55 protein-coding genes, 1 tRNA gene and 2 pseudogenes (2 of these 58 only partly in view) are annotated in these 56170 nt (G+C 70.7%); 23 read left to right on the top strand and 35 right to left on the bottom strand.

The genetic code is table 11. The features are described from left to right. The 23 genes from atpD to ACFOSY_RS04335 all read right to left on the bottom strand — a co-directional run. Positions 1-718, bottom strand: partial view of a F0F1 ATP synthase subunit beta gene (atpD, locus tag ACFOSY_RS04445; protein ID WP_225654364.1) — the start only. The gene continues 719 nt to the left of window position 1, outside the view; only the first 718 of its 1437 coding nucleotides appear in the window; its start codon is at positions 716-718; the stop codon falls past the left edge of the window. Continuing rightward, a complete protein-coding gene (locus ACFOSY_RS04440) occupies positions 718-1635 on the bottom strand; it encodes a F0F1 ATP synthase subunit gamma (protein WP_394305361.1) in 918 nt (305 codons plus the stop codon). Before ACFOSY_RS04440 ends, atpD begins: the two co-directional genes overlap by 1 nt. Before the next feature lie 21 nt (positions 1636-1656). Next, positions 1657-3246: a F0F1 ATP synthase subunit alpha gene (atpA, locus tag ACFOSY_RS04435; RefSeq protein ID WP_190002623.1), complete on the bottom strand. Its 1590-nt coding sequence runs from the start codon at positions 3244-3246 to the stop codon at positions 1657-1659. 133 nt (positions 3247-3379) lie between these two features. Then, entirely contained in the window at positions 3380-4195 is an 816-nt protein-coding gene (locus tag ACFOSY_RS04430; protein WP_394305360.1) for a F0F1 ATP synthase subunit delta, read from the bottom strand. After that, positions 4192-4737 carry a F0F1 ATP synthase subunit B gene (locus ACFOSY_RS04425; protein ID WP_394305359.1) on the bottom strand — a complete coding sequence of 182 codons (546 nt, stop codon included), beginning with the start codon at positions 4735-4737 and terminating at the stop codon, positions 4192-4194. Before ACFOSY_RS04425 ends, ACFOSY_RS04430 begins: the two co-directional genes overlap by 4 nt. Positions 4738-4778: 41 nt before the next feature. Continuing rightward, positions 4779-5009: an ATP synthase F0 subunit C gene (gene atpE / locus ACFOSY_RS04420; RefSeq protein ID WP_009321656.1), complete on the bottom strand. Its 231-nt coding sequence runs from the start codon at positions 5007-5009 to the stop codon at positions 4779-4781. A 77-nt stretch (positions 5010-5086) separates the two neighbouring features. Then, positions 5087-5914 (bottom strand): F0F1 ATP synthase subunit A, encoded by an 828-nt coding sequence (atpB, locus tag ACFOSY_RS04415; RefSeq protein ID WP_006130154.1) that lies wholly within the window; start codon positions 5912-5914, stop codon positions 5087-5089. 225 nt (positions 5915-6139) lie between these two features. After that, positions 6140-6577, bottom strand: coding sequence for a hypothetical protein (locus ACFOSY_RS04410; protein ID WP_006130153.1), 438 nt, complete (start codon positions 6575-6577; stop codon positions 6140-6142). Between the two features lie 311 nt (positions 6578-6888). Then, entirely contained in the window at positions 6889-8235 is a 1347-nt protein-coding gene (locus ACFOSY_RS04405; RefSeq protein ID WP_394305358.1) for an MraY family glycosyltransferase, read from the bottom strand. Positions 8236-8370: 135 nt separating this feature from the next. Next, positions 8371-9609 (bottom strand): serine hydroxymethyltransferase, encoded by a 1239-nt coding sequence (locus ACFOSY_RS04400; protein WP_394305357.1) that lies wholly within the window; start codon positions 9607-9609, stop codon positions 8371-8373. A gap of 101 nt (positions 9610-9710) precedes the next feature. Further along, positions 9711-10391: an arsenate reductase/protein-tyrosine-phosphatase family protein gene (locus ACFOSY_RS04395; protein ID WP_394305356.1), complete on the bottom strand. Its 681-nt coding sequence runs from the start codon at positions 10389-10391 to the stop codon at positions 9711-9713. After that, positions 10388-11035, bottom strand: a complete 648-nt coding sequence (locus tag ACFOSY_RS04390) for an L-threonylcarbamoyladenylate synthase (RefSeq protein ID WP_394305355.1) — start codon at positions 11033-11035, stop codon at positions 10388-10390. Before ACFOSY_RS04390 ends, ACFOSY_RS04395 begins: the two co-directional genes overlap by 4 nt. 56 nt (positions 11036-11091) lie before the next feature. Next, positions 11092-11937 carry a peptide chain release factor N(5)-glutamine methyltransferase gene (gene prmC, locus ACFOSY_RS04385; RefSeq protein WP_394305354.1) on the bottom strand — a complete coding sequence of 282 codons (846 nt, stop codon included), beginning with the start codon at positions 11935-11937 and terminating at the stop codon, positions 11092-11094. 27 nt (positions 11938-11964) lie between these two features. Beyond that, complete coding sequence (gene prfA, locus ACFOSY_RS04380; protein ID WP_006130147.1) at positions 11965-13032, bottom strand: peptide chain release factor 1; 1068 nt, start codon at positions 13030-13032, stop codon at positions 11965-11967. 108 nt (positions 13033-13140) lie between these two features. Next, positions 13141-13362, bottom strand: a complete 222-nt coding sequence (rpmE, locus tag ACFOSY_RS04375) for a 50S ribosomal protein L31 (protein ID WP_006130146.1) — start codon at positions 13360-13362, stop codon at positions 13141-13143. A gap of 167 nt (positions 13363-13529) precedes the next feature. Further along, positions 13530-15305: a trypsin-like serine protease gene (locus ACFOSY_RS04370; RefSeq protein ID WP_394305353.1), complete on the bottom strand. Its 1776-nt coding sequence runs from the start codon at positions 15303-15305 to the stop codon at positions 13530-13532. A gap of 186 nt (positions 15306-15491) precedes the next feature. Continuing rightward, positions 15492-17546, bottom strand: coding sequence for a transcription termination factor Rho (gene rho / locus ACFOSY_RS04365; RefSeq protein WP_394305352.1), 2055 nt, complete (start codon positions 17544-17546; stop codon positions 15492-15494). A gap of 418 nt (positions 17547-17964) precedes the next feature. Continuing rightward, positions 17965-18882, bottom strand: a complete 918-nt coding sequence (gene thrB / locus ACFOSY_RS04360; RefSeq protein ID WP_394305351.1) for a homoserine kinase — start codon at positions 18880-18882, stop codon at positions 17965-17967. Positions 18883-19302: 420 nt separating this feature from the next. Then, positions 19303-20361: a threonine synthase gene (thrC, locus tag ACFOSY_RS04355; protein ID WP_394305350.1), complete on the bottom strand. Its 1059-nt coding sequence runs from the start codon at positions 20359-20361 to the stop codon at positions 19303-19305. Positions 20362-20367: 6 nt separating this feature from the next. After that, the gene (locus ACFOSY_RS04350; protein ID WP_394305349.1) at positions 20368-21660 is read right to left on the bottom strand and encodes a homoserine dehydrogenase; all 1293 of its coding nucleotides are present in this window, start codon (positions 21658-21660) and stop codon (positions 20368-20370) included. Positions 21661-21827: 167 nt separating this feature from the next. After that, on the bottom strand, positions 21828-23219 hold the full coding sequence (lysA, locus tag ACFOSY_RS04345) for a diaminopimelate decarboxylase (RefSeq protein ID WP_394305348.1): 1392 nt from the start codon (positions 23217-23219) through the stop codon (positions 21828-21830). 24 nt (positions 23220-23243) lie between these two features. After that, positions 23244-24311 (bottom strand): ArgS-related anticodon-binding protein NrtL, encoded by a 1068-nt coding sequence (nrtL, locus tag ACFOSY_RS04340; protein ID WP_394305347.1) that lies wholly within the window; start codon positions 24309-24311, stop codon positions 23244-23246. Between the two features lie 100 nt (positions 24312-24411). After that, complete coding sequence (locus ACFOSY_RS04335) at positions 24412-24888, bottom strand: response regulator (RefSeq protein WP_394305346.1); 477 nt, start codon at positions 24886-24888, stop codon at positions 24412-24414. Positions 24889-25023: 135 nt separating this feature from the next. Between ACFOSY_RS04335 and ACFOSY_RS04330 the strand changes: the two genes are divergently transcribed. Together ACFOSY_RS04330 and ACFOSY_RS04325 are read left to right on the top strand one after the other, a co-directional pair. After that, a tRNA-Arg gene (locus ACFOSY_RS04330) sits at positions 25024-25095 on the top strand. A 242-nt stretch (positions 25096-25337) separates the two neighbouring features. Further along, a pseudogene (locus ACFOSY_RS04325) lies at positions 25338-26002 on the top strand (hypothetical protein). 64 nt (positions 26003-26066) lie between these two features. Here the strand turns inward: ACFOSY_RS04325 and ACFOSY_RS04320 are convergent. From ACFOSY_RS04320 to ACFOSY_RS04305, 4 genes and pseudogenes are all read right to left on the bottom strand, one after another. Further along, positions 26067-26713 (bottom strand): annotated as a pseudogene (locus ACFOSY_RS04320) (tyrosine-type recombinase/integrase); the annotation flags it as partial. Between the two features lie 28 nt (positions 26714-26741). Then, complete coding sequence (locus ACFOSY_RS04315; protein ID WP_394305345.1) at positions 26742-27992, bottom strand: hypothetical protein; 1251 nt, start codon at positions 27990-27992, stop codon at positions 26742-26744. Further along, on the bottom strand, positions 27989-29104 hold the full coding sequence (locus ACFOSY_RS04310) for a hypothetical protein (protein ID WP_394305344.1): 1116 nt from the start codon (positions 29102-29104) through the stop codon (positions 27989-27991). Before ACFOSY_RS04310 ends, ACFOSY_RS04315 begins: the two co-directional genes overlap by 4 nt. 746 nt (positions 29105-29850) lie before the next feature. Continuing rightward, entirely contained in the window at positions 29851-30243 is a 393-nt protein-coding gene (locus tag ACFOSY_RS04305; protein ID WP_394305343.1) for a DUF6083 domain-containing protein, read from the bottom strand. Between the two features lie 141 nt (positions 30244-30384). On the opposite strand from ACFOSY_RS04305, the gene ACFOSY_RS04300 reads away from it, so the two are divergent. Continuing rightward, positions 30385-30558: a hypothetical protein gene (locus tag ACFOSY_RS04300; RefSeq protein WP_394305342.1), complete on the top strand. Its 174-nt coding sequence runs from the start codon at positions 30385-30387 to the stop codon at positions 30556-30558. Between the two features lie 224 nt (positions 30559-30782). After that, on the top strand, positions 30783-31508 hold the full coding sequence (locus ACFOSY_RS04295; protein WP_394305341.1) for a 5-formyltetrahydrofolate cyclo-ligase: 726 nt from the start codon (positions 30783-30785) through the stop codon (positions 31506-31508). A 43-nt stretch (positions 31509-31551) separates the two neighbouring features. Here ACFOSY_RS04295 and ACFOSY_RS04290 read toward each other — a convergent pair whose 3' ends face one another. Further along, on the bottom strand, positions 31552-32037 hold the full coding sequence (locus ACFOSY_RS04290; RefSeq protein WP_394305340.1) for an ATP-binding protein: 486 nt from the start codon (positions 32035-32037) through the stop codon (positions 31552-31554). Between the two features lie 256 nt (positions 32038-32293). Between ACFOSY_RS04290 and ACFOSY_RS04285 the strand changes: the two genes are divergently transcribed. After that, positions 32294-33142: a helix-turn-helix domain-containing protein gene (locus ACFOSY_RS04285; protein WP_394305339.1), complete on the top strand. Its 849-nt coding sequence runs from the start codon at positions 32294-32296 to the stop codon at positions 33140-33142. 9 nt (positions 33143-33151) lie between these two features. Further along, positions 33152-33343: a hypothetical protein gene (locus tag ACFOSY_RS04280; protein ID WP_086683539.1), complete on the top strand. Its 192-nt coding sequence runs from the start codon at positions 33152-33154 to the stop codon at positions 33341-33343. Between the two features lie 30 nt (positions 33344-33373). Here the strand turns inward: ACFOSY_RS04280 and ACFOSY_RS04275 are convergent, their stop codons facing one another. Continuing rightward, positions 33374-34603 (bottom strand): HNH endonuclease, encoded by a 1230-nt coding sequence (locus ACFOSY_RS04275; protein WP_394305338.1) that lies wholly within the window; start codon positions 34601-34603, stop codon positions 33374-33376. 120 nt (positions 34604-34723) lie between these two features. Here ACFOSY_RS04275 and ACFOSY_RS04270 point away from each other — a divergent pair, with 120 nt between their 5' ends. Both ACFOSY_RS04270 and ACFOSY_RS04265 read left to right on the top strand, forming a co-directional pair. Then, on the top strand, positions 34724-34987 hold the full coding sequence (locus ACFOSY_RS04270) for a CopG family transcriptional regulator (protein WP_394305337.1): 264 nt from the start codon (positions 34724-34726) through the stop codon (positions 34985-34987). Next, positions 34984-35397: a PIN domain-containing protein gene (locus ACFOSY_RS04265; protein WP_394305336.1), complete on the top strand. Its 414-nt coding sequence runs from the start codon at positions 34984-34986 to the stop codon at positions 35395-35397. The genes ACFOSY_RS04270 and ACFOSY_RS04265 overlap by 4 nt, the downstream gene beginning before the upstream one ends. A 55-nt stretch (positions 35398-35452) precedes the next feature. On the opposite strand, the gene ACFOSY_RS04260 is transcribed toward ACFOSY_RS04265, so the two are convergent. Together ACFOSY_RS04260 and ACFOSY_RS04255 are read right to left on the bottom strand one after the other, a co-directional pair. Then, the gene (locus tag ACFOSY_RS04260; RefSeq protein ID WP_394305335.1) at positions 35453-35800 is read right to left on the bottom strand and encodes a hypothetical protein; all 348 of its coding nucleotides are present in this window, start codon (positions 35798-35800) and stop codon (positions 35453-35455) included. Continuing rightward, positions 35793-36653: a class I SAM-dependent methyltransferase gene (locus ACFOSY_RS04255; protein ID WP_394305334.1), complete on the bottom strand. Its 861-nt coding sequence runs from the start codon at positions 36651-36653 to the stop codon at positions 35793-35795. The genes ACFOSY_RS04260 and ACFOSY_RS04255 overlap by 8 nt, the downstream gene beginning before the upstream one ends. 181 nt (positions 36654-36834) lie before the next feature. On the opposite strand from ACFOSY_RS04255, the gene ACFOSY_RS04250 reads away from it, so the two are divergent. The 6 genes from ACFOSY_RS04250 to ACFOSY_RS04225 all read left to right on the top strand — a co-directional run bounded on the left by ACFOSY_RS04250 (position 36835) and on the right by ACFOSY_RS04225 (position 42938). Beyond that, entirely contained in the window at positions 36835-38190 is a 1356-nt protein-coding gene (locus ACFOSY_RS04250; protein WP_394305333.1) for a sugar ABC transporter substrate-binding protein, read from the top strand. Next, positions 38190-39131 carry a carbohydrate ABC transporter permease gene (locus ACFOSY_RS04245; RefSeq protein WP_394305332.1) on the top strand — a complete coding sequence of 314 codons (942 nt, stop codon included), beginning with the start codon at positions 38190-38192 and terminating at the stop codon, positions 39129-39131. Before ACFOSY_RS04250 ends, ACFOSY_RS04245 begins: the two co-directional genes overlap by 1 nt. Beyond that, positions 39128-39988 (top strand): carbohydrate ABC transporter permease, encoded by an 861-nt coding sequence (locus tag ACFOSY_RS04240; protein ID WP_019522962.1) that lies wholly within the window; start codon positions 39128-39130, stop codon positions 39986-39988. Before ACFOSY_RS04245 ends, ACFOSY_RS04240 begins: the two co-directional genes overlap by 4 nt. A gap of 258 nt (positions 39989-40246) precedes the next feature. Next, on the top strand, positions 40247-41074 hold the full coding sequence (locus ACFOSY_RS04235; RefSeq protein WP_394305331.1) for a CPBP family intramembrane glutamic endopeptidase: 828 nt from the start codon (positions 40247-40249) through the stop codon (positions 41072-41074). Further along, positions 41071-42228, top strand: a complete 1158-nt coding sequence (locus ACFOSY_RS04230; protein ID WP_394305330.1) for a sensor histidine kinase — start codon at positions 41071-41073, stop codon at positions 42226-42228. The genes ACFOSY_RS04235 and ACFOSY_RS04230 overlap by 4 nt, the downstream gene beginning before the upstream one ends. Before the next feature lie 17 nt (positions 42229-42245). After that, on the top strand, positions 42246-42938 hold the full coding sequence (locus tag ACFOSY_RS04225; RefSeq protein ID WP_394305444.1) for a response regulator: 693 nt from the start codon (positions 42246-42248) through the stop codon (positions 42936-42938). Positions 42939-42956: 18 nt separating this feature from the next. Here the strand turns inward: ACFOSY_RS04225 and ACFOSY_RS04220 are convergent, their stop codons facing one another. Continuing rightward, entirely contained in the window at positions 42957-43613 is a 657-nt protein-coding gene (locus ACFOSY_RS04220) for a hypothetical protein (RefSeq protein WP_394305329.1), read from the bottom strand. Then, positions 43603-44118 (bottom strand): SigE family RNA polymerase sigma factor, encoded by a 516-nt coding sequence (locus tag ACFOSY_RS04215; RefSeq protein ID WP_225654407.1) that lies wholly within the window; start codon positions 44116-44118, stop codon positions 43603-43605. The genes ACFOSY_RS04220 and ACFOSY_RS04215 overlap by 11 nt, the downstream gene beginning before the upstream one ends. Positions 44119-44551: 433 nt before the next feature. On the opposite strand from ACFOSY_RS04215, the gene ACFOSY_RS04210 reads away from it, so the two are divergent. Further along, positions 44552-46327 carry a beta-ketoacyl-[acyl-carrier-protein] synthase family protein gene (locus ACFOSY_RS04210; RefSeq protein WP_394305328.1) on the top strand — a complete coding sequence of 592 codons (1776 nt, stop codon included), beginning with the start codon at positions 44552-44554 and terminating at the stop codon, positions 46325-46327. 576 nt (positions 46328-46903) lie between these two features. Here the strand turns inward: ACFOSY_RS04210 and ku are convergent. Next, positions 46904-47914, bottom strand: coding sequence for a non-homologous end joining protein Ku (gene ku, locus ACFOSY_RS04205; RefSeq protein ID WP_449343576.1), 1011 nt, complete (start codon positions 47912-47914; stop codon positions 46904-46906). Between the two features lie 73 nt (positions 47915-47987). Here ku and ligD point away from each other — a divergent pair, with 73 nt between their 5' ends. Then, positions 47988-48890: a non-homologous end-joining DNA ligase gene (gene ligD, locus ACFOSY_RS04200; protein WP_394305326.1), complete on the top strand. Its 903-nt coding sequence runs from the start codon at positions 47988-47990 to the stop codon at positions 48888-48890. 56 nt (positions 48891-48946) lie between these two features. Here the strand turns inward: ligD and ACFOSY_RS04195 are convergent, their stop codons facing one another. After that, positions 48947-49750 carry an NERD domain-containing protein gene (locus tag ACFOSY_RS04195; RefSeq protein ID WP_394305325.1) on the bottom strand — a complete coding sequence of 268 codons (804 nt, stop codon included), beginning with the start codon at positions 49748-49750 and terminating at the stop codon, positions 48947-48949. A 99-nt stretch (positions 49751-49849) separates the two neighbouring features. Between ACFOSY_RS04195 and ACFOSY_RS04190 the strand changes: the two genes are divergently transcribed. The 7 genes from ACFOSY_RS04190 to ACFOSY_RS04160 form a co-directional block, all read left to right on the top strand. Beyond that, positions 49850-50356, top strand: a complete 507-nt coding sequence (locus ACFOSY_RS04190; RefSeq protein ID WP_394305324.1) for a protein-tyrosine phosphatase family protein — start codon at positions 49850-49852, stop codon at positions 50354-50356. Between the two features lie 148 nt (positions 50357-50504). Next, positions 50505-51170, top strand: coding sequence for an SH3 domain-containing protein (locus ACFOSY_RS04185; protein WP_394305323.1), 666 nt, complete (start codon positions 50505-50507; stop codon positions 51168-51170). A gap of 43 nt (positions 51171-51213) precedes the next feature. Then, a complete protein-coding gene (locus ACFOSY_RS04180) occupies positions 51214-52578 on the top strand; it encodes an FtsW/RodA/SpoVE family cell cycle protein (RefSeq protein WP_006134859.1) in 1365 nt (454 codons plus the stop codon). Then, a complete protein-coding gene (locus tag ACFOSY_RS04175) occupies positions 52575-54035 on the top strand; it encodes a penicillin-binding transpeptidase domain-containing protein (RefSeq protein ID WP_394305322.1) in 1461 nt (486 codons plus the stop codon). Before ACFOSY_RS04180 ends, ACFOSY_RS04175 begins: the two co-directional genes overlap by 4 nt. A gap of 89 nt (positions 54036-54124) precedes the next feature. Next, the gene (locus ACFOSY_RS04170; protein ID WP_394305321.1) at positions 54125-54625 is read left to right on the top strand and encodes a DUF3291 domain-containing protein; all 501 of its coding nucleotides are present in this window, start codon (positions 54125-54127) and stop codon (positions 54623-54625) included. A gap of 71 nt (positions 54626-54696) precedes the next feature. Further along, entirely contained in the window at positions 54697-55635 is a 939-nt protein-coding gene (locus tag ACFOSY_RS04165; protein ID WP_394305320.1) for an AurF N-oxygenase family protein, read from the top strand. A 97-nt stretch (positions 55636-55732) separates the two neighbouring features. After that, positions 55733-56170, top strand: partial view of a TetR/AcrR family transcriptional regulator gene (locus tag ACFOSY_RS04160; protein ID WP_394305319.1) — the 5' portion only. Its footprint extends 216 nt past the window's final position; 438 of the gene's 654 nt are visible here — the first part of the coding sequence; the start codon lies at positions 55733-55735; its stop codon lies off the right edge, out of view.

The following is a 56170-nucleotide window of genomic DNA, read 5'->3' as shown; positions in this document are numbered from 1 at the left end:
TCAGGCCGGCCAGGGCCACGCGCAGACGGGTGCCCGGGGGCTCGTCCATCTGGCCGAAGACGAGCGCGGTCTTGTCGATGACGCCCGACTCGCTCATCTCGTCGATGAGGTCGTTGCCCTCACGGGTGCGCTCACCGACACCGGCGAACACCGACACACCGTCGTGGTTGTTGGCGACGCGGTAGATCATCTCCTGGATGAGCACCGTCTTGCCGACGCCGGCGCCGCCGAACAGACCGATCTTGCCGCCCTTGACGTACGGGGTCAGCAGGTCGATGACCTTGACGCCGGTCTCGAACATCTCGGTCTTCGACTCGAGCTCGTCGAAGTTCGGCGCCTTGCGGTGGATCGGCCAGCGCTCGCCCGTGTACTCCTCGTCGACGTTCAGCACCTCACCGAGGGTGTTGAACACCTTGCCGGTGGTGAAGTCGCCGACCGGCACGGAGATGGAGGCGCCCGTGTCGGTCACCGGGGCCTGGCGGACCAGACCGTCGGTGGGCTGCATGGAGATGGTGCGGACCAGGCCGTCACCGAGGTGCTGCGCGACCTCGAGGGTCAGCGTCTTGAGCTCGCCCTCCTTGGCCGGGTCGGCGACCTCGACGTGCAGCGCGTTGTAGATCTCCGGCATGGCGTCGACGGGGAACTCCACGTCGACGACCGGGCCGATGACCCGGGCGACGCGGCCCGTAGCCGTCGCGGTCTCAACAGTGGTGGTCATTAGTTGTCACTCCCCGCGGTCGCGTCGGCCAGGGCACTGGCGCCACCGACGATCTCGCTGATTTCCTGGGTGATTTCGGCCTGGCGGGCCGCGTTGGCAAGACGGGAGAGCGTGTTGATCAGCTCGCCCGCGTTGTCGGTGGCCGACTTCATCGCGCGCCGCGTGGCGGCGTGCTTCGAAGCGGCCGACTGGAGCAGCGCGTTGTAGATCCGGCTCTCCACGTACCGCGGCAGCAGCGCGTCGAGGACGTCCTCCGCCGAGGGCTCGAAGTCGTACAGCGGCAGGATCTCGCCCTTGGCGGCGCTCTCTTCCGCGGCCTCTTCGAGACGCAGCGGGAGCAGCCGGGAGTCGACCGCCGTCTGCGTCATCATCGAGACGAACTCGGTGTAGACGATGTGGAGTTCGTCCACGCCGCCGTCCGCCGTCTCCGCCTGGATGGCCTCGATCAGCGGCGCCGCGACCTTCTTGGCGTCCGCGTACGAGGGCTCGTCGGTGAAGCCGGTGAACGTCTCCGCGATCGTGCGCTCACGGAAGTTGTAGTGGGCCACACCGCGCCGGCCGACGATGTACGTGTCGACCTGCTTGCCCTCGCGCTCGAGGCGCTCGGTCAGCTGCTCCGCCGCCTTGATGGCGTTGGCGTTGAAGGCGCCGGCCAGGCCGCGGTCGCTCGTGAGGAGCAGGACCGCGGCACGGGTCGGGTTGTCCGCCTCCGTGGTGAGCGGGTGCTTGGTGTTCGACCCGGTTCCGACCGCCGTGACCGCGCGGGTGAGTTCCTGCGCGTACGGCGTGGAGGCCGCCACCTTGCGCTGCGCCTTGACGACGCGCGAGGCGGCGATCATCTCCATCGCCTTGGTGATCTTCTTGGTCGCGGTGACGGATCGGATGCGACGCTTGTAGACCCGGAGCTGAGCTCCCATGAGTCAGGTCCCTTCCTTACGTCACTTGGCGGCGGACGGGGCGTCCTCGCCGAGCAGCTTGCCGTCGCTCGTCTCGAACTGCTTCTTGAACTCGGCGATCGCGTCGGCCACGGCCTGCAGGGTGTCGTCCGACATCTTGCCGCCCTCGCGGATGGAGGTCATGAGGCCCTGCTCCTTGCGGTGCAGGTACTCCAGGAGCTCCTTCTCGAAGCGGCGGATGTCCGCGACCGGCACGTCGTCCATCTTGCCGGTGGTGCCGGCCCAGACGGAGACGACCTGGTCCTCGGTCGACATCGGCTGGTACTGGTCCTGCTTCAGCAGCTCGACCATGCGCTGACCGCGCTCCAGCTGCGCCTTGGAGGCCGCGTCCAGGTCGGAACCGAAGGCGGCGAACGCCTCCAGCTCACGGAACTGGGCGAGGTCCACGCGCAGACGGCCGGAGACCTGCTTCATCGCCTTGTGCTGCGCGGAACCGCCGACCCGGGAGACGGAGATACCGACGTTCAGCGCGGGACGCTGACCGGCGTTGAACAGGTCCGACTCCAGGAAGCACTGGCCGTCGGTGATGGAGATGACGTTGGTCGGGATGAACGCCGAGACGTCGTTGGCCTTCGTCTCGACGATCGGCAGACCGGTCATCGAGCCGGCGCCCATCTCGTCGGAGAGCTTCGCGCAGCGCTCCAGCAGACGGGAGTGCAGGTAGAAGACGTCACCCGGGTAGGCCTCGCGGCCCGGCGGGCGGCGCAGCAGCAGCGACACGGCGCGGTAGGCGTCGGCCTGCTTCGACAGGTCGTCGAAGATGATCAGGACGTGCTTGCCCTGGTACATCCAGTGCTGGCCGATGGCCGAGCCGGTGTACGGCGCCAGGTACTTGAAGCCGGCCGGGTCGGACGCCGGGGCGGCGACGATGGTCGTGTACTCCAGCGCGCCGTTCTCCTCCAGCGCGCGGCGGACCGACGCGATGGTGGAGCCCTTCTGGCCGATGGCGACGTAGATGCAGCGGACCTGCTTCTTCGGGTCGCCGGAGCGCCAGTTGTCACGCTGGTTGATGATCGTGTCGACGGCCAGCGCGGTCTTGCCGGTCTGGCGGTCGCCGATGATCAGCTGACGCTGACCACGGCCGATCGGGGTCATGGCGTCGACGGCCTTGTAGCCCGTCTCCATCGGCTCGTGCACCGACTTGCGCTGCATGACCGTGGGGGCCTGCAGTTCGAGGGCGCGGCGGCCCTCGGTCTCGATCTCGCCGAGGCCGTCGATCGGGTTGCCGAGCGGGTCGACCACACGGCCGAGGTAGCCCTCGCCGACGGCGACGGACAGCACCTCGCCGGTACGGGTGACCGGCTGGCCCTCCTCGATGCCGCTGAACTCACCGAGGACGATGGCACCGATCTCGCGCTCCTCGAGGTTGAGGGCGAGGCCGAGGGTGCCGTCCTCGAACTTCAGCAGCTCGTTGGCCATGGCCGAGGGCAGGCCCTCGACCTTCGCGATGCCGTCGCCGGCCAGGGTGACCGTACCGACCTCCTCGCGCGAGGCCGCGTCCGGCTTGTACGACTGGACGAAGTTCTCCAGCGCGTCCCGGATCTCCTCCGGCCGGATCGTGAGCTCCGCCATCTGAGTTCCCTGCTCTCCTTGTTGGGCCCGAAGTTTCACTTGGGGGGGATGGGGACTCCCCCCTACAGGAGGTGAATCCTCTGCACGGCCCAACCAGGGCCGTAATTGCTACTGCCTATTAAGAATGTGGTGCTCAGCCCGCCAGGCGGCGGCCCGCGTCCTCGAGCCGGTCCGCCAGCGAGCCGTTGATGACCTCGTCACCGACCTGCACCCGCAGCCCGCCGACGACCTGGGGGTCGACGTCGAGGTTGAGGTGCATCCGGCGGCCGTAGAGCTTCGCCAGGGCGTCGCCGAGGCGCTGCTTCTGCCGGTCGCTGAGCGGCACCGCGGAGGTGACGACGGCCACCGTGCGGTCCCGGCGCTCGGCGGCGAGCTTGGACAGGGACTCGAGTCCCGACTCCAGGCTACGTCCACGCGGCGCGGTCACGAGGCGCGTCACCAGACGCACCGTGGCCTCGTGCGCCCGCCCGCCGAGCAGGCTGCGGAGCAGCTCGCCCTTGGCGGCGGCGGTGGCGGACCGGTTGGTGAGGGCCGCCCGCAGCTGGGTGTCGGAGGCGACGATCCGGCCGAACCGGAACAGCTCGTCCTCGACGCTGTCGAGCCCGCCCGACTTCTGGGCGGCGGTGAGGTCGCCGACGTTCGCCAGTTCCTCCAGCGCGTCCACCAGGTCGCGGGACTGCGACCAGCGGGAGCGCACCATGCCGGACACCAGGTCGGCGGCGGTGCCGCTGACCTGCGAGCCGAGCAGGCGCCGGGCCAGGTCGGCCTTGGCCTCACCGGCCTGCGCCGGGTCGGTGAGGACCCGACGCAGCGACACCTCGCGGTCGAGCAGCGCGGTGACGGCGGCCAGCTCGTCGGCGAGCGCGGCCGCGTCCACGGACGTGGAGTCCGTCAGCGCGTCGAGACGCTCACGTGCGGCTGCCAGGGCCTCGCGGCTCGCTCCGTTCATCGTGCGGCCTCGGCCTTCTCGTCGAGCTCGTCGAGGAAGCGGTCGATCACGCGGCTCTGGCGGGCGTGGTCCTCGAGGGACTCGCCGACCAGCTTGCCGGCCAGGTCGGTGGCGAGCTTGCCGACGTCCTGGCGCAGCGCGGACGCGGCGGCCTTGCGGTCGGCCTCGATCTGGGCGTGGCCGGCGGCGACGATCTCCTCGCGCTGCCGCTGGCCTTCCGCACGCATCTCGGCGATGAGCGCGGCGCCCTGCTCCTGCGCCTCCTGACGCAGACGCGCGGCCTCGTGCCGGGCTTCGGCGAGCTGGGCCTTGTACTGCTCCAGGACGCTCTGGGCCTCGGTCTGGGCGGCCTCGGCCTTCTCGATACCGCCCTCGATGGCCTCGCGGCGCTCTTCCAGAACCTTGTTGATGTTCGGGAGGAGCTTCTTGGCGAGGAAGCCGAAGACGATGACGAAGGCGAGCAGGCCGATGACAAGCTCAGGGATCGGCGGAACGAGGGGGTTCTCCCCACCCTCGCTCGCCGCGATGAGCAGCTGGCTCATGTGAGTGCCTTTCGTCTAGTCGGCTGGACTGGTCTGGTGGCTCAGTAGCCGTAGACGAACGGCATGACCAGACCGATGAGGGCGAGCGCCTCACAGAAGGCGAAGCCGAGGATCTGGTTGGCACGGATCAGGCCGGCGGCCTCGGGCTGACGGGCCAGGGCCTGGGTGCCGTTACCGAAGATGATGCCGACGCCGACGCCCGGGCCGATCGCGGCGAGGCCGTAACCGATGGAGCCGAGGGAGCCTTCGACAGCAGCAAGGGTCTGGGACATGCCAGTTCTTCCTTTTCTTTACGGACCGATGGGGGTTGGCCACCGGACGATCTGTGGAGGTGACAGGGCGGGTGGGCTCAGTGGTGCTCGGCCATGGCGCCCTGAATGTACGTGCAGGTCAGCAGCACGAACACGTACGCCTGAAGCGCCTGGATGAACAGCTCGAAGGCGGTCATCACGATGACCATCACGAACGAGACGCCCGCGTAGGCGATGCCGATGCCGTTCAGCATGTACCAGCTGGCGATCGTGAAGAGCAGCAGCAGGGTGTGGCCGGCGAACATGTTCGCGAACAGTCGCACGGCGTGGGTGAACGGGCGGATCAGCAGGTTCGAGAAGAGCTCGATCAGCATGGCCAGCGGCAGCACCGGGCCGAGCGACTTGTCGTAGCCGGTGACGTTCTTCCAGAAGCCGACGAAGCCCTGCCGCTTGAAGGTCAGCACGACCCAGGTGATGTACACGACCAGGGCGAGGACCAGCGGGTACGAGATGATCGACGTCACCGGGAACTGGGCGACCGGGATGATCGACCAGAGGTTCATCATCCAGACGAAGAAGAAGAGGGAGACGACGAAGGGAACGTACTTCTCGCCCTCCTTCTTGCCGATCGTCTCGTAGACGACGCCGCGGCGGATGAAGTCGTAACCCGCCTCCGCGACCATCTGGAGCTTGCCGGGGACGACCTGCGGACGGCGGAAGGCGGCCCAGAAGAAGCCGATGATGATCAGCGAGCCGAGCAGCGCCAGCAGCATCGTCTTGTTGAAGTACAGGTTGCTGTCTCCGTCGCCCCACAGGGGCTGGAACAGGAACGAGTGCAGGCCCGGAGACACTTCCGCGAAGCCACACCCGTCGAAGAGGTGGCAGTTGGTGTCGAAGGCGAGCACCTGCGTCGGGTCAGCACTCACCGCGGGCTCCTTCAGCGTGGCGCATAGGTACGGCAACCTCGTTGTGTCGGCGCGGCGCTGAGCCGCGGTTCGGCACGGGACTGGTGTTACGGATGTGGGGGCGGCTGGGGGGCATCTCGCCTCGCGATTGAGCAGGCGTCAGCTGGGATGCCCGCGCCCGCGATGCCGCAGTTGGCACCGGACGATAGCAGGGTTGTGCATGCCTCTTTATCCCGCCCCTACCCGTCACGACGAGTGCCCCGATTTCTCGGACTTCGTGTCCTTCGTCGACTCGGGTTCGACGTAGAGAATCTTGGACTTCATGTGCGCCCGCGTCTGCGCCGCGATCCAGGCGAGGGTGCCGGCGACGAGCGTGATCGCGAAGGCCTTGGGGTGGAACAGCGTGGTGTTCTTGAACACGGCCAGGAAGACGAACAGCAGGAGGATCTGCGTCGCGTAGAGCAGCAGCCCCATCGCCTGGAACAGGTGAGGAAGCGATTTGGCGGTGCGCTGCAGGACGTAGAGGCCGATGCCCATGAAGAGGACGACGACGACGGTGGCGACGATCGCGCCGACCGCTCCCTTGCCGCCCACCGTCAGGCCACTGACGAGCGCGGCGACGGCACCGACGGCAGCCGTGGGCACGGCGGCCTGGGCCAGGATCCGGACGTCATTGGACGGCATGGCGGCAACTCCGCAATTCACAGGGGGCAGGGTGTCGTCATGGACGAGCGTAAACCCCCGGGCCGGGTGCGAAATCACCGCACCGGTGAGCCGTCAGAGGGCGGCTCGTCGGCTCTTTCCGGGGACTCGTGAACGGTATCACAAACTATTTGATGCAGTCTTTACCTGGGAAGTGTGCGCGGTGTCACACATGAGGGCGAACTTGCGCGTCTGAGCGCGCACAGCGACCGTATGTCTGGTATTGGGCGGGTTGGTGCCCCCAACTCCGCCCCATCGATCCCCCACGAGTTGGCAATGCTCTAGGCGAATTCTTACCTTGACCGTGACCGGTCGGCCAGGCGTGCGCGGGGTCCCACGGCGCTCGCGCCGTTGACGCCGGAGACACCGGCGGCCACCGGCGTGCGCTCCCCCGAGGCGTCCTCCAGCGGCCCCTCGGCGGCCTCAGCGCCCGGCTTGGCGCCGGTCTTAGGGGCTTCGCTCGCCGACGCCCTGCCGCGCCGGTAGCGCGGCGGCACGAAGGCCTCCGCCCAGCGCGGGGCGCGCGGGGTGAAGCGCGGCAGCAGAAGCAGCACCAGGCCCAGGGTGGAGAGGATCACGACGCTCAACACGATCCACATCGACGCCGAGTTGACGGAGTACGTCAGCGCGCCGAACGCGATCAGCGCCGACCAGAAGTACATGATCAGCACCGCCCTGCTGTGCGAGTGGCCGATCTCCAGCAGCCGGTGGTGCAGATGCCCCCGGTCCGCCGCGAACGGCGACTGGCCGCGCCAGGTGCGCCGCACGATCGCCAGGATCAGGTCGGCGGCCGGCACCGCGATGATGGTCAGCGGCAGCAGCAGCGGGATGTACACCGGCACTGTCTGGTGCACGGCCTCCTTCTCCGAACCGGCGAACAGCTTCAGCGCGTCCGGGTCCACCTGGCCCGTCACGGAGATCGCGCCGGCCGCCAGCACCAGCCCGATGAGCATCGAGCCGGAGTCGCCCATGAAGATCCGCGCCGGATGCATGTTGTGCGGCAGGAAGCCCAGGCACATGCCCATCAGGATCGCCGCGAACAGCGTCGCCGGGGCTGCCGCCTCGATGCCGTACGAGTACCAGATGCGGTAGGCGTACAGGAAGAACGCGGCCGCCGCGATGCACACCATGCCGGCCGCGAGACCGTCCAGGCCGTCGACGAAGTTGACCGCGTTGATGGTGATGACCACCAGGGCGACGGTCAGCAGCGTGCCCTGCCACTGGGTGAGCGCGACCGAGCCGACGCCGGGGATCGGCAGCCACAGGATCGTCAGACCCTGCATGACCATCACACCGGCGGCGATCATCTGCCCGCCCAGCTTGATCAGCGCGTCGATCTCGAACTTGTCGTCCAGCACGCCGATCAGCCAGATCAGCGCGGCCCCGGAGAGCAGCGCCCGGGGCTCGTTGGAGTTCTCGAAGAGCGTGCTGAGGTTCGTCAGGTGGTCGGCGACCAGCAGGCCCGCGCACAGGCCGAAGAACATCGCGATCCCGCCGAGCCGCGGAGTGGGCTCCCGGTGCACGTCACGTGCCCGGATCTCCGGCATCGCCCCCGCCACGATCGCGAACTTCCGCACCGGTCCTGTCAGGAGGTACGTCACCGCGGCCGTGATGCAGAGCGTCAGCAGGTATTCACGCACGGGCTTCCCCACAGATCTCGCTGGCCTTCACAGCCCCACACCCTAGCGAGGGGCGCATAAGAGTGGGGACTTCCGGGTACCGACGATGGTTGCACGGACGGCCGGGTCCCCGGCCGCTCACCCCCGCCGGCCGGCTCAGCGCGGGTACGGCGGGAAGGCCGCCACCAGGTCGCGGACGTCCTCCCGGGCCCGTGCGGCGTCCGTGCCGCCCCGCAGCACGCTCGCCAGCAGACCGGCGACCAGCGTCATCTCCCGGGTGCCCATGCCCTGCGTGGTCACCGCCGCCGTGCCCAGCCGCAGCCCCCGGTCGTCGTCGTGCGGCAGCGCACAGCAGTCGAGCACCAGTCCGGCCGCCGCCAGCCGGGCGCGCGCGGTGCGCCCGTCGACGCCGAGCGGGGCCGGGTCGGCGGTGATCAGATGGGTGTCGGTGCCTCCGGTGGTGACGGCCAGCCCCTCCGCGGCGAGCGCGGCGGCCAGCGCCCGCGCGTTGCTCACCACCTGGTGGGCGTACGCCGCGAACGCCGGGGTCGCCGCCTCGCCGAAGGCGACGGCCTTGGCGGCGATGGTGTGCATCTGCGCCCCGCCCTGGGTGAAGGGGAACACCGCCCGGTCCACCCGCTCGGCCAGCTCCGCCCCGCACAGCAGCATCCCGCCGCGCGGCCCCCGCAGCACCTTGTGCGTGGTCGCGCACACGATGTCCGCGTACGGCAGTGGACTGGGCGCCGCTCCCCCGGCGATCAGCCCCATCGGGTGCGCCGCGTCCGCGATCAGATAGGCGCCCACGTCGTCGGCGACCTCGCGGAAGAAGGCGTAGTCGATGTGGCGCGGATAGGAGATGGACCCGCACACGATCGCCTTGGGGCGGTGGGCGCGGGCCAGGGCGCGCACCTGCTCGTGGTCGATCAGGCCGCTCTCCGCGTCCACGCCGTAGCCGACGAAGTCGAACCAGCGGCCGGAGAAGTTGACCGGCGAGCCGTGCGTGAGGTGGCCGCCGTAGGGCAGGCCGAGGGCGAGGACGGTGTCGCCGGGGCGCAGCAGGGCGGCGTAGGCGGCGAGCACCGCGGAGGAGCCGGAGTGCGCCTGGACGTTGGCGTGCTCGGCGCCGAACAGCGCCTGGGCGCGCTCCACGGCGAGCCGCTCGGCCACGTCGGCGATCTCGCAGCCGCCGTGGTGCCGGTTGCCCGGGTAGCCCTCGGCGTACTTGTTGGCCAGCGGCGAGCCCAGGGCGGCCAGCACCGCGGGCGACATGAAGTTCTCGGCGGCGATCAGCTGGAGCGTGGTGGCCTGCCGCTCGCGCTCCCCGAGCAGCACGTCGGCGAGCTCGGGGTCCTGCCGGCGCAGGACATCGGCCTCGAGCGCAGGGGTGACCGTCATCATGGACTCCCGGACGTCGGCACTGACGTACGACCAATGTAGGCCCGCCCGTCCCGGTACGCCCGGGTTCTTGCATCCGCCTCGCGGGCGCCGCCGGGCGCTCAGGTCCGCGCGGGCACTCCGGTCAGCGCCGTGACCACGGGATCCAGCGCCTGGTGTATCTCGTCGCCGATGGACCGGAAGAAGGTCAGCGGGGCGCCGTACGGGTCATGCACCTCGTCGGCCTCGGCGGTGGGCGCCAGCAGCCAGCCGCGCAGTGCGGCGGCCGCGCGGACCAGTGCGCGGGCGCGCATGACCAGGCCGTCCTCCAGGGGCGGCAGGGTCGCCGGGTCGATCGCGTTCACCAGGCGGGTGAACTCCTTCAGCGTGAAGGTGCGCAGCCCCGCCGAGTGGCCCATGGAGATGACCTGGGCGCGGTGGTCGCGGGTCGCGGTCAGCACGAGGTCGGCGCGGATGACGTGCTCGTCGAGCAGCTCCCGGCCGGTGAAGCCGGAGGCGTCCGCCCCGTACTCGGCCAGCACGGTCTCCGCGTGGGCCTCCATCGGGGCGCCCTCGTGGCCCCAGGTGCCGGCGCTCTCGACGACGAGGCCGCCGCCGAGGACACCCAGGCGCTGGAGCACGAAATGCCGGGTCAGCCGCTCGGTGATGGGCGAGCGGCACACGTTTCCGGTGCTGACGTGGAGGATCCGGAAGGTGTCGCGCGGGAGCCCCACGAAGGTGGTCGTGATCTCCGCTGCCCGTTCCCCGTTGCCTATGCCACGCCCCGCCTCAGGGGCCGTCAATTCGCCACCTCGAGATCGGGTACCACCTTGCGCAGTTCGTCGGGCGAGATCGCGCCTTCGCGCAGCAGCAGGGGCACCGGGCGGGTGACGTCGACGATGGAGGACGGCACGTTGCCGGGGGTGGGGCCGCCGTCCAGGTACACGGAGACGGAGTCGCCGAGCATCTCCTGGGCGGCGTCGCAGTTCTCCGGCGCCGGGTGGCCGGTGAGGTTGGCGGAGGACACGGCCATCGGGCCGACCTCGGTGAGCAGCTCGATGGCGACCGGGTGCAGCGGCATGCGCACCGCGACCGTGCCGCGGGTGTCACCGAGGTCCCACTGGAGGGACGGCTGGTGGCGGGCGACCAGCGTCAGCGCGCCCGGCCAGAAGGCGTCGACCAGCTCCCAGGCCATCTCGGAGAAGTCCGTGACCAGGCCGTGCAGGGTGTTCGGGGAGCCGATGAGGACGGGCGTGGGCATGTTGCGGCCGCGGCCCTTGGCCTGGAGCAGGTCGGCGACGGCCTCCGAGGTGAAGGCGTCGGCGCCGACGCCGTACACGGTGTCCGTCGGCAGCACCACGAGCTCGCCCCGGCGCACGGCGGACGCGGCCTCACGCAGACCGGTCGCGCGGTCGGTCGCGTCGTTGGTGTCGTATCGCCGAGCCATTTAGCGGGCCTCCTCGTACACGTGCTGCATGGGGGATGAAGTATGCGCCGTGGCGGTCACGGCAGCGCCTTGCGGGCGGTGGCGAACCGGGGGCGGTTGTTCAGGTCGGGGTGGTCGGCCGCGTCGGTCCAGCCGCGGTCCTCGGCGAAGATCCACGGCACCTGCCCGCCCTGGGTGTCGGCGTGCTCGACGACGACCACGCCGCCGGGGCGCAGCAGCCGGTGCGCGGTGCGCTCCAGGCCGCGGATCAGCTCAAGGCCGTCCTCGCCGGAGAACAGGGCCAGCTCGGGGTCGTAGTCGCGGGCCTCGGGGGCGACGTACTCCCACTCGGTGAGCGGGATGTACGGCGGGTTGGAGACCACCAGGTCCACCTGGCCGTCGAGGTCCGGGAAGGCCGTCAGGGCGTCGCCCTGGCGCAGGTCGACCCGTGACCCCTCCATGTTCTTGCGGGTCCACTGGAGGGCGTCCTCGGACAGCTCCACGGCGTGCACGCGGGAGCGCGGCACCTCCTGGGCCAGGGCGAGGGCGATCGCGCCGGAGCCGGTGCACAGGTCGACGATGCACGGCTCGACGACGTCCATCGCGCGCACCGCGTCTATGGCCCAGCCGACCACCGACTCGGTCTCCGGGCGGGGTACGAACACGCCGGGGCCCACCTGGAGCTCCAGGTAGCGGAAGTAGGCCCGGCCGGTGATGTGCTGGAGCGGCTCGCGGGCCTCGCGACGGGCGACGACCTCCCAGTACCGGGCGTCGAAGTCGGCGTCCTTCACCGTGTGCAGCTCGCCGCGCTTGACGCCGTGCACGAACGCGGCGAGCTCCTCCGCGTCGGTGCGCGGCGAGGGCACGCCGGCGTCGGCGAGCCGCTGGGTGGCCTGGGCCACCTCGGCGAGCAGCAGGTTCACGACGGTCCTCCGGGCTGTCTACGGGGTTTACGCGGCGGCGAGCTTGGCGGCCGAGTCCGCGTCGACGCAGGCCTGGATCACCGCGTCGAGGTCGCCGTCCAGGACCTGGTCCAGGTTGTACGCCTTGAAGCCGACGCGGTGGTCAGAGATGCGGTTCTCCGGGAAGTTGTACGTGCGGATCTTCTCGGAGCGGTCGACGGTGCGGACCTGGCTGCGGCGGGCGTCGGCGGCCTCGCGCTCCGCCTCCTCCTGCGCCATGGCGAGGAGCCTGGAGCGCAGGATACGCAGGGCCTGCTCCTTGTTCTGCAGCTGGCTCTTCTCGTTCTGGCAGGAGGCGACGACGCCGGTCGGCAGGTGCGTGATGCGCACGGCGGAGTCGGTGGTGTTGACCGACTGCCCGCCCGGTCCCGAGGAGCGGTAGACGTCGATGCGCAGGTCGTTCGGGTTGATCTCCACGTCGACCTCCTCGGCCTCCGGGGTCACCAGGACGCCGGCGGCGGAGGTGTGGATGCGGCCCTGCGACTCGGTGGCGGGCACCCGCTGCACGCGGTGCACGCCGCCCTCGTACTTCAGCCGGGCCCACACGCCCTGGCCGGGCTCGGTCTGCCCGCGGGTCTTCACCGCGACCTGGACGTCCTTGTAGCCGCCCAGCTCGGACTCGGTGGCGTCGATGATCTCGGTCTTCCAGCCGACGCGCTCGGCGTAGCGCAGGTACATGCGCAGCAGGTCGCCGGCGAACAGGGCCGACTCGTCGCCGCCCGCGCCCGCCTTGATCTCGAGGATGACGTCCTTGTCGTCGCTGGGGTCGCGCGGGACCAGCAGCAGCCGCAGCTTCTCGGTGAGCTCCTCGCGCCGCTGCTCGAGGTCCTTGACCTCGGCGGCGAAGTCCGGGTCGTCGGCGGCCAGTTCACGCGCGGTCTCGACGTCGTCGCCGGTCTGCTTCCAGGAGCGGTACGTGGCGACGATCGGGGTGAGCTCGGCGTAGCGCTTGTTCAGCTTGCGCGCGTTCGCCTGGTCGGAGTGGACCGACGGGTCGGCGAGCTTCTTCTCCAGGTCGGCGTGCTCGGCGACGAGTTCCTCGACGGCCTCGAACATCTTGGGGCTCCTGCGGTGTACGTGGGTGAAGGGGCGGGCGACCAAAAACGCCGGTCCCGGCCTGCCCCCGGGCGGGGGCGCGGCCGTGGACCGGCGATTCGGTGCTCGCTACTTCTTGGAGCCGGCGGCCTTGCCGAAGCGGGCCTCGAAGCGGGCCACACGGCCACCGGTGTCGAGGATCTTCTGCTTGCCCGTGTAGAACGGGTGGCACTCGGAGCAGACCTCGGCGCGGATGTTGCCGCTGGAGATCGTGGAGCGAGTGGTGAACGACGCGCCGCAGGTGCAGCTGACCTGCGTCTCGACGTACTCGGGGTGGATGTCGCGCTTCAAGGTGTCTCCTAGGTTTCGGGAGGGCGCCGGGTCGCCGCCGCGGGATGCGGGAGCGTGAACCGGGGCCGACGTACCAGTCTGCCAGGACTGGCGCCGTCTCCCAAAACGGGGGTGGCCCCGGGAAGATTCCCGGGGCCACCTCGCGCTTCCGCGGACGGGCGGTGGGCTCAGCCCAGCAGGTCGTAGTTCTGGTAACCCGTGCCCATCGACAGCCGCGCGGAGAAGAACGGCGCGGCGCTGCGGCCGGTGCCCCGGTACAGGTACATCGTGCCGCTCGGGGTGCGGGCCAGCAGGTCCGCCCTCCCGTCGCCGCTGACGTCCCCGACCGTGACGATGGCGTTGTACGTCGTGCTCTTCCACGTGGCCAGCTTGGTCCGGCCCGTCAGAGAGCCGGAGCCGGCCTTGCCGGTGCCCCTGTACAGGTACAGGTCGCCGGTGCTGCGGACCCGGGCCACCAGGTCCGTGCGGCCGTCGCCGGTGAAGTCGCCGTGACCGCGCAGGACGTCGAACCCGGCCCAGCCCGTGCCCGTCTTCAGACGGGCCGAGAAGGTGCCGTTGCCCTTGCCCGGGTACGTCCACAGCACGCCCGCCGAGTCCACCATCAGCAGGTCGGGCAGGTAGTCGCCGGTCACGTCACCGGGGGTGACGATCTGGCGGACGGTCTTCCAGCCGGTGCTGAGCCGCTTGGTGGCCCAGCTGTTGCTGGAGATCACGTAGTGCGCCCAGTACAGGGTCCCGTCGGTGGCGCGGTAGACGAGGTCCTGGTAGCCGTCGCGGTCGAGGTCGGTCTGGAGGACGGTGTTGACGCCCCGCCAGTCGCCCCACTGCTCCTGGGCGGCGAACCGCGAGCTCAGCGAGTTGCGGGAGTAGCCGACACCCGTGGACCTGTTGCGGACCCACAGGTCGGCGCGGTGGTCGCCGTTGATGTCGGTGTCGTCGACACGCGGGTAGGTGACGCCGACGTAGCTCGCCACCTTGGTGAAGACACCGTAGGCGCCCTTCGCCACGCAGTCCTCGACGCCCCAGGAGACGACGCCCACGATCCGGTTGTTGACCACCAGCGGACCACCGGAGTCGCCGTTGCAGGCGGTGGTGGTGCCGGCGTCGCTGCCGGTGGCGGGCGTGCCCGCGCAGACCATGTGCCCGCGGACGTAGTCGCTGCCCCAGGCGCCCTCGCACGTGGCGTCGGACTGGATGGGCAGCGTCGCCGTCTTCAGGAACTCGGAGATCTCGTTGTTGGTGGAGGTGGTGCGCCCCCAGCCGTAGACCCGGGCGTTGGTCCCGGGCGTGTACGAGGCCGTGTCGCCCGCCGTGGTCATGCGCAGCGGGGTCGCCTTCACCGGCACCGGCAGCGTGAGCAGCGCGATGTCGTTGTCGATGGCGGCCTCGTTGTACGCCGGGTTGTGCCACTGGCGCCAGACGGCGGTGGCGGTGCCGCCGTGCAGGTCGCCGTCGGCGGACGGCAGCTGGGTGGCTCCCGTGACGACGGCGCCGTTCGCGTACCAGTTGTAGCCCTTGACGCAGTGCGCGGCGGTGAGGATCTTCGTCGGCGCGACGACGACGCCGCCGCAGAAGAAGCCCTCGTCGGCGATCGGGTCGTAGTAGTGCAGCTGCGCCATCCAGGGCGCCGCGGAGATCGTGGTGGTGGTGCCACCGATGATCTTCGGGTCGATGCCGGAGTCGGCCTTGCCGCTCGTGCTGAGCTGTGCCTTGTCCTTCGCCCGGGCGGCCTCGTCCGCCGCCATCGCGCCCACGACGCGACGGACCAGCTCGGTCTGCGACGGCGTCTCGGCCGCCGGAGAGACCTTCGGCTGCGGCAGCGCGGGCTCCGCCTGGGCCGCGGGCGCCGTCATCAGCGTCGCGGAGACGGCCGCGGCGGCACCGGCCGCGACCACGGCGAACCGGCGTCTGCGACGCCCGGATCCGGACATGGGTATAGCCATGCAATTCCCCCCTCGGGATGGTGAGTTCGGGTCTGAACGCGTTCAAAGACAACCCGAAGCAGCGTGATCGTACACCTGTCCGACCACATCTGTGCACGAAAAACGGCCGTCCCGTGAAGGGACGGCCGTTTCGCGTTCACACGCGGGGCCCTAACAGTTCACGCGCGGGCCCGGGAAGGGGTGACGTCAGTCGCCGTTGCCCGGCGTCGGCGTCGTCTTCTGGATCTGCATCAGGAACTCGGCGTTCGACTTGGTCTGCTTCATCTTGTCGAGGAGCAGTTCGACCGCCTGCTGCTGGTCGAGGGCGTGCAGCACCCGGCGCAGCTTCCAGACGATGGCGAGCTCGTCGCTGGCGAGCAGGATCTCTTCCTTACGGGTGCCGGACGCGTCGACGTCCACCGCCGGGAAGATCCGCTTGTCGGCGAGCTTGCGGTCGAGCTTGAGCTCGGCGTTGCCCGTGCCCTTGAACTCCTCGAAGATCACCTCGTCCATGCGGGACCCGGTGTCCACCAGGGCGGTGGCGAGGATGGTCAGCGAGCCGCCGTCCTCGATGTTGCGGGCCGCACCGAAGAAGCGCTTCGGCGGGTACAGGGCGGTCGAGTCGACACCACCGGACAGGATGCGGCCGGAGGCGGGCGCGGCGAGGTTGTACGCACGGCCCAGACGCGTGATCGAGTCGAGCAGCACGACGACGTCGTGGCCCAGCTCCACCAGGCGCTTGGCGCGCTCGATGGCGAGCTCCGCGACCGTGGTGTGGTCCTCGGCCGGGCGGTCGAAGGTCGAGGAGATGACCTCGCCCTTCACCGACCGCTGCATGTCGGTGACCTCTTCCGGACGCTCGTCGACGAGGACGACCATCAGGTGGCACTCGGGGTTGTTGTGCGTGATCGCGTTGGCGATCGCCTGCATGATCATGGTCTTGCCGGTCTTCGGCGGGGCCACGATCAGACCGCGCTGGCCCTTGCCGATCGGCGACACGAGGTCGATGATCCGCGTGGTCAGCACGCCCGGGTCGGTCTCCAGACGGAGCCGGTCCTGCGGGTACAGCGGGGTCAGCTTGTTGAACTCCGGGCGGCCGCGGCCGTGTTCGGGCGCCATGCCGTTGACGGAGTCCAGGCGCACCAGCGCGTTGAACTTCTCGCGCCGCTCGCCCTCCTTGGGCTGGCGGACCGCGCCGGTGATGTGGTCGCCCTTGCGCAGGCCGTTCTTGCGGACCTGGGCGAGGGAGACGTACACGTCGTTCGGGCCGGGCAGGTAGCCGGAGGTCCGGATGAACGCGTAGTTGTCGAGGATGTCCAGGATGCCCGCGACGGGGATCAGGACGTCGTCCTCGTTGATCTGCGGCTCCTGCACGTCGTCGCGGCCACGGCGGCCACGGCGGTCGCGGTAGCGGCCGCGACGGCCACGGCGGCCGCCTCCGTCGTCGTCGTACCCGTCGTCCTGACGGCCCCCGCCGCCGCCCTGCTGGTTCTGCTGACGGCCGCCGCCCTGGTTCTGCTGCTGGTCGTCGCCCTTGCCCCGGCGGTCGCCGCGGTCGCCACGGTCACCGCGGTCGTTACGGTCCCCGCGGTCACGATCGCGGCCGCGCTCGCGGCGGTCGCGCCGGCGGCCCTCGCCGCCGTCGTGGTCGGACTTGGCCTCGCCCTGCTGCGGCTGCTGCTGCGCCGGGGCGTCGGTCCTGGTCTCGGTCTTCGCCTCGGCCGTGATCGTCTCGGTCGCGGCGGCCGGGGCGCCCGCGTCGGCGGTGGCGCGACGGCGGCGGCGCTCGGGGGCGGCCTCCGCGGCCTGCTCGGCGGCGGACGCCTTCGGCGAGGGCTGGCCGGGGATCTCGATGGACTGCTGGGCCGCGGCCTTGTCGGCGGGCGCCTGCTCGTCCTTGGCCTCGGTCTTCTTCTCGGCCTTCTCGGCCGTGTCACCCGTACGCGTGCGGGACGTGGCGCGGCGCTTGGGCTTGGTCTCGGCGGACTCGGCCTTGGCCGGGGCGTCCCCGGAAGGGGTGCCTCCACCGGCGGCCTGCGCCTCCTTGATGACCTCGATCAGCTGGCTCTTGCGCATGCGCGCCGTGCCCCTGATGCCGAGGCCGGATGCGACCTGCTGAAGCTCGGCCAGCACCATGCCCTCGAGGCCGGTACCGCGGCGCCGCCGGGAGCCGGCACCGGAGGCAGGCGCGGAAGCGTCCGTGGCGGGCGCGGCAGCGGTCTCCTCGACACGTGCGCCCATCAGATCGGTGGTGTCGCTCACGAAGGGTCCTTCCCTGGAGCGGACGTCGGCCTGTCTGGCTCGGCGACCGGTTGTGCTGTCCGGCATCGTTCCCTGATGTGTGGACCGTGCCGGGGCGGTTGTCCGCCTGCGCGGCGGAAGAGATATCTGGTGATGGCGCTCCCCCGAGCCGTGGCACCCAGTGTCACGTGGCGTGGTCGCACCGGTTCCGAAGCTCCCCCAGAGGGGGTGCCCCCACCTGCGGGCCGTTCAGTGTCCGCGTACGACGTACTGCCCGCGTACGAAGCAGTGGACACAGTGCGGCTTGGGGGGCTCCCGGAAGAATGTCTGTCCCGGACGGGGACACGAGGCACCTCGCCATGGTGGGGTCGGGTGCAGACTTGAGGTTAACACTACCGGATCCAACAAACATTCCCCCTCTCGAAATCCGGCAACCGTGTCAGGTCGCGAGCGGCAGAACGCTCGCTCCCTGGACGTCCAGGCTCAGCCGGTTGGCGGCCCAGTCGGCGCCGGCGAGTGCCTCGACCTTGTCGGCCGTGCCCGCGTCGGCCAGCGCCATGACCGTCGGTCCGGCGCCGGAGATGACCGCGGGGATGCCGTCCCCGCGCAGCCGCTCCACCAGTGCGGCGCTCTCCGGCATGGCCGGGGCGCGGTACTCCTGGTGCAGGCGGTCCTCGGTGGCGGGCAGCAGCAGCTCGGGGCGCCGGGTGAGGGCCTCGACGAGCAGGGCGGCACGGCCCGCGTTGGCGGCGGCGTCGACGTGCGGCACGGTGCGCGGGAGCAGTCCGCGCGCGGTCTCGGTGAGGACCGGCTTCCCGGGCACGAAAACCACCGGAACGATGGAATCGGCGGGCTCCATCCTGATCGCCCGGGCGGCGCCGCCCTCCAGCCAGGACAGGGTGAAACCGCCGAGCAGACAGGCCGCGACGTTGTCGGGGTGGCCCTCGATCTCGGTGGCCAGCTCGAGCAGCGCGGTGTCGTCGAGCTTGGCCTCCGCGCCTATGGTCACGGCGCGGGCGGCGACGATCCCGGCGCAGATGGCGGCCGAGGAGGAGCCGAGGCCCCGGCCGTGCGGGATGCGGTTGGCGCAGACGATCTCCAGACCGCGCGGCTGCCCGCCGAGCAGGTCGAAGGCGGTGCGCAGGGAGCGTACGAGAAGGTGGCTCTCGTCCCGCGGGAGGGTCTCGCTGCCCTCACCCGCGATGTCGATGTGCAGCCCGGAGTCGGCCACCCGGACGACGACGTCGTCGTAGAGGCCCAGCGCGAGGCCGAGGGCGTCGAAGCCCGGGCCGAGGTTGGCGCTGGTGGCGGGGACGCGCACCCGGACGGCGGCGGCGCGGAACGCGGGACCGGCCATCGCTCGAAGACTCTCCTTGAGCTGCGTGGACTGTCGAATGACGTTCGATGGACATTCGATGGACATTCGAGGGGCGTACGAGAACCCTGAGGCCGCCGCCGACCGGGCTGGCCGGCCGCTTCCGGGCCGTCCCGGGTCACTGGCGGGACCCTGGGGACGACGCACTGCCGCGGCATATGCGGCGGGCGGGTTCCCTACAGCCTATCGAAGGAAGGTTCACCTGCGACATAGGGCGCACAGGAGGCGCACGATGCGTGTCGCAAGCCCCCTGTGCACCCCCTGTAGGGAGCGTCCCCGGCCGGGCGCGTCCTTACGCCGGTTTTGCGGTTCGGCGTCGGTGTGAGCGCGCGGGGCGCCGGTGCGGGCGCGCGGCCCGCCGCCCGGTGGCGCACCGGCCGGACGCGGCCGGCCCTGCGCGGCTCAGACGAGACCGAGCCGCTGGGCGGCGGTCGCGGCGTCGACCGGGACGGTGACCGGCTGCGGGGCGCCGGCGACGGCCCAGTCGGGGTCCTTCAGACCGTTGCCGGTGACCGTGCAGACGATCCTCTGCCCCGGGTCGACCCGGCCCTGCTCGGCGGCCTTCAGCAGACCGGCGACCGACGCGGCGGACGCGGGCTCGACGAAGACGCCCTCCTGGGAGGCCAGCAGCCGGTAGGCGCGCAGGATCTCACGGTCCGTCACCTCGTCGATGGCGCCGCCCGACTCGTCCCGCGCGGCGAGCGCGAAGTCCCAGGAGGCGGGGTTGCCGATGCGGATGGCGGTGGCGATGGTCGAGGGGTCCTTGACGACCTCGCCGCGCACGATCGGGGCGCTGCCGGAGGCCTGGAAGCCCCACATGCGCGGGGTCCGCGTGCTGACGCCGTCGGCGGCGTACTCCTTGTAGCCCTTCCAGTACGCGGTGATGTTGCCCGCGTTGCCCACCGGCAGGACGTGGATGTCGGGGGCGTCGCCCAGCATGTCCACGATCTCGAACGCGGCGGTCTTCTGCCCCTCGATGCGCACCGGATTGACCGAATTGACCAGCGCCACCGGGTAGTTGTCGCTCAGCGCGCGGGCCAGCGTGAGGCAGTCGTCGAAGTTGCCGTCGACCTGGAGGATCTTCGCGCCGTGCACCAGGGCCTGGCCCATCTTGCCCAGCGCGATCTTGCCCTGCGGCACCAGCACGGCGGACACCATGCCGGCCCGCACGCCGTACGCGGCGGCGGAGGCCGAGGTGTTGCCCGTGGAGGCGCAGATGACCGCCTTCGCGCCCTCCTCCTTCGCCTTGGAGATGGCCATGGTCATGCCGCGGTCCTTGAAGGACCCGGTCGGGTTCGCGCCCTCGACCTTGAGGTGGACCTCGCAGCCGGTGCGCTCGGAGAGCACCTGCGCGGGCACGAGCGGCGTACCGCCCTCACGGAGCGTCACGACCGGCGTGGTGTCGGAGACCGGCAGCCGGTCCCGGTACTCCTCGATGATTCCGCGCCACTGGTGGGTCATTGCTGGTTACTCTCCTTCAACCCGCATGATGCTGGCGACACCACGCACGGTGTCGAGCTTGCGCAACGCCTCCACGGTCCCGCCGAGGGCCGCGTCGGACGCGCGGTGGGTGACGACGACGAGCGACGCCTCCCCGTCCTTGCCTTGCTGGCGGACCGTGTCGATCGAGACACCGTGCTCCGCGAACACGGTGGCGACCTGGGCGAGGACACCCGGTTTGTCGGCCACGTCCAGGCTGATGTGGTAGCGCGTGACGACCTCGCCCATCGGCGAGACGGGCAGCGCCGCGTACGCGGACTCGCCGGGACCGGTGGTCCCGTTGATCCGGTTGCGGGCGATGGCGACCAGGTCGCCGAGCACGGCGGAGGCGGTCGGGGAACCGCCCGCGCCGGGGCCGTAGAACATCAGCCGGCCGGAGGCGTCGGACTCGACGAACACGGCGTTGTACGCGCCGCGCACGGAGGCCAGCGGGTGGCTGAGCGGGATCATCGCCGGGTGCACGCGCGCGGTGACCGACGCGCCGTCCTCGGCCCGCTCGCAGATGGCGAGCAGCTTGATGGTGCAGCCCATCTCCTTGGCGGAGGCGAAGTCCGCGGCCGTCACCTCGGTCATGCCCTCGCGGTGGACGTCGTCCAGGCGCACGCGCGTGTGGAAGGCGATCCCGGCGAGGATGGCGGCCTTGGCGGCGGCGTCGAAGCCCTCGACGTCGGCGGTGGGGTCGGCCTCGGCGTACCCGAGCGCGGTGGCCTCGTCGAGAGCCTCCTGGTAGCCGGCCCCCGTCGAGTCCATCTTGTCGAGGATGAAGTTGGTGGTGCCGTTGACGATGCCGAGCACCCGGTTGACCTTGTCGCCGGCGAGGGACTCGCGCAGCGGGCGGATCAGCGGGATGGCGCCGGCCACGGCGGCCTCGTAGTAGAGGTCCTTGCCGTGCTCCTCGGCGGCGGCGTGCAGCGCGGCGCCGTCCTGGGCGAGGAGGGCCTTGTTGGCGGAGACGACGGAGGCGCCGTGCTCGAAGGCGGTGGTGATGAGGGTGCGGGCGGGCTCGATGCCGCCGATGACCTCGACGACGACGTCGAGGTCGCCGCGTTTGACCAGGGCGGTCGCGTCCGTGGTGATCAGCGCGGGGTCGATGCCCTCGCGCACCTTGTCCGGCCGCCGTACGGCCACGCCCGCGAGCTCCACCGGGGCCCCGATGCGGGCGGCGAGGTCGTCGGCGTGCGTCGTCATGATGCGCGCCACCTCTGAGCCGACCACTCCACAGCCCAGCAGCGCCACCTTCAGCGGACGCGTACGCATCATCCGACCTCGTTTCCTGATTACCGTCTCGGTTGCACCAGTCTCACCCACCGAACGGGACTTTCTGCGCGAAGTCCGGATCGTGAGACATCTATTTCATTTCCATGACCGCCGCCGGCGGAAAATCTTCCACCGGCGCGGTCACCGCCTCAGGCCGCCCCTGCCCGCCTCTAGCCGACGTCGAGCCGAAGCAGATCCTCCTCCGTCTCACGCCGGACGATGACGCGCGCCTGACCGTCCTTGACCGCGACCACCGGCGGCCGCAGCACGTGGTTGTAGTTGCTGGCCATGGACCGGCAGTACGCCCCGGTCGCCGGCACGGCGATCAGGTCACCCGGTGCCAGGTCGCCGGGCAGGAACGCGTCCTTCACCACGATGTCACCGCTCTCGCAGTGCTTGCCGACGACGCGGGCGAGCATGGGCTCGGCGTCGGAGGAGCGGGAGACGAGGGAGACGCTGTACTCGGCGTCGTACAGGGCGGTGCGGATGTTGTCCGACATCCCGCCGTCGACGGAGACGTACGTGCGCAGCCCGTCGAGCGGCTTGACGGTGCCGACCTCGTAGAGCGTGAACGCGGTGGGCCCGACGATGGCGCGCCCCGGCTCGACGGAGATCCGAGGAGTGCGCAGCTTCGCGGCCTCACACTCACGGGTGACGATCTCGGTGAGCGCCTTGGCGATCTCGTGCGGCTCGCGGGGGTCGTCGTCGCTGGTGTACGCGATGCCGAGGCCGCCGCCGAGGTCGATCTCGGGCAGCTCGACGCCGTGCTCGTCCCGGACGTCCTTGAGCAGCCCGACCACGCGGTGCGCGGCGACCTCGAAGCCGGACATGTCGAAGATCTGCGACCCGATGTGGGAGTGGATGCCGATGAGTTCGAGCGAGTCGAGCTGCAACGCACGGCGCACGGCCTCCGCGGCCTGCCCGCCGGCCAGCGGGATGCCGAACTTCTGGTCCTCGTGGGCGGTGGCGATGAACTCGTGGGTGTGCGCCTCGACGCCGACGGTGATACGGATCTGCACCCGCTGCCGCGTACCGAGCTCACGCGCGATGTGCGCGACCCGGACGATCTCCTGGAAGGAGTCGAGCACGATCCGCCCGACCCCGGCCTCGACGGCGCGGCGGATCTCGGCGACGGACTTGTTGTTGCCGTGGAAGGCGATGCGCTCGGCGGGCATCCCGGCGGACAGGGCGGTGGCCAGCTCGCCGCCGGAGCAGACGTCGAGGTTCAGCCCCTCCTCGTCGAGCCACCGCACGACGGCCCGGGACAGGAACGCCTTGCCCGCGTAGAACACGTCGGCGTTGTCACCGAAGGCGGTGCGCCAGGCGCGGGCCCGGGAGCGGAAGTCGTCCTCGTCGAGGACGTAGGCGGGGGTGCCGTACTCCTCGGCGAGCCGCTTGACGTCGATCCCGCCGACGGTGAGCACGCCGTCGTCGTCCCGGGTGACGGTCTCGGACCACACCTTGGGGTCCAGGGCGTTCGGGTCGGCGGGCGGCGCGAGGTAGTGCCCCTCGGGGAGGACGTCGGCGTGACGGGGCCCGGCGGGGTGTGCGGAACGGCTCATGGTTCGCGTGCTCTCTCAGAGGTGTCAGAGATGGTCGGGTGCGTCGATGCCGAGCAGGGACAGGCCGCCGGCCAGCACCGTCCCGGCGGCTTCGGCGAGGGCGAGCCGGGCACGGTGGGCGGCCGAGGGTTTCTCGTCGCCGAGGGGCAGGACGGTGGGCAGCAGGGGCGCCAGGGCGTCGGCGACGGCGACGAGGTGCCGGGCGAGCCGGTCGGGGGCGCGGTGGGCGGCGGTGGCGGCCAGGACGCGGGGGTGGTCGGAGAGGGGCTGGATGACGGCTTGGGCGTCGCCGTCGAAGGCGAGGGGGCCGGGCTCGGGGGTGAAGCCGAGGTCGGCGGCGTTGCGGAGGAGGGCGCGGACGCGGGCGTGGGCGTACCGGACGCGGAAGAGAGGGTTGGTCTCGCGCTGGGCGAGGTGCGCGTCGTTTTCGGCTCCGCCGATGCGGGGGCGGTCGTGGGGGGCGGGGTGGAGGAGGGCCCAGCGGGCGGCGTCGCGGCCGAGGGGGGTGGGGTCGGCGGGGGCGGGGACGGGACGGAGGGCGGTGTCCGTGCCGGGGGCGACGGTGATGTCGCTGGGGACGCCGAGGATGCGGACCCAGGCGTCCCGGGGCGGGCGGGCGCAATGCATATGGGGCCGGGCCCCCTGCGACCGGAGCACCCGGGCGACGGAGTCCATGAGGACGAGGGCGCGGACCTCGGGGGCGGCGTGGAGCTGCGGTGCCTGCCCGGCGAGGGTGTCGGTGTGCCCGTACCGGGGGCCGGCGCGGAGGATGTCGCGGACGAGGCGTGCGAGGCGGGCGTCGGCGCCGCCGGCGAGGGAGATGTTGAGAAACCCGGGCCCGGTGACGACAACGTCATGGATTCCGTCGGTACGGAGAAGTCGGGTCCGCAGCAGCTCGGCGACGGCGGGGGCGGGCTTCCCGGCCGGGCGGGCGAGCTGGAGGGCGACGTTGGTGGCGTAGTCGCCGCAGCCTCCGGGCCCGGGGGGCGCGACGACGACGCGCTCGGGCAGCACGGCCACGGCGAGTTCTCCCTCGTCGACGGCACGACGCACCGCGTGCAGCACGGTGCGGGAGAGCTCGACAGGGGTCACGGGACAAGCGTAGGCGAGGAGGGGGGTGGGTAGGCGAGCAGGTTAGGGGCTTGTCCCGGGATGTGGACGGGGATGGACGAGGGTGGACGAGGGTGGACAGCTAGGCGTGCCCGGCGGCGGCCTCGGCGTCTCCGGATCCCCGCACCCGCCCGGTCGAGGAATCGATGAGCGACTGCACGACCCTCACGAGCTCCTGCGGATCGAAGGGCTTGGCGAGGAAGGCGTCGACGCCGACATCGAGGCCGCTCTCGACCTCGTGCTGGGTGCAGGCGGAGACGATGAGGAGGGGAACGCCGGCGGTCCGGGGGTCGGACCGCAGCCGCCCGGCGGTTCTGAGCCCGTCGAGCCGGGGCATGACGACGTCCAGGGTGATGAGGTCGGGCCGCACCTGATGCACGACTTCCAGACACTCGGCACCATCGGCCGCGGTCACCACCTCGAAGCCCTCCAGCTCGAGGTTGACCCTGATCAACTGCCGGATGACCTTGTTGTCGTCCACCACAAGAACCCGGCCCGAAGTGCTCGGCACGACTCGAGAGTAGGTCGGGACCGGCCACCGCGTCCGGCGTTTCCCCACTTCTGCCCCGTCCGGGGTACGGGGCGTACGGGGAGTCGATCGGGGCGACCGTGGCCGGACGCGGAAAGTGGTTCATGACCACCCCCGGAGAACTGGTAGTGTTCTACCCGTCGCCGCGATCACCGCGAGAGACACGCCCCCGTAGCTCAGGGGATAGAGCAACGGCCTCCGGAGCCGTGTGCGCAGGTTCGAATCCTGCCGGGGGCACCTTGGATTAGGTGCCTTACAAGACCCCGTCAACAGCGGTAACGCTGAGGTCGGGGTCTTCGCGTTTGTGCAGGCGTATGCAGCCCGAAGCGGCCGTATGTCGGGGTCTGTGGACGAGGCGTGGACGGGATCTTGGAGCGTTGCCCCAGGTGAGTCGGGCTGTTCGTGGCCTTGGGGCCGGTGCGACAGTGAGCCGCCGGGCAGAAACCTGATGTGTCGGATGCGTGCGCTTGGATAAGCGGGTGACCGTTCATGACGTTGCTCGACACCTGCCCGAGATAGCAGTCCTCCGTGAACACTGCCGTTCCATGGCGGTCTTGAGGCCGTCCTGAGCCCTGAGTGGGAGAGCCGTCGCCACTCCTTCGACGACCACTGGTCCGAGACGGAGTCGATGGCCTCGATGCGGAGTGGGTCGGGCGACGAGTACTCGATCGTGTTCTCAGCCGCCGGCGCCTACGTGCGGGGATTCGATCACGAATCGCCCATGAGTCCCTATGCAGAGGACGGGCCATGGCCGCGAGTGCTCGACGAAGTTCCTGAGGTCTTCCGGACGTGCGTCGAGGAGCCGGCGTTTTCTGATGAGGACGAAATGCCCCTTGTCACTGCCTGTACGTGGCGAGAGGCAGCCGACGACCGCTGGAAGTCGGGATCGATCGCTTTTCCCGATGCGGCAACAGAGGATCCGGACGGTGCCGGATATCTCTTCCAGCTATTGGTGGATCGCACCCCGGAGGCGTTTCAGCGGTGGGCCGAGGACTACTACGAGGTCCCGGTCGATCTGGAGGCCGTTCGTCACGTCTTCTCTTCCCGCCCGCTGACCGAGGAAGTGGTCCGCGCGTTGAACTCGGAAATCGTCCTGGCGGTTCTCTCGGAGGACATCGCGGAGACCGGCTATCCGACGAGCTGAGACGCAGAGCACCGATGAAAGCCCTGGACGCGATACGAGGGGCCTCGGAGGTGGTTGGAGGCGCCTATTCGTACTCGCGCAGCAGGTCTTCGATGCGCCGGTTGGCGACGTCCTGCCATCCGTCGAGGCACTTTGCGCAGCGAGTCAGCAGGACCTCGACGCTGTTGCCGGCACGCTCGGCCACCTCGGTCGGGTCGACACCGGCGTTGAGTCACGTCGACAGCGCCGAATGTCGGAGGTCGTACGTACGGCCTACTCGCGAGCGGCGAGGCTGCGACGGCCCGCGGAAGCGCGAGGAGCCGGACCTCCTGCCACACGCGGTAGTAGGTCGAAGACGGGACGAGCGAGCCCTTCTCACTGAAGAACAACCGTCCGTCGTCCGCCGTGCCAGGTGGCCAGGTGCTCACGGAGCACAACAACGAGGTGGGGCGGGATGGGCACCCGCCTGACGTCCTCGTTCGGCCGGTTCTTCAGCCCGCGGTCGTCATGGGCCCCCCAGTCGGTCCACTGCTTACCGACAGACGGACGGGGTCCAGCGGAGCAGCGCCGAGCCCCAACCCTGCCTGGGGAGGCTCAGTCCGTCTCGACGAGGCCGACCGCTTTCGCCGGCCGGAGGCGGCCGAAGTACATGGCGGCGAACAGACCCACGAGGCGACGACCACGGGCACGCCGGTACCCGCCCACGTAGGAGCCCGCCGCCAGGAGATTCCGCCTACTCCGGGTTAGCAACGATAGCCCATCACTCAAAAGCGAGTTCCTTCCATGGAATATGGAGTCCAACCGGCCCCTTATGCTTTCCCGTAATGATCTGCCCCTTTTCATCCAAGTCGGCGACCCAATCTAGACCTGTAGCACTGCTCTCGAAGCATTTAAACGCTACCATCCCACTTCTGGAATGATCCGCAAGATCACGCGAGTACCACTTTTTTGCTTCGAGGCATTCCACGATTACCTTGAATTTTGGGTGTCGAGCCCTTCGCCCCGCCCGCAGGACGGGTAGCGCTGTTTGCGTAACGTACGTATACCCGTCGTCCTCCTCGGTAGAGTTTTGGCCGAAGAGAAAGAGCCCGGAAGAAACTCCCGAGCACTCGTGCAACCTAGCCCTCAATGCTGTCAAAACGCCATCCGGACTGGTCGCCTGGAGCAGGATCGGCTTTCGTGGGGAGGCCCTGGAGAATAGCTCGATTACCTGATGCGCCTGGTTCAGCACAGAGGACTGTACGAGCAAAAGAGACGGCGTTCGCGACCGCATCGCGGATATCGCCGAGTCATGAAGATCAAGCGGCGCAAATGTCGTAAGGTCGTACCCGCAGATCGCCGCCGCAGCTGTCAACCTGTCCCCCGTTTCGGTTACGACAGCCTCATCTACAAGTGCTGCCGCAGAGCTTCGCTTTCCCGACTTCTGCGCCGAGGTCGCTGAGTCAAGAAAGCACGTCTCAAGGAGGCTGATGAGTTCCACTGTCGACGCTGTCCAGCTTGCGGAACACCAGGCGTTGGTGGATATACCAGGGTTGTGTTCTGAGGTTTCCACGATGAGGCGAGCGATTCCCGCTAGCGGCACAGAACTAAGCGTGCCGCTTGTGTGGGTTAAATCTCCGGGTCTCACCACTACGCCGAGCACCAGTTCGCGAAGCCGACCAGGCTCAATGGACTGCGGTACAACAATGCCTTCAGCCAACAGGCGCTCTGGTGATGGGGTCGCAATCTCCGCAATTAGACTTGGCCGGCCGAGCAGCTCACCCCACGCTGGCTCTCTCAAGGCCGAGCTGAGGAACTGGATCTCCTCTGCTGTCGTCTTACGAAGGTTCGTGAGGCCGGATTCGACCTTAGGGAGCCGCGCTACACCGCGCGCCAACTTGTACTCTTGTTTTTGTCGGATCCCTAGTCCCAGCGGATGCTGTTTCGCGACAGGCCCCGTCGATCCGGGAATCTCGCGCGCTTCTCTACAAAGGCGCCGCAGACTGTACTCGTCGGATGCTGGGCCGCTCATGGACGCAGAGCATAGACGATCGGCACCCTGATCTGCATGAGCTCATCCGTGCTCAATTCGGAGAGGACCGCCAGCAGTTGGGCGCGAAGATCAGTCCCCTGCTCTCGGGACGGCCAGCTCAGTCGATCTTGTCCGGCCATCTCGCGTGTCCCGAAACGCCTGGGGCCCTTCAGCGACCTTGGCGTCTCCGCCTGGTCAGATCCGAAGGGAACCTCCCTTGGATCGATGTCAAGATCATTCTGGGCGACCCATGCCTCAATGACGCTGTGCACCAGGTTGGATAGGCGGGAACGCCAGGCTTCGCCAAGTACGGGGTCGCCACGCAGGGTCCGTGCGAACGAAGCTGCTGGACGCGGCTCTTCTAGGCAGCGTGAGAGGTCTGGGGCTTCCGATGAGACAGACTCTGCGAAGCTCCTCATCCACTCAAGCTGCTGTTCCTGGCTGATCGGCTGAATGGGCACGAAGCTTTCGGGGTGGTTCGCGAACCTGTCCCTCATTCGCCTAATGGCCGCTGGCTCATCGGCACTCGGCAGGACTGGGAAGATCACGGCCCTTTCCGTCGATCGATCCCAGAGGCGAACAAATTTCTGATTCCAGTCGACGAAGGCAGTCCACAGGTCCGGTCGAATGCGGCGCCGCGAAGCCCTAGCAGGCCTCTGAACGGCGGTATTGATGGCCAGGCTTCCGTCCAGCGAGACGGCTACGTCGAGGCCGGATCCTGGTTCGGGAAGCGCAAGGATGACGACGCCAGCTTCTTCAGCGGCCTCAAGAAAGGATCGGAAGGACGTGAAGCCTAGATCGCTTTCACGAAACTGTGCGTCAGTTAGGCGTAGCACCTCAGACTTGACGCCTGCAGCTGTTGTTCGTGCACCTCGCTCGTTCAGTTGGACCACGGCCTGGCGTAGCCACGCAAAAGCGCGGTCAAGATCCGCTGTATCGACCGTGTACCTCTCCGGTGCAGGGCGTGAATCCGCCCCTGTGTCATCGGAGGCACGCCCTTCCGGCTCGGAGCCACCCGCCAAACGTGACTCTGCAGACGAGGTAGAAAGAACGTTGTGCGGCGCGGTTCGCAGAGCTTCCTCGCTGAAACCGCCCTCTTGTTTCTTTGACACCTAGTGCTCCTCTTGGGTATGGGTCAGCCCCAATGAGGGTTGACCTTACAGAGGAGTACACCGGTAACATCGCGAACGCCGACTAGAGCCTTGTGGCTCGGGCCCTACCCCTCACCCCTGTTACAGAGACGAGCGGACTCTCCCGACTCGGCAGTTGCTTTTCTCCATGCCTACCTTACTCCCCGATATGAGGAAGCATGCAGCATGGCCATCAGTGCCTCAGTGGAAGAGTATGTGATCCTCCGGCCCAGGTCAACTGGGAGCTTGATGACGACGGCCTCCGGGAGCACCGCTGGCCAGCTGCGCTGCGAGGGCCTCTCCCGAGCTTGATGGTCTACACCTGATAGCCCCTTCCGAGGCTACGGTCAGAGTGACGCCCCAAGCTGCCTCACTCAGTCAGCAGGTCGCTGGAGTTACTGCGGCAAGCCGGCAACGCTGCCTCCGCCCCAGCTTAGGGAGCTAACTCACGCGGAGCGCCATGGTGCCTGCACCTACTTGCACTAGTGGATCCCCTATGCACTGCTTGGCTTGTGGAAAACAGAGCCGCGCGATGTAGTCCACAGCCGCGTGACCTGCACAAACGTTGAATCGACACAGGCCCTCTGGAGCCGTGTGCGCAGATCCTGATCCCGCCGGGGCACTCGTATGAGGGTGCCCGCAGACCCCGTCACAGCGGAAACGCTGAGGCCAGCCGAGGTCTTCGCGTACGTGCATCCAAATGCAGCGCCGTAGTTCCGCCGCCGACCTCAGCCGGCGTCCGGCCTTTGCTCTGGAGGCATGCGTGGTTCCGGATATTCCGGATCGTTCTGTCGCTCCACTCGCCGCGCGTTCTCGATCCGCAGGCTTGTCAGCCACGGCCACAGGTCCGGCAGAGGCTGTGCCGGACACGCGAGATCGTGTTCGACACGGCAGCGCTGGAACTGTTCCGGTGGACACACCGCGTAGACCGTCACCCTCCCGTCGGACAGCTCGATCCATCGGCGGCCCGCCGGCACCGTGTGAGCCAGCGGACGCATGTCCGGCTCCAACAGCACCCAGTCATGCTCCAGCGTCGCCACCCAATCCCCTAGCAACCCGCACCGCGGACACCGGGACTGCCCACCATCCAGCCGCCGCGGTTTCTCGTCTGAAGGCCCCATACCGTCAGGGTCGCGGGCCTGGTACACCGGGCGTAGAGCGCCGACCGGACGCGTCCCTTGATGCGGCCGACCATCAGCGGGGCAGAACACGACGCGGCAGGTGCGCATTGCAACCAACGGCCAACCGCACACGGCCGAGAGGTGGCAGTAGCCCTCCGGCCCGAGCGGGCCGGAGGGCTCACGGTCAGGTCAGGAGCGTCGTCGAAGACGCCTGCCGCCGCCAAGAAGCAGCGCTGCTACTTCCGGCACTGCCTGCATGGCTTGAGTTCCTGCGCCTCCGCCTTCTCCCTCGGCATCTCGGTCCGGCCCTTGTAGGTCTCCTGTTTGCCGTTCAGCGCAGGGCAATCAGCGTCGGTGTGGTACGCGTATCGATGCTCCCCCACACGGACGTGCACATCGCTCATGAAAGATTCGGTCTCTTAGCCAACTTCCGTGTCACCGACAACGCGGTCAACTTCCTCAACGAGCACATACGACCGTGGCAACGACCGTCAAAGGGCTGTCGGTCGCTTCGGCTGCCGGCCGCGAAGGAGAGGCTGGTGGCAGCCAACAGCCTGGACCGCGCCAAGCACGCAGTGCGTACGCAGATCTGGGACGCCTTGACCGCCGCAGACGCCGTCCATGACCCCTCCGTGCACGGCCGCATCCCCCACTTCAAGGGTGCCGAGGAAGCTGCTGCTCGACTTGCGACGCTCCCAGCCTGGCAGCGTGCGAGCGTCGTCAAGGCTGTGCCGGACAAGGCTCAACTTCCGGCGCGTGCGAGGGCCCTGGGGGAAGGCAAGACCGTCTACATGGCGGTTCCGAAGCTGGCCTCCCTCAAGCCCTTCTACCTCCTCGACCCGGCTGCCCTCACCGTCCCTCCCGCAGAGGCCGCTGCCAGCCGCACCGCTGCCGCCATCGCCCCCACCGTCGAGGTCGACGCCCTCCGCCCACTGGACCTGATCGTCCTTGGCAGCGTCGCCGTCAATCGCGACGGCGCTCGCATCGGCAAGGGCGCCGGCTACTCCGACATCGAGTTCGCCCTGCTCACCGAGGCGGGCCTGGTGACGCCGGAGACCGTCGTCGTCACCACCGTCCACTCACTCCAGGTGACCGAGACGCCGATTCCTACCACTGAGCATGACGTCGGCGTCGACCTGATCGTGACCCCCGAGGAGACCATCACCTGCGCGAACCCTCACCGACCGACAGGGGTCGACTGGTCGGTGCTCACAGCGGAGAAGATCGCCGCCATCCCAGCACTCGCGGCTCGACAGGTCTCCTGAGGACCGAAGCCGCGAGCAACGGCCCCGGCTCCGTCGAGTTCGGTCAGCCGGTCAGACAGTGTGGGCAGGGCCGCGCCGGAGGACCGGGCCGTCCGAATGTCCCATCGGGTCGCGCACCTTGGCGGAGAGACAGGCCTGCGATCACGGACGTTCCTCGTGTGGGGCGGGGGCGGACGGTCCAGGCGGTGGCGAGGTTGTCGACGAGGAGCAGGCCCCGGCCGGTTTCGGAGGCCGCGTCCGGGTGGGACAGTGCGGGCTCGTCGGTGCCGGTGCCGGGGTCGGAGACGGCTAGCCAGTAGTGGCCGTCGGCCGGCCACAGCACTAGTTCGATGACGTCCTCGTCCTCTCGGCAGGCCCCGTGGCGAATGGCGTTGGTGACCAGTTCGGAGGTCAGCAGGCTCAGGCCGTCGCCCAAGTGCGGGCGGAGGGCGTGGGGCAGGGATTCGGTTACGGCGTGGCGGGCCCGCCGTACGGAGGCGGGGTGGGCAGGGAAGTGCCAGTGAGCGGGTACCACGGGGATTTCGGGCATGACGAACTCCAGTGCTGTCGTGAGGGGTTCGGGAATCGCCGGTGGCCTGCCGCCCTGGTCGCGGGCACACCCGTCCCAGGGCAGGCGGGCATGCTCGCGCGGTGCGCTTCCGGCGTTGCTGTGTGTAGCGTGCGCGATACCGACAGTAGAGCAGCCGGTGGTAAATTTCCCACGCGCTCCAAAGAATTCACCACGGAGAGGTAGGGCGGCCTCCGAGCACCGCTACCGACCCCTGCCTCGGATGGAAGGAATCCCGATGCCCCCGAGGACCACCCCCACAGAACGGCAGAAGCGTCTGGGAAGTGAGCTGCGGCGCATCCGTACCGTGTCAGGGATGTCCGCGGAGTTCGCAGCGGGGCTACTGGGTGTGGACCGGGGCAAGATCTCCAACATCGAGTCCGGAGTCCGGACCATCAGCGCCGACCGCCTGCGTACCTTGGCCTGCAACTGTGACGTGACCGATGAGACGTACATCGAGGCGCTCATCGAGATGGCCCAGGCGAGTACGGGCTGGTGGGAGCGCTACCGAGGCATCCTGCCCCAAGGCTTGCTGGACATCGCCGAGATCGAAAGCCACGCGGTGCGCATGCGCGGCGCCAACACCGTGCACGTGCCCGGCCTGCTCCAGACCTCCGAACAGGCGATGGCCATCTTCCGGGCCGCGGTTCCCGCCCTGCCCGAACACGAGGTCGCCCTACGGCTCGCGCTGCGCGCCGAACGCCAACAGGTGATCACCGGCGACAAAGCGGTCCCGTACGTCGCGGTCATCCACGAGGCGGCGCTCCGCATGCAGTTCGGCGGTACCGAAGTCGCCCGCGCCCAGCTGGAGTACCTTCTGGAGGCCTCTGAGCGGGACAACGTCACCGTGCTTGTTCTGCCCTTTGCCCACGGTGCCTTCCCTGGTGCAGGGCAGACGGTTGTCCACATCGAAGGGCCCGTCCCACAGCTCGATACGGTGCAGGTGGACAGCTCTCACGGGCCCACCTTCCTCCACGCCGAGGGTCAGTTGGCGAAATACCGGGCGCAGCTCGATCTGTTGGAAAGTCTGGCTCTGTCGCCAGAGCGGTCCAGAGATTTCATCCGCGACATCTCACGCCGACTATGAGGAGTATCGATGCCCGACATCACCTGGGAGGCCCCGTTCTGCGCTGAGGGCAGCTCCTGCTTCCGCCTCGGTACCGACGCCGACGGCAACGGGTACATAGCCGTCGTCGGTCAGGAGGAAAGCCCCCTCATCGACTCCCTCGAAGCCCTGCGCACCCTCATCACCGACATCAAAGCCGGTAAGGCCGACCACCTGCTGTAGGGCCCGCGACATCCCCGGCCGCGGTTCGAGTCAGCCGGCCGCGGGCTTACGAGCGTTGAGGTTGCAGAGGTCGCGGTGGTAGGCGACGTGCGCCTCGTCGATCGGATGTCCCGGGGCGCGGCGGAGGGGGCGGGGGGCGCGGTCGCCTCTCGTACCCCTGACCAGGCCCTCGGAGTCGACATAGATCTCCAAGCCGTCGAACAGGACGTGGCAGTTCGCGCACAGGCACAGGAGGTTCTGGAGTTCGTCGGGGCCGTGGTGGGGGCTGCCCAGGCCTCTTATGTGCGCGGCCTCGCTGTACGGGCGGTTCAGGTAGCGGAGGGCCGTGTCGCACACCTGGCATCGGCCTCCCTCCAGCTCCTTGACCTTTCTGGCCAGGGCTTCGTCGCGGATGATGACGGAGCGGGTTGCCTCACGGCGCGGTGCCGGGCCGACTGACCGCCCGTACTCGTCCGCGTCAGCGCCGCCGGTCTCCTCCACCCATGGGGTCAACAGGCCACCGGCTGTGGTGTAGCCCGACAGACCTATGCGGGAGAAAAGGGCCTGGCGGTCGATGTCCCCCAGGTACGTCTCGCAGATCGTGGCGATGGCCTCCAGGCGGGTCACCGGGTCGCAGAGGAGGTCTGCGGTCTCCGCTGTGAAGCCCGCCTGTGGGTGACGCTCGTTGAAGATTCCCACGCTCGGCGCCCTCTTCGCGAGCTCGGCCGGTATGGCCCGAACCTCCCACAGTCCGCTGCCCTGGAGGTGCCAGAACGGATACTCCGGTGTGGCCTTCGCGTTGGGAAGGCCGAACTCGACCAGGAGCGGACCGACTTCGTCACGGAAGTTCGGCCACGGAGTCAGGCGGGGACGGTCATCGGCCGCGCGGGCCATCGCCCACAGGAGGCTCAACGGCTGGTGGCGGCTCGGGGCCGGATTTCCCGGGCCTCGGGAGACCTTGAGTTGCCGCAGGCGGGCCAGGAGAGCGGCGCGGTTGTCAGAGGGCGCCCCGGTCTCCACCACGAAACCGAGCTCGCGTAGGCATCGCGCCACTGTGGCCGCACCGCCGCTGAAGTCCTTCGCGCTCAGGAAGTCCCCCGTGGCATACCCGTGAGCGACGCCTGCGATGGCCTTCGAGTCGTAGCGGCGACCGTCCAGGACCAGCTGGTACGACCTGGCTCGCCCGAAACCGTACGTCCGGAGGAACTCCTCCCGGCCCAGACGGCGGAACTCCTCGGTCGCCGCGATGACGTGCTCGTACCTGATGTCCCCAAGCCCCATACGGGGGAGGCTAGCCGGACGGTATGACAAGTCGTACGCGCAATAGGGCGCCAGTCGTACAAGGCACCCTCTTGGCCTCGGACCGCTCACAGTGGTGGCATCCGAGGTAGCATGAAGAGTATGAGTGAGCCTACCCAGAAGTACTCGATCACGATGCCCCGGGACATCGCCGAGGCCGCTCGTGCGCGCAGTGGTCCCTCCGGCCTGTCGTCCTACGTCGCCGCGGCCGTCGCCCGTCAGATCGAGCGTGACAACCTCAACGACCTCATCCAGGTCGCCGAGGCGGAGCACGGCCCCGTCACGGAGGAAGAGGTCCAGGCTCTGCGGGACCAGCTCCACCAGGCTCGCGAGCAGCAGCGCCGGAACGGGGCGGACGCGGCGTGACGCCCTCCCCCGCCACCCCCGGTGGCACCCTGGTTCTCGACAGCGAGGGGCTGGCCAAAGCCGTTCTGCGCGACCGCACGGTGACCGCCTGGCTCGCTCTGGCGCGCGCCGACGACCTGCGCGTGATCACATCGGCAGCCACCCTTGTCGAAGTGGTACACCCCCGGATCAACCGACCGGCGCTGGAGTGGACCCTTTCGCGCCTGGTGGTCGAACCGGTCAGCGAGCCGATCGCCCGGCGAGCAGCCGCCCTCCTCGCCGACGCCGGCCTGCACGGGCACAAGTACGCCATCGACGCCATGCTCTGCGCCACCGCCCTCGCCGCGCCCGGCCCGGTCACGGTCCTCACCTCCGACCCGGAGGACCTGGCAGCGCTCGGCGGCGGGCGTATCACCGTCATCAAGGTCTGACGGCGGCGCTCAGCCTTCGCGCTCCCCCGTCATCCTGCTGTCGGCCGCGCGGACGTCACCCCCGCATCTCCCTGAGCAGGCTGCCCTCCTCGTCGTACATCTCCAGCGTGTACGACAGCCCGAAGCGGTCGAGGAGCGCCGCCAGGTCGGTGAAGCGGGACGGGTCCATCATTCCGTTCAGGAGGACGTCCGGGCCGTCCGCCGGCTCTAGTTCGACCTCGCACCACGTGGTGCCCACCTCGTAGCCGTACCAGGACGACGACCGCAAGCTCCAGCCATGCCGTTCGAAGCGCACGGCTATCGGGGCCGCGTCCCCGTGCCCGTGCAGGATGCCGTACACGTTGTTGGACAGGTCCCTCCACTGGGGTGCGAGGTCACCGGGCTTTGGCTCGGGCTCAGCCACGCGTCGCCGTCACCAGCCAGCTTCGCGACCTCAGCCGCACCCCCGCCCCGGCCCCGGCCCCCGCCCCCGTCACGAACCCCCCGAACGCCTCCGTCGCCGCCTCCCGGGCGCGGGACACCGCCTCCTCCGGCGTGTCCCGCAGCCAGTGCCGCATCGGCCCCCAGCCGAAGAGGAACGCCGACGCGTCGGCCGGGTCCGTGCCCCAGTGCTGGTGCGTCTCCAAGGGGGTCACCTCGATCCCCTCGAAGCCCGCCGCCGACAGCACTGCCCTCGTCCGGGACGGGTCCGCGAACGACGCCGGGCCCGTGGCCGACGCCGCCGTCAGGTCCGGCAGGGGTGCGTACCGCGCCACCGCCTCGAAGATCCTCGCCTGGTCCAGGCGGTCGAAGGACTGGGGGCAGACGAAGGCCAGCCGGCCGCCCTCCCGCAGCGCCCCCGCGATGTTGCCGAACGCCGCCACCGGGTCCGCGAAGAACATGACCCCGTAGCGGCTCAGGACCGCGTCGAAGGCCGACCGTTCGAAGGGGTGAACCTGGGCGTCGCCCTGGACGTGGGTGACGTTGTGGAGGCCTTCGGTCTCGGCGGTCGTGCGGGCGCGTTCCAGCATCGGCGCCGACAGGTCGATGCCCACCGCGTGCCGTGCGCGGCGGGCCGCCAGTCGCGTCACGCTGCCGTTGCCGCAACCGATGTCCAGGACCGTGTCGGTGTCGCGGAGGGCGGCCGCTTCCAGGAGCGGGGCGTTCAGCTCGTCGTTCAGGGCGTCGTAGCGCGCTTGGTGGTCGGCCCAGTGCCGGCCCTCGTAGCCGTTCCAGGCCTCGTACTGGTGCGTGTTCGTGATGGGGGTGTCCGCCATGGGTTCATCGTGCCCCCGTCCCGGCGAACCCGCGCCCCCTTTGCGACGCCCGCGGCGGCTGGGGCTCGCGGTGCGATCACCCTCGTTCATGTATGTAAATGTTGTTCATTCTATTGATTCGACATTGCCTCTCTGCATAGAGTCCCGCCACCTCGCCCGTACGGAATGGACGGAGCCTCCCGTGTCGAATCAACTCCGCACGCCAGTACGAAGGCGGCGGCTCGGCGCGCTTGCCGCCGTGGTCGTCGCAGCCGCCGTCACCGCCACCGGGTGTTCCTCGGGCTCCTCAGGTCAACAGCAGGACGAGTCCGCGCCGTTGGAGGTCTGGATCCGGCAGGACGCCGGGAGTCCGGCCGCCGAGTCGGCGGAGGCGCTCACCAAGGCGTTCACCGAGGAGAGCGGCATCGAGGCCAAGCTGGTCGCGGTCGGTGTGAACGACTTCGAGACCAAGCTCCAGCAGCGCACCGCGCAGAAGGACCTCCCCGACATCGTCATCAACGACACCGGCCAGCTGGGCAATCTCGTGACTCAGGGGCTCGTGCGCGAGGTGGACCGGGAGGGGGTCGCCGGGAGCGGTGACCTCGCCGACCGCGCCTGGGAGGCGGCGCAGGGGTACGACGGCAAGTACTACGGGGTGCCCTTCAACTCGCAGGCCTTCGCCCTCCTCATACGGAAGGACTGGCGGGAGAAGGTGGGGGCCGACCTGCCCTCCTCATGGGATGAACTCACTCAGCTCGCCGTCAAGTTCACCAAGGAAGACCCCGACGGCAACGGCAAGGACGACACCGCCGGCATGGTCGTGCCCGGCGGCACCACCCGCGGCTATCTGACCTGGTGGTTCTCCACCATGCTCTGGTCGGAGGGCGGCGACTTCGTCAAGAAGGACGGGGACGGGTACGTCGCCGCCGTCGACGATCCCGCCTCCGTCAAGGCCGTCGAGAAGCTCCAGGCCATGTTCTGCGACTCCAAGGTCGTGCAGCCGGGTGCCAGCACCGCCGACTCCGCCACCACCCACACCGTGTTCGAGAGCGGCAAGGGCGGCATCTATCTGACCGGGCCGTACATGCTGCCGCGGTTCGACGGGTCGCTCGGCAAGGACAAGTACGAGGTCGTCGCCGCCCCGCCCGGCGCCGGCGGCGAGGCCGCTGCCCTGGCCGAGGGTGAGAACGTCTATCTGATGGCCGGGTCCGCCAACGAGAAGGGGCAGCAGCAGTTCGCCGAGTTCGCCGCCTCCCCCGCCGGGCAGAAGATCGGCCTCGGACTCGACAACGGCGGCATCATCGTCCGGCTCCCGGTCAACACCACCGTGGACGGCGCCGCCGAGCGCGAGGACCCGCGCTGGGACGTCTTCCAGAAGGTGTACGACGAGCACGGCCGCAACGCGCCCGCGCTGCCCAACTGGGCGACCGTGCGCCAGATCTCGGCCGAGGGGCTGAACGGCGTGGTCTCCGAGTGCTCCCGTGACGTCGCCGGCGCGATGGGCGAACTCGCCGACGAGATCGACGCCGAGCTCGAGAAGCAGGGGGCCACGGGCTGATGACGGCGACCGAGGCGCGGGCGTCGTCGCCGAAGACGCGGGCAGGGCGGCCGGCCCGTCCGGCGGCGCCGGTGTGGTCGCGGCTGCGGCGGGGCGCGACGCCGTGGCTGTTCCTCGCGCCGGCGCTGCTGCTCTTCCTGTACTTCAAGTTCATCCCCATGGCGCAGGCCGTGCGGATGAGCTTCGAGGAGGTGCGGCCGTTCCTCGGCAACACCTATGTCGGGGGCGAGAACTACGCCGAGATCGCGGGGAGTTCCGACTTCGGCGCGGCCGTGTGGCACACGGTCGTGCTGGCGGTGGCGACGACGGCCGGTTCGATCGTGCTGGGGCTCGCGCTGGCGCTGCTGCTGGAGGGGCAGACGCGCGCGCTGTGGTTCGTCCGGTCGGCGATCTTCCTGCCGGTGGTCACGGCGATGGCCGTGGTCGCCGAGGTGTGGCGGGTCATGTACTACCCGGCGGAGGGCGGCGCGCTGAACTCGGTGCTCGGCGTGCTCGGTCTGGGGCCGAGCGAGTTCCTCAACTCCCCCGACAGCTCCCTCGCGTCCATCGCCTTCGTCGGCATCTGGCGGGGAGCGCCGTACGACATGATGATCTTCCTGGCCGGGCTGGCGGGGGTGGACCGGGTGCTCTACGAGGCGTCCGCGGTCGACGGCGCCTCGCGGTGGCGGCGGATCTGGCACGTCACCCTGCCCGGGCTGCGGCCGGTGTTCGCCATTCTGCTGACGCTCGCGGCGATCCGGGGCCTGCGCGTCTTCACCGAGGTGTTCCTGCTGACCAACGGCGGGCCCGACGGCTCCACCGAGGTGCTGCTGACGCTGACGTACAAACTCGGGCTCGAACGCAACGAGTTGGGTGTCGCGGCGGCCGGGACCGTGCTGCTGTTCCTGGTGCTGCTGGTGCTGACCGTGGTGTCGCGGCTGCGTCGGAGGGAGGTCCGATGAGGAACGAGACGGCGCTCGGACTGGCGGAGGCGCGCGGGCCGTGGGCGCGGGTGCTGCGGTTCGTGCTGTACGCCGCGCTGTTCATGGTGTTCGCGGGGCCGCTGCTCGCGCTGATGGTCGGCGCGTTCACCCCGACCGTCGATCCCACGCAGTTCACCCTGTGGCCCGACCGGCTGTCCCTCGACAACCTGGAGCGGGCGGTCGACCGCAACGTCCTCGACTACCTGCTCAACTCCTTCCTCGTGGTGGGCGGCGGACTGGCGCTCCAGGTGCTGGTGAGCGTGTTCGCCGGGTACGCCCTGGCCCGCAAGCGGTTCCGGGGGTCGGCGGTGGTGCTGGTGCTGATCCTGGCGACGATGATGCTGCCGGAGGAGGTGCTGGCCGTGCCGCTGTCGGTGCTGCTGGCGGACCTGCCGCTGCTGCACGTCAGCCTGGTCGGCTCGCTGGTCGGCATGATCGTGCCGGTCGCGGCCTGGGGGTTCTCCATCCTGGTGATGACCGAGTTCATGAAGGAGATCCCGAAGGAGCTGGAGGAGTCGGCGCGGCTGGACGGCGCGGGCGAGTTCCGGGTGTTCTGGCAGGTCGTGCTGCCGCTGTGCCGTCCCGCGCTGGGCGTCATCGGCATCTTCGGCTTCACGATGATCTGGGACCAGTACATGCTGCCGCTGCTGGTCGCCACCGACCCGGCGCAGTACACGCTGCCGCTGGCGCTGCGCTCCCTGCGCTCCGACGACCAGGTGGGCATCGGCGTGCTCCTGGTGGGCGCGTTCCTGGCGATGCTGCCGTCGGTGCTGGCGTTCCTCGCGCTCCAGCGGTCCTTCATCCGGGGGCTCACCTCGGGGGCGGTGAAGGGGTGATCCCGGCGGGGCCGCCTTGCGATGTGACTTCGGCGGGCCCGCCCCGGGCAGTGACCTGACGGGCCCGCCCCGGGACACCCCTGGGGGACACCGGGGACACCCGTGGGGGACACCGCCCGCCCTGTGTCCCCCGTAGGAGCTACGCGCGGGTGTCCACCCGGTGGTGACGCTTCCCGCGGCGCGTCTCCGTAGCGTCGGGAGGGTCGGAGCGGCGGTGCTGTCACCGCCGCGTTCCCCATCCCGCCCTAGGAGTACGTCGTGCGTGTCGTCTGGCAGTTGCTGGCCGTGGTGGTGGTGTCCCTGATCGGGGGACAGAGCGCGGCCGCGGTCCAGGACAATCCGTGGGCCACGCTGGGTGTGGGTCTGGTGACGGCGGTGCTGGCCGTGTACGTCTACGCCTGGGTGGTGGGGCGGACCGAGAAGCGGCCGGTCACGGAGGTGGCCCGGAAGGGCGCCGTCGGCGCGGTCGGGCGGGGTGTGCTGCTCGGCACGCTGGTGTTCGCGTCCGTGGTCGCGAACATCGCCTTCCTCGGGCACTACGAGGTGGACGGCTGGGGGTCGTACAGCGGGGCCGTGGGGCTGGCCGGGTTCATGGCCGCCGCCTCCGTCACGGAGGAACTCCTGTTCCGCGGCGTATTGTTCAGGACCATGGAGGAGCGGTTCGGCACGTGGGGGGCGCTGATCCCGACCAGTGTGCTGTTCGGCGCGTGGCATCTGCTGAACCCGGACGCGAGCCTGTGGGGCGCCACCGTCATCGCGCTGTCGGCGGGCCCGATGCTGGGCGCCGCGTACGTCGCCACCCGGAGCCTGTGGCTGCCGATCGGCCTGCACTTCGGCTGGAACTTCGCCGCGTCCGGCATCTTCAGCACCGAGGTCTCCGGCAACGACACCCAGCAGGGCCTGCTGGACGCCTCCACCTCCGGGCCGACCCTGATCAGCGGCGGTGAGTTCGGGCCCGAGGCCAGCCTGTACACGCTGGTGTTCTGGGCGCTGGTGACCGTCGGCCTCCTGTGGCTGGCCCGCCGGCGCGGTCAGCTAGTGCCCCGCCGCTCGCGGCGGGCCGACGCCGCCGCGCTCGCCCGGTGATCCGTCCGCACGGGCTGCGGCAGGTCTGGGGCCGACTGCACGTCACGGCCCGGGACCTGCCGTTCGCCGTGCTGCTGTGCGCGCTGGCGTTCGTCCCGAGCATGCGCGGCAGCGGCACCGACATCGGCGCGGTGGCGGAGCGCCCGTACGACGCGGTGGCCGTCGTCGCGATCGGGTTCCAGACGCTGGCGCTCACGCTGCGGCGGTGGTGGCCGGCCGTCTGCCTGACCGTGGTGGCGGCCGGTTTCGCGCTGGACCAGCTGCGCGGCTACCACACGGTCGCGGGGACGGCGCTGCCGCTGGCGCTGCTGAGCGCGGGCGCCCATCTGGAGCGGTACCGGCGCACCACCGTCGCCGTCCTCTCCATGGCGTACGTGCTGTTCGTCGCCGAGCTGGTGCGGCGCGGGACGGACGAGCCGCCCGCCGAGTTCGTGTCGTTCTACGTGGCGCTGTGTCTGCTGTGGGGCGGCGGGGCGTGGCTGCGCTCGACCCGGATCGCCGAGGCGGAGCGGCGTCACCAGGTGGCGGAGCGGACGCGAGCGGCGGAACGGGCGCGGATCGCGCGGGAGTTGCACGACGTGGTGACCCACCATGTGACCGCGATGGTGGTGCAGGCGGAGGCGGCGCGGTATCTGACCGCCGCGCCCGAACGGCTCGACGAGGCGCTGACCGCGGTCAGCGACACCGGCCGGCGGGCCGTCGCCGACCTGCGGCACCTGCTGGACCTGCTGAACCCGGACCACGGGGAGGGCTCCCGCACCCCGCCGGTGGGCCGGCTGCTGACGCTGGTGGAGCAGACGCGCCGGGCCGGGCAGCCGGTGGAGTTCACCGAGAAGGGCACCCCGGCCGCGTCGACCGGAAGCGCGGACCTGGTGGCGTACCGGGTGGTGCAGGAGGCCCTCACCAACGCGCTCAAGTACGCTCACGGACAGGCGACTTCGGTTCTGGTGCGGCACGGCGAGAGGGACATCACGGTGGAGGTCGGCACGGACGGTCCCGGGACGCGGGACGTGGCCTCGCCCGGCGGCAGCGGGCGCGGGCTGGCCGGTCTCCGGGAGCGGGTGGACGTCCTCGGCGGCGAGTTCGAGGCGGGGCCGCGCCCCGGCGGGGGATTCGCCGTACGGGCGCGGATACCGACGGGGAGCCGGGCGTGAGCGGACGCGACCCTCGCGTGAGCGGCCCGCCCGTCCGCGACCCGGGCGCGAGCGGCGCACCCGTACGCGTGCTCGTCTGCGACGACCAGATGCTGGTGCGCACCGGGCTGGTCACCATCATCGGCGCGCAGCCCGACATGGAGGTGGCCGGCGAGTGCGCGGACGGGCGCGCCGCCGTCGACCTGGCCGCGAAGGTGCGCCCGGACGTCGTCGTGATGGACGTGCGGATGCCCGTGCTCGACGGCATCGAGGCCACGCGGCTGCTGGCCGGCTCCGGGGTGCGGGACCCCGTGAAGGTGCTCGTGGTGACGACGTTCAACCTCGACGAGTACGTGTACGCGGCGCTGCGCGCGGGCGCGAGCGGGTTCCTGCTGAAGGACGCCCCGCCGGACCGGCTGCTGCACGGCATCCGGACGGTGGCGTCGGGCGCGGCGCTGCTCGACCCGGAGGTGACCCGGCAGCTCGTGGGCCGGTACGCCTCCCGGATCCGCCCCTCCGACGGCGGCGACCGCGAGATCCCGCTGACGCCGCGCGAGCTGGAGGTGCTGCGGCTCATCGCGGACGGTCTGTCCAACAGCGAGATCGCGGCGGCGCTGGTGATCAGCCAGGAGACGGTCAAGACGTTCGTGTCCCGCATCCTGTCCAAGCTGCATCTCCGCGACCGGGTGCAGGCGGTCGTCTACGCGTACCGGCGCGGGCTGGTCAACTGACCTACCTGCACGCGCCGTTCAACGTGTGGCCGCCGTCTCGATCTGGTCGCCGTCGCGGAGCCGGTCGTGCAGCCATTCGGCGTCCGGCGCGCTGAGGCCCACCCAGCCCGTGTCGCCCGAGAGGGACCGCAGCACCTTGGCGTCGAAGGCGAGGGCGCCCGCGTAGACGTGCTCGCCGTCGGGGGTGCGCAGTTCGACGAGGTAGGGCACCTTGACCTGGTGGACCTCGGTGCGGGTCTTCAGTGGCAGCACCGCGCCGGCGCTACGGGCGACCACCGTGAGGCGGGTGCCGGGCGGGAAGCGGCCGGCGGCGCGCAGGTCGACGCGCAGCACGCGGTCGGCGAGGGTGAGGGTGCGCAGGTGCACGTCGAGGCGGCCGGACGGGCGGGGCGCACGGGTGGGGGCGGAGGTGCCGGAGGGCCGGGCAGTGCTGGGAGAGGTGGCCGGGGGCGCGCCGGGCCGGTGCCGTTTCCCCGCCGCGTGGTCGGGGTGCAGGGCGAGGGTCACGACGGCGACGGCGCAGGCGGCCGTGGCCGCGGTGCCGAGCGCGAGGGTGGCCCGGCGGCGGCGTGAGCGGCGGCGGGCGCGGGCGCGGACCTCGGCGGCGGGCAGGGGCGGCGGTGTCTCGTACCGGGCCGCCAACGCCCGCAGGGCACCGGTGACTTCATCCGACACGGCCGCCCTCCTCCCAGGCCGGCTCCTCGGCCTCGTCCGTCGCCAGGTGGCGGGCCAGTGCCGCCCGTCCGCGGGACAGGCGGGCCTTGACGGTGCCCACCGGCGCGCCGGTCTCGGAGGCTACCTGCTCGACACTGAGGTCGCACAGATGGTGCAGCACGACCGCCATCCGCTGGGCCTCCGGGAGTTGGCGCAGGGCGGCGACCAGGGCGGTGCGGTCGGGGCCCGGTCCGGGCGTCGTCTCGGGCGGCGGGGAGTGCCGCACCAGTTCCAGCCAGCGCTTCGCGCGGCGCCAGCGGCTCACCGCGAGGCGCATGGCGACGGTGCGCACCCAGGCCTCGGGCGCCTCGTCGGCCATGAGCCGGTGGCGCCGGTCCCAGGCGCGTACGAACGCCTCCTGAACCACGTCCTGGGCCTCGCCGAGGTCCCCGGTGAAGGCGAACAGCTGGCCGGTCAGCCGGGGGAAGGCAGCCGCGTAGAAAGCGTCGAACTCGTCCTCGTCCATGCCCTCCACCGCAGTCTCTGATCACCTGGGCCGACCCGTCCGCCGGCGTCCCTCGGGCCGTCCGGCGGGTCGCGTACGTCGGAACGCGCCCCGTTGGAAGACGCCGGAACCGGCCTCCGGGATCAGTCGGACCACCGTGCCGGTGGGGGCGGAGCCCGGTGGGGCGGCCGCGCGGAACGTGACGTGCGCCTCGTTCCGTGGGGGCGGACGGGGCCGCACACAGGGACTTCGTGACGTTTTCCACAGTGCCACCACGCACCGGTAACTCTGCACTCCCGCACGCCTCTTGGCGAACGTGTTCCGCGTCACCCCCCTGGTAGACCAGGGCAAATCGGACACCCTGTGAAGTGGATCGTGGCCCGTTCGCCGGTCGTACACAACACTCGGAACCGCCCCAATACGACAGTTCGGACCAAAGAGAGCATCTTCCTCCATGACGCACTCCCCCGGAACGCCTGAAGTGCCCATCCGTCCCTACGAGGTGACCGCCGCGGAGGTCGTCCCCGGCGACCTGTTCGCCCTGTCCCCCGAGGACGCGGCCGAGCGGCGCTGGCACGTCGTCACGCACACGCTGCCCGTCTCCCCCGAGGTGATCCGGGTCACGCTGCGGCCGCCGCTGGGCGGGGTGGACCACGAGGAGGACCTGCGGCGCGAGCAGACGGTGACCGTCGCCGGGCGGCGGGTGGACGTGGCCGAGGTGCCGCTGGTGGAGCCGGTGTCCCTGGAGGGCGTGACGTTCCGCGACGGCGACCGGCTGACCGTCCTGCGGGCGGTGGACCCGCTGGCGGACGAGGTGACGTACGTACGCCGCTGGGGCGCCTGGCACCGGGACACCACCGAGGCCGCCGACGCCCACGCCGCGACCGACGAGGAGGTGCGCCGCTGGGCCGCCGACGCAGGCCGCGACGGCACGGTCGTACGGCACGAACCGCGTCCCGTGCGGGAGGCGCGGGCTGCCGGCCCGCGGCGCGTGGTGGTCACCGGGCTCGGCGCGGTCACCCCGCTGGGCGTGGGCACCGGCGAGCTGTGGGACGGGCTGCTCGAAGGGCGGCACGGCATACGGGAGTTGACCGACCCGGAGTTCGACGGGCTGCCGGTGCGGATCGCCGGCACGGTGCCCGTCGACCCGGCCGGGCTGCTGCCCCGGCAGGCGGCGCGCCGGATGAACCGGGCGGCCCAGTTCGCGGTGCTGGCGGCACGCGAGGCGTGGGCCGACGCCGGGTACGCCGACGGCGGCACGCGCGAGAGCGGGCTGGACCCGGAGCGGGTCGGGGTGAGCCTCGGCGCGATCCTCGGGGACGCGTCGGTGCTGGTCGGCGGCGACCGCAAGCTGCGGGACCGCGGGCCGCGGGGTGTGTCCCCGCTCACCACGCCGATGACGGTGCCGTCGCAGGCGGCCTCCCAGGTCTCCCTCGACCTGCACATCACCGGTGAGGCACGCACCGTGACCAGCGCCTGCGCCTCCGGCACGGAGGCGATCGGGCAGGCCGTCGACCGGATCCGGTACGGGCGGGTCGACGTCGCCCTGGCCGGCGGGGCCGAGGCGGTCGTCACCCCCGCGATCATGGCGTCCTTCGCGGCGATGCGGGCGCTGGCGGAGGGCGACCCGTCGCAGGGATCGCCGTCGCGGCCGTTCGCCAAGGACCGGGACGGGTTCGTCAATGGTGAGGGGGCGGGAGTGCTCGTGCTGGAGTCCGAGGAGCACGCTCGGGCGCGCGGGGCGCGGATCTACTGCGAGGCGGCGGGCTGGGGGCTGTCCGCGGACGCCTACCACGTGGCCGCGCCGGACCCGAGCGGTGACGGGATCGCGCTGGCGCTGCGGCGGGCCGTGCGGGACGCGGGCGGTGAGGTGGCGGACGTCGTCCATGTGAACGCGCATGCCACCGCGACGGTGGACGGGGATCTCGCCGAGGCGCGGGCCCTGCGGGGGGTGCTGGGCGGGCGGCCGCTGCCGGTGACCGCGCTGAAGGGGCACCTGGGGCATCTTCAGGGGGCCGCGGGTGGGGTCGAGGCGGTGGCGGCGGTGCTGACGTTGCACCACGGGGTGGTGCCGCCGACTGTGGGGTGCGGGGAGGTGGACGACGGGATCGATCTGGACGTCGTCCGGGACGCGCCGCGGAGGTTGCCGGGGTCCGGCGATCTTGTGCTGAGCAATTCCTTCGGGTTCGGGGGGCATAACGCCGTGCTGGCGTTGCGGCGGGTGGCGTAACGCGGGGCGCGTTTCCGGGGCGCGGGGCGTTGGTGCGGGGGCGCCTTTTCAGGCGCGGGGCGTTGGTGCGGGGCACGTTTTCGGGGTGCCGCGTGTTGGTGCGGGCGGGGGTGTCGCGCATCCTGGCGTTTGCGCCCCCCCCGGCGCCCCAGCGGCACGACTGCCTGCGGCTGGCGGGACAACACGCACCAGCGTTGGTGCGGGCCGGGGGGTGTTCGCGCAACTCGGCGCCAACGAGGTGCCGCCGCGCCCACCCGTGCCGCCCCAGCGGCACGAATGCCCGCAGTTGGCGGCAGCCTGCCGCGCGCCACCGGTGTCGGTGTAGCCGCCCGCGGCGGGGAGGGGGCGGGGTGGGGGTGGGCGCCCGCAGCGGCTGGCGCGTCCGCGCCCGTCACATACAAGTACGCACTCTCGCGCCAGACCGAGGACGTCCACCCCCGCCGCGGCCCCGCACCACCACCCCACCCCGGGCGCTACGCCCGCCCCCACCGCACCGCAACCCTGCGCCGCAGGCGTCCGACCGCAACCCCCACCGAACCTCAGCCCTGCGCCGCAGGCACACCACCCGCAGGCGGGTCAGGCCGAGCGTTTGCGGGACGGCGTCTTCTTCGCCGGGGCCTTCTTCGCCGCCGTCTTCTTCGCCGCGCTCTTCTTCTCGGCCTGCGACGACGACGTCTTCGACGTCGACTTCCGAGGCGACGACGTCGTCTTCTTCTTCGCCGTCGACGTCGACTTCTTGCCGCCCGTGTCCTTCGGGGACGAGCGGGACGTCTTGCGCGGGGGAAGGCGCTTGACTTCGGCGTCCTCGCCTCGGGACTCGCGGGCCGCGCGGACGCTGTTCTCCAGGGCCGCCATGAGGTCCAGGACCTTGCCGCCGCCGGCCTCCGGGGCCGGCGCCTCCCGCGGGGTCTCGCCGGCCGCCTTCGCGGCGACGACCTCCTCCACCGCCTCGCGGTACTCGTCGTGCAGGTCCTCCAGGTCGACCTCCCCGAGCGTGTCCATCAGCGCGTCCGCGAGGTCCAGCTCCTTGTCCCGCACGGTGACGTCGGCGTCCGGCGCGACCCCCTCGGGAGCCCGGACCTCGTCCGGCCACAGCAGGCCGTGCATGGCGATCGCGTCGCCGACCACGCGCAGCATGCCGAGCCGCTCCCGCCCGCGCAGGGCGTACTTCGTGATCGCGACCTTCTTGCTCCGCTTCAGCGCCTCCCGCAGCAGCGTGTACGGCTTCGCCGCGGGCGCCCCGCCCGCGGCGAGGTAGTACGCGGCGTCCATCTGGAGCGGGTCGATGCGGTCCTCGGGCACGAAGGCGACGATCTCGATCGTCTTGGCGGTCGGAATCGGCAGCCCGGCCAGGTCCTCGTCGGTGATCGGGATGATCGTGCCGTCCGAGTCCTCGTAGCCCTTGCCGATCTCCTGGCCGGTGACCTCGCGGTCCTCCAGCTCGCAGAACTTCCGGTAGCGGATCCGTCCGCCGTCCTCGGTGTGGATCTGCCGGAAGGAGATCGAATGGTTCTCGGTGGCGTTCACCAGCTTGATCGGGATGCTGACCAGCCCGAACGAGATCGCGCCGTTCCAGATGGACCTCACGAGCAGCACCTCTCCGGTCGTCCGCCGATCGATGTCGGACCCTTTGTCATGGTTTGCGTGAGATTGTCATCGTATGACTCCCATCACGGAGGTGGAGGGGCGACGGCTCCCGCTCAGCAATCTGGAGAAGGTGCTGTATCCCGCCACCGGCTTCACGAAGGCGGAGGTCCTGCACTACTACGCGACCGTGGCCGGCGTGCTGCTGCCGCATCTGCGGGAGCGGCCGGTGTCCTTCCTGCGGTATCCGGACGGGCCCGACGGGCAGGTGTTCTTCACCAAGAACGTGCCGCCCGGTACGCCCGACTGGGTCACCACCGCCGAGGTGCCGAGGTCGGAGGGGCCCGCCCGGATGGTGCTGGTGGAGGATCTGCCGAGCCTGATGTGGGCGGCGAACCTGGTCGCGGAGTTCCACACCCACCAGTGGCGCATCACCGACCCCGGGCAGGCGGACCGCGTCGTGTTCGACCTGGACCCGGGGCCGCCGGCGACGGTCGTCCACTGCTGCGAGGTCGCGCTGTGGCTGCGGGAGCGGCTGGCCCGGGACGGGATCGAGGCGTACGCGAAGACGTCCGGGTCGAAGGGGCTGCATCTGCTGGCGGCGGTACGGGGCTCCTCGTCCGAACAGGTGTCCGACTACGCGAAGACCCTGGCCGTGGAGGCGGAGAAGGCGATGCCCCGGCTGGTGCTGCACCAGATGAAGCGGAGCCTGCGGCCGGGGAAGGTTTTCGTCGACTGGAGCCAGAACGCGGCGCGCAAGACCACCGCCGCCCCGTACACCCTGCGGGCGCGCGCCGAGCCGCTGGTGTCGGCGCCGGTGACCTGGCAGGAGGTCGAGGAGTGCCGGTCACCGGACCGCATGGCGCTGCGGGCGCCGGACATCCCTCCGCGGCTGCAGGACTTCGGCGACCTGCTGGCACCGCTGCTGGACCCGGACGAGGCGGGCACGCTGCCCGAACGGCACACCGAGGGACCCTGAGCCCCCGCCGCCCTAGCCCCCCGCCCCCCTAGCGCCCCGCGCTCACAGCCCGCGCTTCACAGCCCCGCCCACGTCCTCCGGTCCCGCGCCGCCGCGTACAGCGCCTCGACGTCCGCGGGCTTCAGTACCCCGCCCCCTCGGGCCAGGCCCGGCACCTCCGCGTCCGTGAGAATCCGCACCCCGCGCGGCGCGGCGGCGACCGTCACGCGCCGGGCGCCGGCCAGGACCAGCACGGGGCGGACCTCGGCGGTGAGGGCGTACGCGGCCCGGTCGGCGTCGGCCCGTACCCGGTGCAGTACGGGCTCGGGCGGGCGCCGGCCGACGCGCACCTGCGGCTCCGCGACGGTCACCCGCTGCCGGTGGGCGGACCGGACGTGCAGGGCGTACAGGCCGCCGGGGCCGATCAGCAGATGGTGGACGCGGTGGCCGCCGGGGAGCGGCAGGGAGTGCAGGGCGTGCCAGCCGGCGCCGTCCATGGCGTCGAGGGCGTCGCCCACGGCCCGCTGCGCGGCCAGTTCCGCACGGCGCGGGTCCGGGCGCAGGCGGCGCGCCGGGCCGGGGTCGCGGTCGAGGGCGACGAGCAGGGCCTCGCCGGGACGGTTCGGGGCGAGGTCGTCGTCGGGGTGGAGGGAGAGCCGGGCGAGGTCGGCGGAGGTGGGGACCGGGGGCGGTCCGACGGCGACCGGGCCGGTGAGGTACGGGCCCAGGGCCGTGAGCACCTCGGCCTCCCGCTCGGCGTCGAGCAGGTTCACACGGGCCGCCTCACGGTCGTACCAGGCGATGTTCCTGCCGTCCGGGAGGCGGACGTAGAGCCAGTCCCTGCCGTGCCGGCGGGCCGGCACGACGCGCGGTCCGTCCATGCGCCATCACCCCGACTCCATGGGAACAGGCGGGGTGCTGCGGGGGCAAGAAGCCGGATACCGTGGACAGGAGTTGGGCGATGAGAGTGGGAGGCGCCGTTGCGTACCCGCGAGAGTCAACCCGACGTACCGGCTCCGGACAGCCCGTGGGACGAGATCGAGCCGGGCCTGTGGATGGGCGGGCACGAGGTCCGCGGACCGGCGGGGCGGGTGGAGCCGGTGGTGGTGCACCGGCAGTTCGACCTGGTGCAGACCCTGCTGCGGCTGCCGGGGCACGGCCCCGACCCCGGCGTCGAGCATCAGGTGTGGCCCATCCCGGACGGTCCGCTGGACGGCACCCAGCTCGCGGGCGTGATCCGGCTGGCCGAGGCGGCGTGCGAGGCCCTGGACGCCGGCCGCACGGTGCTGGTCCGCTGCTTCCACGGCTACAACCGCTCGGGGCTGGTGGTCGCGCACGCGCTGATGCGCAGGGGCCGTTCGGCGGAGGCGGCGATCCGGCTGATCCGGTCCCGGCGCTCCTCCTGGGCGCTGCACAACGGCCTGTTCGTCGACTACCTGCGGGCGGGGCTCGCCACCGCGCGGATGCTGGAGGAACTGGCCGAGTGACGGGGACGGCCGTCCTGACGGGGCGTGTGCCCCGGTAGGCGGAGCGCCGTCCCCGATGGCGCAGCAGACCGGGCGGGCGCCGGGGGGCGCTCCTAATGTGGCGACAAGTCACCTTCGACCTGTTGTCTCCCCCCATGGAGGTACTGCCATGTCCCTACGACGCCCGCGTGCCCCGCTCACCCGCCGTCTGCCCATAGCGCTCGCCGCCGGCGCCCTGGCGCTCGCGACCGCCGTCACCCCCGCTCTCGCCGCCGACGACCCCGGCCAGGGCAACCAGAACAACCAGAGCAGCCAGAACAACCAGAGCGGGCAGGGCAACCAGAACAGCCAGGGCAACCAGAACGGCCAGGGCAATCAGAACGGCCAGAACAACCAGGGCAACTGGAGCCAGCAGGGCGGCAACGGCAACAACACCGGTTCCGGCAACAACACCGGCTCCCACCAGCAAGGCAACAGCAACAACCAGCAGACCGGCGGCGACCAGGGCGGCAACGGTCAGCAGAGCGGCGGCAACAACCAGCAGACCGGCGGCAACGGCGGCGACTGGGGCAACCAGGCCGGCGGCGACCACGGCGACCAGGGCGAGGCCCGCGGCGTGGTGACGGTCCAGCGGCTGGCGCTGCGCAGCGCCCCCGAGCGCGGCTCGCAGGTCATCCGGTACGCCCACAAGGGCGATGTCGTCCACATCTTCTGCAAGGCGCAAGGCGGCAGGGTGGACGGCAACTCGACCTGGTACCTGCTCACGGACGGCACCTGGGCCTGGGGTCCGGCCCGGTACATCGACACCTTCGGTCCCGCGCCACGCTGGTGCTGACGAGCGCAACGCACGAAGCGTCACATCTGGGTAAGTTCCGGACATGAGCAAGGCCGGTATCACCCTGGCGACGGCGGACCCGCCGGCGTCCACCGTGCGTCTCACCGGGCGCCGCGGCGTGGAACTCGCCCTCATCGTCCTGGCCGTCGGACTGTCGGTGTACGGCTACTGCGCCGTCGGCCTCGCCAGGAACGGCACCGTCCCGCCCGGCGCCGCAGGTTACGGCGCCGGGCTCGGTGTGCTCGCCGTGCTGGCCCATCTGGCGGTGCGCTGGCGGGCCCCGCTCGCCGACCCGCTGCCGCTGCCGATCGGGGTGCTGCTCAACGGGGTGGGTCTGGTGCTGATCTACCGGCTGGACCTGGAGACGCCCGGCGACCGGGCCGCGCCCGCCCAGCTGATCTGGTCGACGCTGGGGGTGGCGCTGTTCATCGCGGTGATCCTGGTGCTGCGCGACCACCGGGTGCTCCAGCGCTACACGTACCTCTGTGTCACCGTCGCGCTGGTCCTGCTGACCGTGCCGATCCTCTTCCCCTCGGTGAACGGCGCGCGCATCTGGATCCGGGTGGCCGGGTTCTCCATCCAGCCGGGCGAGTTCGCGAAGGTGCTGCTGGCGGTGTTCTTCGCCGCGTACCTGGCCGCGAACCGGGGCGCGCTGACCTACGCGGGCCGCCGCGTGTGGGGGATGCAGGTGCCCACCGGGCGGGTGCTCGGGCCGATCGTCGCCGTGTGGCTGGTGAGCGTCGGCGTGCTGGTCCTGGAGCGGGACCTCGGCACCTCGCTGCTGTTCTTCGGACTGTTCGTAGTCCTGCTGTACGTCGCCACCGGCCGCACCGGCTGGATCGCGCTGGGGCTGCTGCTGGCCTCGCTGGGCGCGGTCGCGGTGGGCCGGCTGGAGCCGCACGTGCACCACCGGATCGAGACGTGGCTGCACCCGTTCGCGTCGATCGAGGCGGGCGAGGGTCCCAACCAGCTCGCCCAGTCGCTGTTCGCCTTCGCCGAGGGCGGGATGCTGGGGTCGGGGCTGGGGCTCGGGCACTCGGTGCTGATCGGCTTCGCGGTGAAGTCGGACTTCATCCTGGCGACGGCCGGCGAGGAGCTGGGCCTGGCCGGGCTGTCCGCGGTCTTCCTGCTGTACGGGCTGCTGGTGGAGCGCGGCTACCGGGCCGGGCTCGCGCTGCGCGACCCGTTCGGGCGGCTGCTCGCCGTGGGGCTGGCCTCGCTGGTGGCGCTCCAGGTGTTCGTGATCGCGGGCGGGGTGACCGGGCTGATCCCGCTGACCGGGATGGCCATGCCGTTCCTGGCGCAGGGCGGCTCGTCGGTGGTGACCAACTGGGCGATCGTGGCGCTGCTGGTCCGGCTCAGCGACAGCGCGCGGCGGCAGGCCGCCGCCCCGGGTGCGCTGCGGTGACCCGGCACATCCGGCACGCGGCGCTGTTCTGCGCGCTGCTGCTTCTCGCGCTGCTGGTCAACGCGGCCCGGGTGCAGGTGCTGCACGCGGAGGACTACGAGACCAACCCGGCCAACCGCCGTGCCGCGATCGCGCGGTACCAGCAGCCGCGCGGCGACATCCTGGTCGGCGGCCGGCCGGTCACCGGGTCCCGGGACACCGGGGAGCATCTGCGGTACGAACGGACGTACCTCGACGGGCCGTTGTACGCGCCGGTGACGGGCTTCGCCTCACAGGAGTACGGCACGACGCTGCTGGAGGCCACGGAGGACGCGGTGCTGTCCGGGGCCGCCCCGGTGCTGGCGCCGCTGCCGCTGTGGAACGAGTTCACCCGTTCCCGCAGCGCGGGCGGCGACGTGCTGACGACGATCGACCCGCGGGCGCAGCGGGCGGCGTACGAGGGTCTGCGGGGGCGGAAGGGCGCGGTGGCGGCGGTGGAGCCGTCGACGGGGCGGATCCTGGCGCTGGTGTCGATGCCGTCGTACGACCCGGAGCCGCTGTCCGGGAACGGCGCGGCGGCGCGGGAGGCGTGGGCGCGGCTGAACGCCGACCCGGACCGGCCGATGCTGAACCGGGCGGTGCAGCGCACCTATCCCCCGGGGTCGACGTTCAAGGTGGTCACCGCGGCGGCGGCGCTGGACGCGGGCGTGGTGAAGGGCCTCGACGAGCCGACCCGCTCGCCCGACCCGTATCTGCTGCCGGGGACGACGACCCGGCTGGTCAACGGCGCGGGCAAGTGCGGCAACGCGACGCTGCGGGACGCGTTCGTGCGGTCCTGCAACACGGTGTTCGCCCAGCTCGGGGTGGTCACGGGGCTGGAGCGGATGCGCCAGGCCGCGGAGAGTTTCGGCTTCAACGACGCGGACCTGCGCATCCCGTTCCGGGTGGCGCCCAGCACCTTCGACACGACGCTGGACGCGGCGCAGCTCGCGCTGTCGTCGATCGGGCAGTACAACACGCGGGCCACGCCGCTCCAGATGGCGATGGTCGCGGCGGCCGTGGCGAGCGGTGGGCAGGTGCGCGAGCCGTACCTGGTGGAGCGGACCACGCGGGCGGGCGGGGGCACAGTCTCCGCGGCGGGGTCGGGCGCGGTGCGGCGGGCCATGCTCCCGGCGACGGCGAGCCGGCTGCGGGAGCTGATGCGCGGGGTGGTGGAGGACGGCACCGGCAGGAAGGCGGCGATCCCCGGCGCCGTGGTCGGCGGGAAGACCGGCACCGCCCAGCACGGGCTGGGCAACTCGGGCACGCCGTACGCCTGGTTCATCTCCTGGGCGCAGCGCGAGGACGAGCTGGAGCCGAAGGTGGCGGTGGCCGTGGTGGTGGAGGACGCGGCGGGCAACCGGCGCGAGATCAGCGGCGGCGGCACGGCGGCCCCGGTCGCGCGGGCGGTGATGGAGGCGGTGCTGCGGTCCGGGTGAGCGGCGGGGACGTGAACACCCGTACGCGGCTGACCAGTTGGTGAGACGGGGGTGCCCCGCGACCGGACTCCCGACCTAACGTTCGGTACATGACCGCATACGAACTCGCCCAGGTGAACATCGCCCGGCTCAAGGCGCCTCTGGACACCCCCCTGCTGAAGGACTTCGTCGACAACCTCGACCCGGTCAACGCGGACGCGGACGCCGCCGCCGGGTTCGTGTGGCGGCTTCAGAGCGACGACGGCGACGCCACGGCCATCCCCGTCTTCGACGACCCGTGGCTGATCGTCAACCTGTCGGTGTGGCGGGACACGGACGCGCTGACGGCGTTCATGTACCAGGGCCGGCACCGGGAGATGCTCGGTCGCAGACGCGAGTGGTTCGAGCGGGTGGAGGAGGCCATGACCGCCCTGTGGTGGGTGCCGGCGGGCCACCGTCCGGCCGTCGCGGAGGCCGAGGCGCGCCTGTCGCACCTGCGCACCCACGGTCCGACGCCGTACGCCTTCACCTTGCGCACCTCCTTCCCGCCCGGCACGGACGGGCTCGCGCCGGCCGGACCGGTCGGCGACAAGTCGCGCGCAGGGGATTGACGGGCTTGCTGACAAGCAGTCTCATAAAGGTGACCTGCCGGTAACCCGAGACGCCCCGAGGTGGAACCGTCATGACGACCCTGCCGGAGACCGACGCGCTCGACGGCCTGCGGGACGCGCTCGGGCAGCTCAAGAACCGGGAGGCGGTGGCCCTGCGGCTGCTGGAGTCCTCCGCGAAGCACTCCTTCGACCCGGACGAGGAGCTGGACTGGGAGGCGCCCTTCGAGGACGGCAAGTGGTTCTGGCCGCCGGAGCTGGTGTCGCTGTACGGCACCCCGATGTGGCAGCGGATGAGCGAGGAGCAGCGCCTGCTGCTCTCCCGGCACGAGGCCGCCGCGCTCGCCTCCCTCGGCATCTGGTTCGAGCTGATCCTGATGCAGCTGCTGGTCCGGCACATCTACGACAAGTCCGCGACCAGCGCGCACGTGCGGTACGCCCTCACCGAGATCGAGGACGAGTGCCGGCACTCGAAGATGTTCGCCCGGGTCATCGCGCACAGCGGCACCCCCTGGTACCCGGTGAGCCGCGTCCACCACAACCTGGGCCGCCTCTTCAAGACGGTGTCCACCACCCCCGGCTCGTTCACCGCGACCCTCCTCGGCGAGGAGGTGCTGGACTGGATGCAGCGGCTGACGTTCCCCGACGAGCGGGTGCAGCCGCTGATCCGGGGCGTCACGCGCATCCATGTGATCGAGGAGGCGCGGCACGTGCGGTACGCGCGTGAGGAGCTGCGGCGCCAGATGATGACCGCGCCCCGCTGGTCCCAGGAGTTCACCCGGGTCTCGTCGGGCGAGTTCGCCCGGGTGTTCTCGGTGGCCTTCGTGAACCCGGAGGTCTACACGAACGTCGGCCTGGACCGGCGCGAGGCCGTGGCCCAGGTGCGGGCGAGCGCGCACCGGCGCGAGGTGATGCAGCAGGGCGCGAAGAAGCTGACGGACTTCCTCGACGACATCGGCGTGCTGCGGGGCGTGGGCCGCAAGCTCTGGCGCTCCTCGGGGCTGCTGGCCTGACCGCTCGCGCCCACGGGCCCGGCCCCGGGGTCGCGTTCCGGCCGGTGCGGGCGGCCGTGCCCGGCGTGCGCCGGCGACGGCCGGTTACGCTGCGGGCATGACCTCGCAGGCCCCCACCCCCGCCTACCGGCGCCTCAGTGTCGAGGAACGCCGCACCCAGCTGCTGGAGGCCGCGCTGTCCCTGTTCGCCCACCGGGCGCCGGAAGACGTGTCGCTGGACGACGTGGCGGAGGCGGCCGGTGTGTCGCGGCCCCTGGTCTACCGCTACTTCCCCGGCGGCAAGCAGCAGCTCTACGAGGCGGCCCTGAAGTCCGCCGCCGACGAGCTGCGGAACTGCTTCGACGAGCCGCAGGTGGGCCCGCTGCTCCCCCGGCTGACCCGGGCCGTGGACCGCTACCTCGCCTTCGTCGGCCGCCACGACGCCGGCTTCAGCGCGCTGCTCCAGGGCGGCAGCGTGGTGGAGACCTCCCGGACGACCGCGATCGTGGACGGGGTACGGCGGGCCGCCGCCGAGCACATCCTGCGCCATCTCGGC

This window comes from Streptomyces lusitanus (assembly GCF_042647945.1).
Taxonomy (GTDB): Bacteria; Actinomycetota; Actinomycetes; order Streptomycetales; family Streptomycetaceae; genus Streptomyces; species Streptomyces pseudogriseolus.
This window is presented reverse-complemented; position numbering and strand designations above follow the sequence as displayed.

Coding starts and splice junctions, on each gene's coding strand:
- ACFOSY_RS04440 (WP_394305361.1), bottom strand. CDS start 1,635: ATGGGAGCTCAGCTCCGGGTCTACAAGCGTCGCATCCGATCCGTCACC.
- atpA (WP_190002623.1), bottom strand. CDS start 3,246: ATGGCGGAGCTCACGATCCGGCCGGAGGAGATCCGGGACGCGCTGGAG.
- ACFOSY_RS04430 (WP_394305360.1), bottom strand. CDS start 4,195: ATGAACGGAGCGAGCCGCGAGGCCCTGGCAGCCGCACGTGAGCGTCTC.
- ACFOSY_RS04425 (WP_394305359.1), bottom strand. CDS start 4,737: ATGAGCCAGCTGCTCATCGCGGCGAGCGAGGGTGGGGAGAACCCCCTC.
- atpE (WP_009321656.1), bottom strand. CDS start 5,009: ATGTCCCAGACCCTTGCTGCTGTCGAAGGCTCCCTCGGCTCCATCGGT.
- ACFOSY_RS04410 (WP_006130153.1), bottom strand. CDS start 6,577: ATGCCGTCCAATGACGTCCGGATCCTGGCCCAGGCCGCCGTGCCCACG.
- ACFOSY_RS04400 (WP_394305357.1), bottom strand. CDS start 9,609: ATGACGGTCACCCCTGCGCTCGAGGCCGATGTCCTGCGCCGGCAGGAC.
- ACFOSY_RS04390 (WP_394305355.1), bottom strand. CDS start 11,035: ATGGCTCGGCGATACGACACCAACGACGCGACCGACCGCGCGACCGGT.
- prfA (WP_006130147.1), bottom strand. CDS start 13,032: ATGTTCGAGGCCGTCGAGGAACTCGTCGCCGAGCACGCCGACCTGGAG.
- ACFOSY_RS04370 (WP_394305353.1), bottom strand. CDS start 15,305: ATGGCTATACCCATGTCCGGATCCGGGCGTCGCAGACGCCGGTTCGCC.
- thrB (WP_394305351.1), bottom strand. CDS start 18,882: ATGGCCGGTCCCGCGTTCCGCGCCGCCGCCGTCCGGGTGCGCGTCCCC.
- thrC (WP_394305350.1), bottom strand. CDS start 20,361: ATGACCCACCAGTGGCGCGGAATCATCGAGGAGTACCGGGACCGGCTG.
- ACFOSY_RS04350 (WP_394305349.1), bottom strand. CDS start 21,660: ATGATGCGTACGCGTCCGCTGAAGGTGGCGCTGCTGGGCTGTGGAGTG.
- lysA (WP_394305348.1), bottom strand. CDS start 23,219: ATGAGCCGTTCCGCACACCCCGCCGGGCCCCGTCACGCCGACGTCCTC.
- ACFOSY_RS04315 (WP_394305345.1), bottom strand. CDS start 27,992: ATGAGCGGCCCAGCATCCGACGAGTACAGTCTGCGGCGCCTTTGTAGA.
- ACFOSY_RS04305 (WP_394305343.1), bottom strand. CDS start 30,243: ATGGGGCCTTCAGACGAGAAACCGCGGCGGCTGGATGGTGGGCAGTCC.
- ACFOSY_RS04290 (WP_394305340.1), bottom strand. CDS start 32,037: ATGCCCGAAATCCCCGTGGTACCCGCTCACTGGCACTTCCCTGCCCAC.
- ACFOSY_RS04285 (WP_394305339.1), top strand. CDS start 32,294: ATGCCCCCGAGGACCACCCCCACAGAACGGCAGAAGCGTCTGGGAAGT.
- ACFOSY_RS04280 (WP_086683539.1), top strand. CDS start 33,152: ATGCCCGACATCACCTGGGAGGCCCCGTTCTGCGCTGAGGGCAGCTCC.
- ACFOSY_RS04275 (WP_394305338.1), bottom strand. CDS start 34,603: ATGGGGCTTGGGGACATCAGGTACGAGCACGTCATCGCGGCGACCGAG.
- ACFOSY_RS04270 (WP_394305337.1), top strand. CDS start 34,724: ATGAGTGAGCCTACCCAGAAGTACTCGATCACGATGCCCCGGGACATC.
- ACFOSY_RS04255 (WP_394305334.1), bottom strand. CDS start 36,653: ATGGCGGACACCCCCATCACGAACACGCACCAGTACGAGGCCTGGAAC.
- ACFOSY_RS04245 (WP_394305332.1), top strand. CDS start 38,190: ATGACGGCGACCGAGGCGCGGGCGTCGTCGCCGAAGACGCGGGCAGGG.
- ACFOSY_RS04240 (WP_019522962.1), top strand. CDS start 39,128: ATGAGGAACGAGACGGCGCTCGGACTGGCGGAGGCGCGCGGGCCGTGG.
- ACFOSY_RS04215 (WP_225654407.1), bottom strand. CDS start 44,118: ATGGACGAGGACGAGTTCGACGCTTTCTACGCGGCTGCCTTCCCCCGG.
- ACFOSY_RS04210 (WP_394305328.1), top strand. CDS start 44,552: ATGACGCACTCCCCCGGAACGCCTGAAGTGCCCATCCGTCCCTACGAG.
- ligD (WP_394305326.1), top strand. CDS start 47,988: ATGACTCCCATCACGGAGGTGGAGGGGCGACGGCTCCCGCTCAGCAAT.
- ACFOSY_RS04195 (WP_394305325.1), bottom strand. CDS start 49,750: ATGGACGGACCGCGCGTCGTGCCGGCCCGCCGGCACGGCAGGGACTGG.
- ACFOSY_RS04185 (WP_394305323.1), top strand. CDS start 50,505: ATGTCCCTACGACGCCCGCGTGCCCCGCTCACCCGCCGTCTGCCCATA.
- ACFOSY_RS04180 (WP_006134859.1), top strand. CDS start 51,214: ATGAGCAAGGCCGGTATCACCCTGGCGACGGCGGACCCGCCGGCGTCC.
- ACFOSY_RS04170 (WP_394305321.1), top strand. CDS start 54,125: ATGACCGCATACGAACTCGCCCAGGTGAACATCGCCCGGCTCAAGGCG.
- ACFOSY_RS04165 (WP_394305320.1), top strand. CDS start 54,697: ATGACGACCCTGCCGGAGACCGACGCGCTCGACGGCCTGCGGGACGCG.